This is a genomic window from Mesorhizobium sp. LjRoot246, from assembly GCF_964254115.1.
Lineage (GTDB): Bacteria > Pseudomonadota > Alphaproteobacteria > Rhizobiales > Rhizobiaceae > Mesorhizobium.
Genome location: NZ_CAXUSN020000001.1, coordinates 281,860 through 338,222, shown reverse-complemented (window position 1 = coordinate 338,222; position 56,363 = coordinate 281,860). Strand labels below are relative to the sequence as shown.

The window sequence follows — 56,363 nt, the reverse complement described above, 5'->3', positions numbered from 1 at the left end:
TATGGCTACGTCCGGCAAGCCAGCGCCGAAAAGGCGGCTGGCGAACGTTCCCGGCTGCTTCAGCGCCTCGCAAACGCACCGGCGGGGCAGGCACTTCAGGCCGCGGAGTGAGGGCGATGTTTACCTGAAGCTTGAATTCCCGGTCTGTCCTGCTTTTGCGGTCCTTCGGCAACCCAGCCAAAACACTGTTCTAAGCCTTTCTTAAGGCGGATGTGGGATGACGAGGCCTAGCGTTGGGCCGACGATATGGGCAGAACAAAGACCGAAAACATCCCGGCGGATGTTTATATCCAGTTTGTGCGGTCGTTGTTTGACAACGCCCACATGCTGGTGATTGGCGGCGTGTGCTACTGGATCCTCGGATTCATGATCTACTTGCGCACGAACAATCCGTTGTTCCTGGCTTTCTCTTTTGGCCTGCTGTCCATCTGCCTTTTCCGCTATTTCGGCATCCGCAGCTTCCGGAAGGCGGGCGGTGTGATAGCCGACGTCCAGGAGGCGCAGCGGTGGGAGCGCAACTACATCCTCAAGGGCAGCCTGCAGGGCCTTGGGTTGGGCGCGCTGTGCTTCATATCGATCTATGTCTATCCCGATCCCTTTGCCGAACTGGCGGCGACGTCGCTGGCCATCGCAACCTTGGTGACGGTTGTTGGCCGGAACTACGGATCTCCGCTCATGGTGCGGATTTTTTCCGTGACCTTCATTGGCCCTGCGGCACTTGCACTCTTGCTGCGCATGGACGCCCCTTCGGTTATTCTCGGGCTGATGATCATTCCGTTGACTTTCGTCACGATCAACAGCGCCGACCACGTCCGCGACGTGCTTTTCTCTGCGGTTATCGGCCACAAGGAAGCGAGGAAGCTCGCGCTCAGATTCGATCGCGCGCTCAACACCATGTCGCATGGCCTCGTCATGCTCGGCCCCAACGGCCGCGTGGCGGTAGCCAATGCCGAAGCCGCCCATCTGATGTCGCTCAAGTCCGGGGATGCGCTGCTCGGGCGGTCGATCCACGGCCTGTTGATGCGCGGTGTCGCCGGCGGCATGCTGGCGCCCAAGGATTGCCGTTATATCGAGGCGCAGCTGACGCGCGCCCTGCGCGAGGGGCGCGACCGCAAGGTCCTGGTTTCCCTTGCCAACGGCCAGCACTATGAATTCTCGGCTCGCGAAGGCAGCCAGGAGCTGGGCGTCATCACCTTCGAGGACGTCACCGCCCGTGTCGAGGCGGAAGACAAGATCCGCTTTATGGCACGGTACGATAACCTCACCGGACTGCCCAACCGCGCTTATTTCCACGAACTGGTCGGCGAGGCCATGGCGTCCGGTGATCGCGATCGTCTCTGTGGCCTGGCGGTGCTCGACCTTGACGATTTCAAAAGCGTCAACGACACGCTTGGCCATCCGATCGGCGACGGGTTGATCTACGCCGTTGCCGAGCGGCTTGCCGCCATTGCCGGGCAAGGCATCACGGTCAGCCGTTTCGGCGGCGACGAGTTCATGATCTTCTTCGACCGCGTCGAGGATGAGAGCCATCTGACCAGCCAGCTCGACGAGATCTTCGCCAGGCTGCAAGGGGAGGTGGACGTCGCCGGTCATGGGCTGCGCATCCAGGCCAGCGGCGGCGCGGTGCTGTCGCGGGTCAAGGATACCGACGTCGACGCCATGATCGTCAAGGCGGACCTGGCGCTCTACAAGGCCAAGGAGCTCGGCAAGAACGGCTGGCGGCTGTTCGAGGCCTCGATGGATGCCGCCTTCCGCAACCGTCAGCTGATGAAGGCGGATCTGCGCACTGCCGTGGAAAGCAAGGGGCTAAGGGTGGTCTATCAGCCGATCGTGGCGATGAACACCATGCGTATCGCCAGCTGCGAAGCGCTGTGCCGGTGGGATCATCCGGATCTCGGGCCGATCTCGCCCAGCATCTTCATTCCATTAGCCGAGGAAATGGGCATCATTTCCGAGATCAGCACCTTCGTGCTGCAGGCGGCGTGCACCGAATGCGCCAAATGGCCGGACCAGACCAGCGTCTCGGTCAATCTCTCCGCCAAGGATTTCCGCAGCCGCGACGTCATCCAGAAGGTCCGCGATGCATTGACCGGCGCCGGCCTCGCCGCCGGCCGGCTCGAGATCGAGGTTACCGAAACGGCGCTGCTCGACGACAAGTCGCTGACGCGCCAGTACATCGAGGAACTGAAGCAGATCGGCGTGCGCATCGCGCTCGACGATTTCGGCACCGGCTATTCGAGCCTGAGCTACCTGCACAAGCTGCCGCTGGACAAGATCAAGATCGACCGCTCGTTCCTGATCGACGTCACTCAGAACCCTCGCTCGCTCGAACTGCTCAAGGGCATCGTCAATCTGTCGCGGCCGCTGGGGCTTGCCGTAACTGTCGAAGGCGTCGAGACCTTCGAACAGCTCAAAATCCTGGCCCTGCAGGTCAAACCCGATCTCGTGCAAGGCTTCCTGTTCGGCGCCGCGCTCAGTGCGTCGGGTATCGAAACGATGTCAAATGTCACTTGGCCGTTCGCCGCCGACCTGCGTCTCGCCGGCAAACGGATAGCCATTTAGCGCTGCGATCGTCGAAGTTCGCTTGACTGGCGTGCTTCGATTCAACCAGGGCTCCGAACTCAGGTTAGCAAAAGACCTGACGACAGCCAGTTCGGCAGCTTTTGTGCCGGTAGCTTCTCGCGATAGGAATTTTTTCTTGACTCCGTGACGTCAGCTAAGGTACATATTTACCTATGGTGCTGATTTGCGCCAGTGACCCGCCGCAAAGGCGGGTTTTTCGTGTAATGCTCCGTCAGCCAACGCGCCGGCTCGAATTCATGCGAATTTAATCAGAACATCTGCCCCGCGATTTGCTTTTGCGCAATGCTGCTGAAAACGGCCTCACCAAGACATACTCTAACTGGCGCTCATCTGTTAAGGTTAACAGAAGGTAAATCAACAACTTCTAAATTTCTGCTTGTGTCTCATTTTGACTCGAATAGCCTATCCGCAGGCGGAATTTCGAGGACAGATAATGGATGCTGCAAGGAATGTGTCTGGTGTGGTCAGCGCAGCCGGGGATTCTGTGCTGAACCGATCGATCATGCAACTGCTGGAGCATGTCGATTATCGCCTCATTACCGGAGGCGAGGATCTGGAGGCGATTTACCGGCTTCGCTATAAATCCTATCTGCGCTCAGGCATGTGCGGACCAATCGCCAGCGGGATGTTCGAGGATTGCTGGGACAATCTGCCCAATTCCTACCGGTTCGGTGTCTATTGCTATGGCGAATTGGTCAGCACGCTCCGCTTCCATTACATTTCCAGCGAGCACCCGCATTCGCCCTCCGTCGATGCCTATCCGGAAATACTGGTCTCGCGACTTGCCCGCGGAGAAACCTTCATCGACGGAACCCGCTTCGCATCCGATCCCGACGGCGCACCGTCGCCCGGAGTGCTGCCTTTCCTGACACTCAGGCTTGCCATGGTGGCCTCGTGCTACTTTGGCCAGAACTCGGTGCTGACACCGGTCAAGATCGAGCATTCCAATTTTTATTCCCGGTACTTCAATGCCGTGCAGAGGACCGAGGCAAAAGTATTTCCGGGCGTTCTTGTCCCGATAGCACTGTTCGAAATCCCCGCCGGCGAAAATATGCATCGGACACTCGAACGGTTCCCATTCTTTAGATCGACGCCGACGGAACAACGGCTGATGTTTGGCAATCCGGCCATCAACCGACTGACCCCTTTGTCCATCGTGCCGACAGCGAAATATTATCGCGATGCCGCCTGAAGCTTCGCGATTTTCCTGAAAGCGCTCGGAGCTTTCCTGCCGCATTTGCGTTCTGAATGACGGTGGTGCGTTGTTACCGCCGCCTTTGTCATCATTTCAGGCGGATCTGTCAGAAGGAACCCGACATGACCATTTCCACGCTTGCGCTCACCCCGCTCATCTCACTGATCGCCGGCGTGCTGATCCTCATCATGCCACGGCTGCTGAACTACATCGTCGCGCTCTATCTGATCGTCGTCGGACTGCTCGGGCTTTTCCCGCATCTTGCCGGCTGAAGGGTTCGTCAGCAGGCGAAGAAGCGCAAGGCGGCGGCTACGATCGCTTCCGGGGCATCTTCCTGCATGAGATGGCCGGACCCTGGAATGAGGGTCAAGGCGCAATCCGGCAGCAGGGCCGCGAGCGTGTCACCGCTCTGCGGCGGTATCCAGCGATCCTCTTCTCCCCACAGCAAGGCCACCGGGCAGCGGAATTTGGCATAAAGCGGTTCGACCTCGTCGGTGAAACGCTGATCCATCTGGGCGATCTGGCGATAAAAAGCCGGCCGGCCAATTGGCCCCATCCATGGCGCGACATAAGGCTCCAGTTCGTTCTCTGACAAGGGCCTCGCCGCGGCGCCTGAAACATACGCTCTCAGGATCGCCGCTTGAATGTAGTCCGGCACGCCGGCAAAGGCGGATTCATGTTGCCGGACATGCTGGACAAAGGGCGAGCCCCAGGGCCGCACCGCCACCGGGTCGATCAGCAGCAGCCTTTCATAGTCGCAACCGTCGATCAGATGTGCACGCAAGGCGGTGGCGCCGCCGAAATCATGGGCGATGACTTTCGGGCGCTCGAGCTTCCAGAAGGCCAGCATCGCCGCCAACGCCTTGTTCTGGATGCCCAGCGAAACATCTTGGCCTTCCCGTTTGTCGGATTGCCCATATCCAGGGAAATCGTAGAAATACAGCTGGTGGTCGCGCGCCAGCTCCGGAGCGATCCGGTGCCAGACATGCGACGAAAACGGCGTCCCATGGATGAGCACAAGCGAGGGTCCTGAGCCGATCGTGTCCCATGCGATGCCGGTGCCGTTCCAGTCAAATCTCTGTGTCAGCGAGATCATGGCGTTTCACCCTTCGGCCAATGGTGATCGCGACAATAATCTTCCCTTATGTCGGCAAAAATCGCGAAATTATCACAGCATGTTCAAAGACGCTGACAGGGCCACAGGTTCCGGCTGTGGTCGACCTTCAGAGCCGCGTCGGCGGCCGGCTTCAATTTTCCTTTGAGGCAGTTGTCGCCTGCGATGCGGCAATAGCGCCATTGCTCTCGGCCCGGCTTTTCGCTATGTGCCTGAAAGATGTCTTCGAAGGGGTATTCCTATGGCTGATCACTCGCCGACCGGTCCTGTCGAACTGGGCGCGAAGATGGACTATGCCGAGCATGACCGCACCTATGCGGGTTTCCTCGCGCTGGCCAAATACGGATCGCTTTTCTGCGGCGCCCTGCTTCTGGCGATGGCCTTCGGCTTCTTCGCGGGCGGCTTTTTCTCGGCGACCATCCTGTTCGTGCTGATTATGGCCGTCGGCGCCTTTATCCTCCGATAGATTTTTCCGACACCTTGTCCACGGCGCCGCCGCGAGGCCGGCCGGCGTCTTGCGGGAAATAGCTTCCGGCCGAAAGGATCATGCGGTGGGACAGACGGTTTTCATCCCTCGTGAACTCGATGCCAACGAGCCGCGCGTTGCGGCTTCCCCGGATACGGTGAAACGGCTGGCGGCGCTGGGCTTCGACGTCGTGGTCGAGACCGGCGCCGGCACGCGGTCGCGCATCCCCGACGAGGAATTCGCCAAGGCCGGCGCCGCCATCGGCAAGGTTGCGGATGTCGCCAAGGCCGATGTGGTGCTGAAGGTACGCCGGCCTGGTGATGCCGAGCTGAAGAGCTACAAGCCGGGTGCGGCGGTCATCGCCATCATGGATCCTTATGGCAACGATGCGGCCGTCGCCGCCCTGGCCAAGGCCGGTGTCACCGCCTTCTCGATGGAATTCATGCCGCGTATCACCCGCGCCCAGTCGATGGACGTTTTGTCCTCGCAGGCCAATTTGGCCGGCTATCAGGCGGTGATCGACGGCGCTTCGGAATATGATCGCGCACTGCCGATGATGATGACGGCGGCCGGCACCGTGCCGGCGGCAAAGGTCTTCATCATGGGCGTCGGCGTTGCCGGCCTGCAAGCGATCGCCACCGCGCGCCGGCTTGGTGCGGTCGTCACCGCCACCGACGTTCGTCCCGCCGCCAAGGAACAGGTTGCCTCGCTCGGCGCAAAGTTCCTCGCGGTCGAGGACGAGGAGTTCAAGGCGGCCGAGACCGCCGGCGGCTACGCCAAGGAGATGTCGAAAGAGTACCAAGCCAAGCAGGCTGCACTCACCGCCGAGCACATCGCCAAGCAGGACATCGTCATCACCACGGCGCTTATTCCCGGCCGCCCGGCTCCGAAGCTGGTGTCGGCTTCCATGGTCGCCTCGATGAAGCCGGGCTCGGTGCTCGTCGACCTGGCGGTCGAGCGCGGCGGCAATGTCGAGGGCGCCGAAGCCGGCAAGGTCGTCACCACGGCCAATAACGTCAAGATAGTCGGCCACCTCAATGTGCCCGGCCGCATCGCCGCGTCCGCCTCGCTGCTCTATGCCAGAAACCTATTCGCCTTTCTCGAGACGCTGGTCGACAAGACGACGAAGACGCTGGCCATCAACCGGGACGACGATCTGGTCAAGGCAACGATGCTGACCGACGGTGGCAAGATCGTGCATCCGTCTTTCGCAAAGGCCGACCAGCAGCCGCGTATCGAGCCGGCCGCAATCCCGGCCAAGACCATGGTCGCCGACGCTTCCGACAAACCCGCTGCCGCAAAGAAAGCCGCGTCCAGGAAATCGGCCGTATCCAAGTCGCCCTCGTCGAAGTCGAAAGGCATTGCGTGATGGATCAGACCTTGCAGAAAGCCCTCGACCAGCTCGATCAGGCGAGCGCTGCCGTCCGGCTGGCGGTGCAGAACCTGGCCAATGCTCCAGGTGGCGCTGAGGCGGCAGGTGATGCCGCGCACGCGCTGTCCGGCGGCGCCATCGATCCCTTCGTCTTCCGCTTCGCCATCTTCGTGCTGGCGATCTTCGTCGGCTATTACGTCGTCTGGTCGGTAACCCCGGCCCTGCACACGCCGCTGATGGCCGTCACCAACGCCATCTCCTCGGTCATCGTCGTCGGCGCGCTGCTTGCCGTCGGCATCGCCGCCTCCGGCATTGCCGCGGGCTTCGGCTTCGTCGCGCTGATGCTGGTCTCGGTCAACATCTTCGGCGGCTTCCTCGTCACCCAGCGCATGCTGGCCATGTACAAGAAGAAGGACAAGTAGAGCGCCATGAACGCCAACTTCGCGTCCTTCCTCTACCTCGTCTCCGGCGTCCTGTTCATCATGGCGCTGCGCGGCTTGTCGCACCCGACCACCAGCCGCCAGGGCAACCTCTACGGCATGATCGGCATGGGCATCGCCATCGCCACCACATTGGCGCTGGCAACCCCGTCGGCCGGCCGTTTCGGCCTGATCGTGCTCGGCCTCGCCATCGGTGGCGGCGTCGGCGCCGTCACCGCGCGCCGCATCGCCATGACCTCGATGCCGCAGCTGGTCGCCGCTTTCCACTCGCTGGTCGGCCTTGCCGCCGTCATGGTGGCCGCTGCCGCCATCTATGCCCCTGAAAGCTTTGGCATCGGCACGGATGGCGACATCCACGCCCAGGCCCTGATCGAGATGAGCCTTGGCGTCGCCATCGGCGCCATCACCTTCACGGGCTCGGTCATCGCCTTCCTCAAACTCGACGGCCGCATGTCTGGCAAGCCGATCATGATCGGCGGCCGCCACTTCATCAACGCAGCACTTGGCATCGCGCTGATCGTGCTGATCGTGCTTTTGGTCACCACCGAATCGAAGCTGGTGTTCTGGCTGATCGTCGCGGCTTCGCTGGTGCTCGGCATCCTGCTCATCATCCCGATCGGTGGCGCCGACATGCCGGTCGTCGTGTCGATGCTCAATTCCTATTCAGGTTGGGCGGCGGCCGCACTCGGCTTCACGCTCGGCAACCTGGCGCTGATCATCACCGGCGCACTAGTCGGCTCGTCGGGTGCGATCTTGTCCTACATCATGTGCAAGGGCATGAACCGCTCGTTCATCTCCGTTATCCTCGGCGGCTTCGGCGGCGAGACGGCGGCAGCCGTCAGCGACGGCATCGAGCGCACGGTCAAGCAGGGCTCGGCCGACGACGCGGCCTACCTGATGATGAACGCCCAGAAGGTCATCATCGTGCCCGGCTACGGCATGGCGGTCGCCCAGGCGCAGCACGCGCTGCGCGAAATGGCCGACAAGCTCAAGGCCAATGGCGTCGACGTCAAATACGCCATTCACCCTGTCGCCGGCCGCATGCCCGGCCACATGAACGTGCTGCTTGCCGAAGCCAACGTGCCTTACGACGAGGTGTTCGAACTGGAAGACATCAACTCGGAGTTCGCGCAGGCCGACGTCGCCTATGTCATCGGCGCCAACGACGTCACCAACCCGTCCGCCCGCGACGACAAGTCGTCGCCGATCTACGGCATGCCGATCCTCGACGTCGACAAGGCTCGCACCTGCCTGTTCGTCAAGCGCTCGCTTGGTTCCGGCTATGCCGGCATCGACAACACGCTGTTCTACAAGGACGGCACCATGATGCTGCTCGGGGACGCCAAGAAGATGACCGAGGAGATCGTCAAGGCGATGGATCACTGATCTGGATAATGCATGTCGCCCAAAAGTGACCTCGGTTTTGGGAGAACGACATGCATAAAAACAAAGACCTAAAGCGCGTCACATGAATCTGTTTCAGCGCGACGCGCTTTAGGCCGACAAACATGGCTCACAACGAGCGATGCAGTCGAGGAATTCACGAAATCGATTGGCTCTCCATCGTCACTGGGGACTAGCGTTCGTGGCAGCACTGCCGCGCTCGCTGGTCCAGGCGTTGATCATCGAGACAATAGTCTCTCGGATCCAGCGTTGGCCGCTATGTCCATGACCGCGCTCGTGCCACATCATGCCCACCGCGAACCCTTCCACGGGAAACGGGCAGTCGATCAGCTTCAGCTTGTCGGTCCGGTCGTGGACCAGCCGTTCCGGGACCAGGGCCACGAAATCGGACTGGGCCACGATCTCGGGAACAAATAGGAATGAAGCCGCCGACAGCACCACGTTGCGGCTGTGTCCAAGCGCAGCCAAGGCGGTGTCAACCGGGGTGATGAAGTCACCTCCGATCAGGGACACGATCACATGCTCCATTCGAGCATATTCCTTGACCGTGACCCGGCCATGGAGCTGCGGATGGTCGCGACGGCCGATAAGCACATAGCGCTCGTCGAACAGGTGCCTCGTGCGCAGACTTAGCGGCGCGGCTTGCGGCGTCATGAGCGCCAAGTCGACATCGCCGCGCCCCATCTGTGCTTCCAGTTGCGGCAAATCAAGATTTCGCATCGCCACACGCACACCGGGCGCACTCGTCCTGAGTTTCATGACAAGCGGTCTGACAATCGCTGCCTGCAGATAGTCCGTGCAGGCGATGGTGACCGTCAACCTGGCCTTCGATGGGTCGAAATTTCTATTCGTGGCGACAGTCGAGCGAACCTGATCAAGGGCGTGGCGCAATGGCTCGAGCAGTTCGATTGCCTTGGCGGTCGGCGTCATCCCGCGCTGCACGGGAATGAGCAGCGGGTCGTCGAACACATGCCTGAGGCGATTGAGCTGAGCACTGACCGCCGGTTGACTGAGGTGCAGGCGCGCGGCCGCCTTGGTCACGTTCTGCTCCACCAGCAACGCTTCCAGGGTGATCAGCAGGTTCAGGTCGAGGCGTTTGCTATCCATGGCTTGGATGGTAGCCGAATAGTTTTGCAATTTCCAATATAGCTCAGGTAAGGGAAACTCCAACCGCCAAGAGGAAAAGGCGGCCGGCTGTGCGCTCCGGCTGCATCGGACAGGAGTGCACGAAACGGCTCTTTTCCCCCGGCGGTCTCGAATGGAGAATGAAATCATGAAGAAGACGGTTCTGATCGTTCATGCACAACCCGAACCCACATCGCTAACCCGCCACCTCGTCAACACCGGTGTCGAAACGCTTGAGAGGCAAGGGCACAAGGTCTTGCTGTCGAACCTGTACGGCATGAACTGGAAAGCTACGTTCGATGAACATGATTTTCCGTCCCGCCTCGACCCGAGCCGGCTTGGGTTCATTGCGGAGTCCGAACATGCCTATGGCAACGGGGCGCAGACCGCGGATGTCGAAGCCGAACAGGAAAAAATCCTGGCCGCTGACGCCGTGATACTGCAGTTTCCGCTTTGGTGGTTCGGCATGCCGGCAATCCTCAAGGGCTGGGTCGACCGCGTCTTTGCATACGGCCTGGCGTATGGCTTCAAGAAGGCCGGCAACAAGTATCGCTACGGCGATGGTGCCCTGAAGGGCAAACGGGCAATGTTGTCCGTGATGATCGGCGGTCCGGAGAAGGACTATTCGCCGCGAGGCATCAACGGGCCGCTGGAGCAGTTGCTCTTCCCCATTACCCACGGCACGCTATTCTTCCCCGGCATGAGCGTGCTGCCCACCCATGCGGTCTACGGAACCGGAAGCATCACGGCCGAAGGCGTGGCAGCGGCGGAGGAAGGTTGGCGTCTTCGCCTCGAAGGTCTTTTCAATGACGCACTCATTCCCTTCCGGTCGCAAAATGGTGGGGATTATCCAGACGCTCACGTCCTGGCCAGTCATGTCGCCGTAGGTCAAAGCGGGTTGCTGGCGCATATCGCGAGCAGGCAACTTGCCCCGCGATCCGCCGAGACGGCCCCTCAATCTGTTGATATTGGAGCGTGACGTGAAGACCGTCGTGATATTGACCAGGCGGCCAGATGCCACCACGGATGACCTGGCAAGGCTTCACCGGGCGGAGCTCCTGGCTGCGTGGGCGGGCATCGCGGCCGGTTCCGTGCGTGCGATCCATGGGTTGCAGGAAGGCGGCGCGGTGCTGGAGATGGAGACGAGCACGATGGACGAGGTCAAGAGCTTCGTCGAGTCCTTGCCCTATGTGGAGGAGGCGTTGCTTAACGTGCGGTATTGCCCGCTCAAGCCGTTTGTGGGCTTTGCGGACCTTTTCGCACCCGTCTAGGTTCGAAATCCCCTCACTCGAGGCCAAGGATCACTGAGCGGCGATCAGCGCCGAGACATGCCAAGAAACGCCCGGCTTCGCGCCGGGCTTTTTCTTGGCTTGTCGGTGGTTTCGACGCTACGATGACGGATGCCTGTCCCGCCGAAGGGACTGTCGTCAGCGGAGACGTTGGTGCCTGACCCCATCACATCGCCGCCCGCCGGAAAGGCGCCACGCAAGCCTGGCCAGGCGGTGGTGATCGTGCATGGCATGGGCGAACAGCGGCCGATGGATACGCTGCGCGGCTTTGTCCAGGCTGTCTGGAGCCATGACCTCGGCCGAGCGCCGTTTTACGCCCATGTCGCCGATCCGGCCGACCCCGCCGGCGCGACGATCAACCAGAGTTGGATCACACCCGACAGCCGGACAAATTCATACGAACTTCGCCGCATCACCACGCCTTATGATGTCGATGGCCGTCGCACCGATTTCTACGAGCTTTACTGGGCCGACATCACGCAGGGCACGACACGGGGCCGGCTTGCTGCCTGGGTGACAAATCTGCTGTGGCGCAAGCCGTCCGATATTCCTCCCGACGCCCGCCAACTCTATCTCGTCACGCTTCTTGCCGTCATCGTCGTCCTGTGCGCGGCGCTCGCGCTCGCGACGTCGGTTTGGCAAGGCAACATTTCCTGGCTCGCCGGCACGCTCGTCACCGTCCTGGCATCGCTGATCATCTGGGCGGTGGACCGGTTTGGCCTTCCCTATTTCGGCGATGTCGCGGCCTATGTGCGCGCGGAAGCGGCAACCGTCGAGAAACGCGCGCTGATCCGCGAGCGCGGCCTGAGGCTGCTGAAGCGTCTGATGACGGACGACAGCTATGACCGGATCGTGCTGGTTTCGCACAGCCTTGGATCGATGATCGCCTATGATCTCCTGCAGATATTATGGGCTGATTTCCGGCCCCGAAAATTGGAGGCCATTCGCGACAAAGCGAAACTGAAGGCGATCCGCGCCATCGACAAGGCGACGCTTGTTGTCGACGGCTCGGCATGGCCCGGCAGCCTGGACGATCTTGCCGGTTTCCGGCGCAATCAGTGGGAGCTGTATCGGCAGCTGCGCACAGGGGATGCCGACCATCGGCCCTGGAAGATCAGCGATTTCGTCACGCTTGGCAGCCCGCTCACCCACAGCGAGTTTCTGGTGACGTACAATCTCGCCGAATTCAGGCGTGGCATTGCCGAGCGATTGTTCTCGGCCTGCCCGCCGATTGCCGAGGGGGCGGCGGCCGGTGGCACTGTGCTTTATCAGGAAGGGCGCAGTCCTTCAGGCAAGCCGCAACGTGCCGTGCACCATGGCGCGGTGTTTGCGGCGACGCGCTGGACCAACATCTTCGACAGTGGCAATGGCTGGCTGACCGGCGACCCGATCTCCGGGCCGATGGCGGAGAATTTCGGCCCGGGCGTGGAGAATGTCCAGGTCGAGCTGCGCGGCTCGCTTGGTCGCGTCTTCACTCACACCCTGTACTGGTCGCTTACGGCGACCGGTGTCGAGGTCGCCGCCGGCGCCCGGCCTCGCTCGCACCTTGCCGTGCTGCGCGACGCTGTCGACCTCGGCCGCAAGCTGGAGGCACCGCCGACGATCCCGCAAGCGTAGAAACGGATCGGAGATCAAATGTCCAGGTTGGCGACCGACAGCGCGTTGTCCTGGATGAATTCGCGCCTCGGCTCGACCTCGTCGCCCATCAGCCGCGAGAACAGACTATCCGCGTCGGTCGCGTCATTGACTTTGACCTGCAGCAGCGAGCGCACATTCGGATCGAGCGTGGTTTCCCACAGCTGCTCGGCGTTCATCTCGCCGAGACCCTTGTAGCGCTGCATGGTCAGGCCCTTGCGGCCGGTCGCAAAGACCGCATTGAGCAGCGCCAGCGGCCCCGAGATGGTTTCGGAGACATCCTTGCGGCGCAGCACCGGCGGCGTCCCGTAGACCTCGCTGAGGCGCTGTGCGTAGCGGTCGAGCTGACGCGCATCGGCCGAATTGATCAGCGCCAGATCGAGATGCGCGTATTCCTTGACGCTGCGCACCGTGCGCTCGAACACATAGCCGCCGACGCCTTCGTTCGAGGTCGACATGCGGCCGGTCCAGCCGCGCTCGGTGTCCTCGGCGATGATGTCGAGGCGTTTTGCAATCCGCTCGGCCATGGCGTTGGCGCGGCCGAGATCGGTGAACACGTCCGGGTTGAGCCCGCCGGCGATCGCCGCCTGTTCGACCACGCCCCTGTTGTAGCGCGTGTGCAGGCCGTTGATGAGCTGGCGCACCGCCAGCGCGTCGTCGATTGCGCCGCGCAGGTCCTGCCCGATGCGAACCTCGCCCGAGCCGAGCGTAAGCGAAGCTTCTTCCAGCCCCGAGCCGATCAGGAATTCCTCGAAGGCGCTCTCGTCCTTGATGTATTGCGAGCTCTTGCCGCGTGTCACTTTGTATAGCGGCGGCTGGGCGATGTAGAGATGGCCGCGCTCGATCAGCTCTGGCATTTGCCGGAAGAAGAAGGTGAGCAGCAGGGTTCTGATATGGGCGCCGTCGACGTCGGCGTCGGTCATCAGGATGATCTTGTGGTAGCGCAATTTGTCGGCATTGAACTCGTCCTTGCCGATCGAGGTGCCGAGCGCGGTGATCAGTGTTCCGATCATGTCGGAGCCGAGCATTCGGTCGAAGCGTGCCCTCTCGACATTGAGGATCTTGCCGCGCAACGGCAGGATCGCCTGGTTCTGGCGCGAACGCCCGCCCTTGGCCGAGCCGCCGGCGGAATCGCCCTCGACGATGAAGATTTCGGATTTCGCCGGGTCGCGTTCCTGGCAGTCGGCCAGCTTGCCGGGCAGGGAAGTGACGCCGAGCGAGCTCTTGCGGGTGATGTCGCGCGCCTTACGCGCCGCTTCGCGCGCCGCCGCGGCCTGGATCACCTTGTCGACGACCACCTTGCCTTCGCTCGGGTGCTCTTCAAGCCAGGTGCCGAGCGCTTCGTTGACCAGCCCTTCCACCACAGGACGGACTTCCGACGAGACCAGCTTGTCCTTGGTCTGCGAGGAGAATTTCGGATCGGGAACCTTCACCGACAGCACCGCGGTCAGGCCTTCGCGGCAATCGTCGCCGATCAGCGAGACCTTTTCCTTCTTGGTCAGGCCCGAGGATTCGCCATAGCCGGTGATCTGACGCGTCAACGCGCCGCGAAAACCGGCCAGATGCGTGCCACCATCGCGCTGCGGGATGTTGTTGGTGAAGGCCAGCACGTTCTCGTGGTAGCTGTCGTTCCACCACATCGCCACTTCGACGGTGATGCCGTCGCGCTCCGCCTTGATGGCGATCGGCTTGTCGATCAGCGGCTTCTTGACCCGGTCGAGATATTTGACGAATTCTTCGAGGCCACCATCATAGTGCAACTCATGGCGCACGACGTCGGCGTGACGGGCATCGGTCAAAATGATGCGCACGCCGGAGTTGAGGAAGGCAAGCTCGCGCAGCCGGTGTTCCAGCGTGCCGAAATCGAACTCGACCATAGTGAAGGTCTCGGACGACGGGAAGAAGGTGATCTGGCTGCCGCTGCGGCCCTCATAGGTGCCCGGCTGCTTGTCCTGCTCATAGTTGCCGGTGGCCTTCAGCGGCGCGTCGGCATTGCCATGTGTGAAGCTCATCTCGAAAATCTGGCCGTTGCGGCGGATTTTCAGCTTCAGCCAGGCCGACAGCGCGTTGACCACCGAGACGCCGACGCCATGCAGGCCGCCCGAGACCTTGTAGGAGTTCTGGTCGAACTTGCCGCCGGCATGCAGCTGCGTCATGATCACTTCGGCCGCCGAAATGCCTTCTCCGGTGTGGATATCGGTAGGAATGCCGCGGCCATTGTCGATCACGGTGACCGATCCATCGGGGTTGAGCGTCACTGTGACGAGGTCGGCGTGGCCAGCCAGCGCCTCATCGATGGCGTTGTCGACCACCTCATAGACCATGTGATGCAGGCCCGAACCGTCGTCGGTATCGCCGATATACATTCCAGGCCGTTTGCGGACAGCATCCAACCCCTTCAAAACCTTGATGGAATCGGCGCCGTATTCGGCTTCAGCGCCGTTGTTGTTCTCGATCTGATCGCTCATGAAAACCTGTTGTCTGGATGCCGCTTGTATGGCGCAAAAAACCCGCGCCGAATCGCGCCTCTGATATGCATTAGATATAGGCGAAAAAGACGGTTTTTCCAAGGATTGCAGGCATTTCCCGGGGAATGAGCCGGCTGTCCATGACGGGCTCTCGCCAGGCCCTATTTCACTTTGGCCAACCGGTCCCTGAGAAACTTGATCATGAACTTGTATCGCGGCGCCAGACGCCCGCTGCGGTCGAGCTCCAGCGTCATGTCGAGCGCTTGCGAAAGCACGGCCTTCGGATCCTTTGCAACCTGGGCGTAGTCGATCATGGCAACCACAAGATCGCGTTGCCAGGTGGCATTGTTCGGGTCGGACTGGGCAAGCTGCTGGCGGATGTCGAGACTGTCCTGGAAAGCCTGGCGTGCGCCCTTGATGTCGCGTTGCCTAGCTTTGAGCATGCCGATTTCGGAAAGCGTGATCGACAGGTCGCGCTGCCAGTCGGCATTGGCTGGATCAAGCTTGGCCAGCCGGTCGGCGATAGCGAAACTGTCTGTATAGGCCTGGAGCGCGCCCGCCCGGTCGCCTTGTATCGCCAGAATGCCGGCGACCTTCTCCAGGCTGACCGAGAGGTCTCGTTGCCAGTCGGTGTTGGCGGGATCGTTGGCCGCCAGCACGCGGGCTATTGCGAGCGCTTTCCGATAGGCAGCAAGCGCATCCGGCCATTTTTCCTGGTCGCTCAGCGCATTGCCGATCTTGGCGTTGCCGACCGACAGGTCGCGCTTCAACTCGCTGTTGCCGGGGTCGTGGCCCACCAGCCGCTCGACGATCGCCTGGCCCGCCCGATAGGAAGCGAGTGCGCCCGCCGCATCGCCGCGCTCGCGCTTGAGGTCGCCGATCGTCTCATGGCTGACCGAGACATCGCGCTGCCGCTCGGCATCCCGCGGCTTCTTTTCGGCCAATGCCAATCGGATATTCAGGCTCTCCTCATAGGCTGTCTGGGCGTTGTCCAACTGGCCGGCGGTGCGCGCCAGCGCGCCGATCTCGTCATAGCTGATGGTCAGGTCGCGCTGCAGCTCGGCGCGCTCCGGTTCGTTGTCGGCAAGCTGCTTCTTGATCGACAGGCTTTCCCGGTAGACCTGCGAGGCCCCAGCCAGATCGCCTTGCGTCACCAGCACATCGCCGATCTTGTCGTCGGCCATGGCGAAGTCACCGAACCATGGCAGACGATCGGGCTCGGTCGCGGTCAAATCCCTGAGCATGGTTCTGGCGGTCTGATAATTCTCCAGCGCTTCCGGCAGGTCGCCCTGCGCCAGCTTGATGTTGCCGAGCTTGATGTGGCTGACGGCAAAATCGCGCTTGACGCTCGGGTCGGTTTCCCGGGCCGAACGCAGCTCGAGATTGGACACCAGAGCCGCAAAGGCGCGGCCTGCCGCACCGGTGTTGCCGACAAGGGTGTAGAGCTTGCCGAGTTCGTCCAGCGTGCGGATCTGGCGGTCGGCCTCGTCCAGCGTCAGATCGGTTTGTCCGGCCTCGCCGTAAAGGGCCAGCACCGATTCATAGTCCTTGATAGCCGTAGCGTAATCGAGATCGGCGCGCGCTGCGCCGCCGGACAGAAAACGCGTCGCGGCCTCGGACAGCGTGCGGCTGACGAAATTGGCCTTCAAGGCGTTGCGCGAAACATTGTCGATGTCGGCGGCCTTGGCGAGGATGGCGCGGGCGCCATCGAAGGCGCCGAGCGATAGCTGCTCCTCGGCCAGCCTGCGCAATTCCGTCACCTGCGGATCGTCGGAGGCGAGCGTCCTCATTTCGCTGCGCACCTTGACGAACGCGTCGGCCGCCTCGTGCAGCCTGGCATTCAGGCTGTCCGCCGAAAGGTGGCTGCTGTCGGAACTGATCAGCGCGCCATAGAGCGGCGCCAGCGGCATGTCGGCATCGCTGGCGATCTGCTCGACTTCACCGCGCATTTCCGGTGTCACATCGGCCATGGCAAGCAGCAGGCGCTCGCGCTCCGGCAATTGTTCCCTGGCCGCTGCGGCAAAGAACAGTTTTGGCAGTCCGCTTTCGACGTAAGGCAGCTGCCTGCCGCGCGACAGGTCATAGACCTCCTGCTGCACCAAGGTCAGCACCGAGCGGATCTCGAGCCCGTCGGTGCCGAGATATTTGGTCAGCGCTGTCGTGAACGGCGAGTTCTGCCCGGTTCCGTCGGCGGCCGTCTCGCCCGGCGCCGCTGAAAAGGCGAACAGGATGTTTTCGGCGCGGCCAGTCCGGCCGAGACCCGGCTTCACCTTGTCGGCGACATCCTTTGACAGCGACGTCGCGCTGCGCCCTTCACCGCTGCTTCCCGAAAAGGGATCGCTGCGGCAGGCGTCGAGCACGATCAGGCCGACCTTGGCGGTGGCGGCCACGGTGTCGCGCACCTCTTCCAGCGGCAGGCTGGTCTTCTCCAGCGCATCGAGCGAGGAGGCGTCGGCGTCGACCGGGAGCAGCCGGTTGTCGCCCGAGATTTCGACGCCATGGCCGGAGAAATAGACCAGCGCCACGTCGGCCCCCTTGGCATCCTCGCGAAAATCGTCGAGCGCTCGGCGCATGCGTCTGAGGTCGCGATTGGTCTCGAAGACGACCTCGAAGCCGAGCTTCTTCAGCGCCGCTCCCATCGCCTCGCCATCATGGACCGGATTGGCAAGTGGCCGGATCAGGCGATAGTCGCCATCGGCGATGACCAAGGCCACGCGCCGCTCAGCCACCGCCGTGGCGGTGGTCATGAGCATCAGCAGAAAGGCAAACAGCAAGCGCAAATTGAACCGCCCCCGGCTCGTTCATTTGCGCGAGCATTCCACCTCTTTACGGCATGAGCAAGCCGGGCTTTTGGCCGGAAACCGGCGCTTTCAGGCAGCCCGCATCGGCTTCAAAGCCTCGCTCCAGCGCAACAACTCGTCGAGCATGGTTTTGGCTCCGCCCCGCACCTGTTCGCTGGCGTCGAAAGCGCCGTTTTCGTCGAGCAGTTTCTGATACATTGGCAGCGCAACGCCCTCCGAGATCGGCATGACGCCGACCGAAGTCAGCAGCGGCTTGAGGGATTGCGCCGCGCGCAGGCCGCCGGAGACGCCGCCATAGCTGAGAATGGCGGCGGCTTTGTACTTCCATTCGCGCGAGAGATAATCGATTGCGTTGACGATCGCCGGCGCCACGAAATAATTGTATTCCGGTGCCACGAACACAAAGGCATCGGCGCCATCGATCGCCTTGGACCAGGCTTTGGTATGGTCGTTCTGGTAGTTGCCAAGCCTTGGATGGTGCGGTTCGTCCAGCACTGGAAGCCTGAAAGTATCGATGTCGGTCAGCACCGGCTCGAATTTTCCATGCTCGCGCGCGAACGTCTCCAGCCACTCGGCGAAAACCGGTCCGGCACGGCCTGGCCGCGTGCTGCCTATGATGATGTTCAACTGGTGTTTCAAGGCGGGCTCCTTCGTTTGGCGGTATCTGTTGGTGACCTATGGCAGAGCGCGGCTGCGGGGGGCAAGTCGACACCGGCGGGGAGGCGGTCACAATCGGCTGAACGGACTGCCTGCCGCACGTCCCTGGTCGCGCAAATTGTGCCTGCCGGTCACATGGACGCCCGCATCGTCAGTCACTACATTGGGGTATCAGCGGAGCAGCCCATGGACATCCAGCCTGCCCCCTTCGTTCCCCCGGCACCGAAGCCGCGCACGACGCCACCCTCGACGTTGGAGATGATCCGCATCGTCTACCGCAACCCGCTCGAATTGTGGGGTGAGCATACCTATAACGAGCCCTGGATTTCGGTGAATGGCGTTGGTGGACATCTGGTCATCGCCAACGATCCCGGCTTGATCCGCCACGTGCTCGTCGACAATGCCAGGAACTACAAGATGGCGACGGTGCGCCAGAAGATCCTGCGGCCGATCCTGCGCGACGGTCTGCTGACCGCCGAGGGTGAGGTCTGGAAACGGTCGCGCAAGGCGATGGCGCCGGTGTTCACGCCGCGCCATATCTTCGGCTTTGCCCAGCCGATGCTCAGGCGCACGCAGGAATTCGTCACGCGTTACGAAAATGGCGGCACGTCTGATATCGCCCATGACATGACGCTGCTCACCTACGACATCCTGGCCGAAACGCTGTTCTCCGGCGAGATCGCTGGCCAGCCTGGCAGTTTCGCCAACGAGATCGACCGCCTGTTCGAGACGATGGGACGCGTCGATCCGCTCGACCTGTTGCGCGCGCCCGACTGGCTGCCGCGGCTGACCCGCATCCGCGGCCGCAAGACCATGGCCTATTTCCGCAAGATCGTGACCGACACCGTCAAGATCCGCGAAGCGAAATTCAAGCGCGACCCGAATGCCGTGCCGCAGGATTTCCTGACTCTGCTGCTCAAGGCGGAGGGGCCGGAGGGGCTGACGCGGGCCGAGGTCGAGGACAACATCATCACCTTCATCGGCGCAGGCCATGAGACGACGGCGCGCGCGCTCGGCTGGACGCTTTACTGCCTTGCGGAATCACCGTGGGAGCGCGACCGGGTCGAGCAGGAGATCGACCAGGTGCTGGCGCGCGAGCCCGATCCGACGAAGTGGCTCGACGCCATGCCGTTCACGCGTGCGGCTTTCGACGAAGCGCTCAGGCTCTATCCGCCGGCGCCGTCCATCAACCGCGAGCCGATCGAGCCGGAAATGTGGAAGGATCTTTATATCCCCAAGCACGCCGCCGTGCTGGTGATGCCATGGGTCGTCCATCGCCACCGGAAACTGTGGGACCGGCCGAACGCCTTCCTGCCGGAGCGCTTCCACCCGGGAAACCGTGAAAAGATCGACCGCTTCCAGTATCTGCCGTTTGGCGCCGGCCCGCGCGTCTGCATCGGCGCCAGCTTCGCCATGCAGGAAGCGATCATCGCGCTCGCCATCATGCTGTCACGCTTCCGCTTCGACACCACCGCTGAAACGAAACCCTGGCCGGTGCAGAAACTGACCACGCAGCCGCAAGGCGGTCTGCCGATGCAGGTCACACCGCGATAGGCGTGACACCTTCAAGCTGCGGTAATGAACTAAGCAGCAGGCTTGCGCTGCTGGAACTGGCCGGCGGCACGGAAGCGCCAGAGGTAACTGGGCAGGATCGTCGCGATCGATTGCGGCTGGATGCCGAGTCCGGCCAATGTCCGGTTGGCCTTGTTCGCCGCATCGGAAACGATGTTGTGCTCGCGCAGCTGCATCACCTGGTCCTTGGTCAGCAGCGGATTGGGCAACAGACCGAGGATCGATGCCTGGATGTTGGCCACCCACCACGGCACGGGCACCAGCAGGCGCTTGCGCTCGATCACCTCAAGCAGTTCTTCCATGCATTGCTTGAAGGTGAGCACTTTGGGACCACCCAGTTCATAGATCTGTCCGCCATCGACCTTGCCGTCGACCGAGCGCGCCACCGCTTCGGCGACGTCGCCGACATAGACCGGCTGGAACTTGGTCTGGCCGCCACCGATCAGCGGCAGCACCGGCGAATAGCGCGCCATGTTGGCGAAGCGGTTGAAGAAGTTGTCCTCGGGTCCAAAATTGATCGACGGCCGGAAGATCACTGCGTCCTTGATCGTCTCCAGGATGGCCTTTTCGCCAAGCGCCTTGGTGCGTGCGTAGTGCGATTGCGACTCCAGATCGGCACCAAGCGCCGAAATATGAGTCAGCCCGGCGCCAACCGAGCGTGCGGCCTCGGCCACCGCGCGGGCGCCGAACTCGTGCACGGCGGAGAACTTCTGCCGGCCGCTCTCATGCAGGACGGCGACCAGATTGACGACGTGGTCGGCACCCTGCACGGCACGGTCGACCGACCAGCGCACGCGCACATTGGCCTGCACCGGCTGAATCTGGCCGACATTGCCGAGCGGCTGCAGGTGGCCGGCGAGGTCGGGCCGCCGGCAGGCGACGCGGATGCGATAGCCGCGCTTGGCCAGCGCGCGCACGACATGGCGGCCGACAAAGCCTGACCCGCCAAAGACGACGACGAGCTTTGGGGTCTGCAGGATTTCGGTCATGGCTGGCTCCGGCGCTCGCAGGCTTGGCTGAAGCCGTTTCATAATCCGTTTCGCGCCAAAGGCAAAGGGCGACGCGTGGTCGCTGCCCCTTGTTTTGGCCTTGTCAGAACGTCCTGTCAGAATGCCTTGCCGATGCGGGCGTCGACCGAATGGCGGTTGCCGCCGCGGACGGCGAAGAAGAGCAGGATCGCCGCCCACAGGAGCGACTTTTCCGCGCCCGAAAAGCCTTGGCTCATGGTCACCCAGTGGAACCACACCGTGACCAGCAGCACGAACAGGCCGGCAAAGGCGGCCGGCCGCGTCAAAAGCCCGATGGCGATGAAGATGCCGCCAAAGAATTCGGTGCAGGCCAGAAGCAACGACCACAACGCGCCCGGATAGAAGCCGAGACCCTCGACCATCTCGGCGGCGCCGAAAGGGTTGGTGATCTTCTGCGAACCATGGATGGTGAGAAACCCGCCGGCGACGACGCGAAGAACGGTTTCCGCACCATCATGCAGGGTTGCGTAGAACCTGCCAAGGGCTGGGATGACAAGGCTGTTGCGGGAATTGTCCGTGCTTGCCGACATTGTAACTCCTCTGTTTGCTTGATCAGCGCAAACGGCCGGTCTGGTCGGGCGAAGTCAAATAAACAAAAGTTGACCAAAATACGAATGTTTTAGCATTGCACAGACGAAACGCAGAAAACCCCGCCGCAGCGGGGTTTTCCGGGTGACATCCATGCGAAGTCAGGGGCCGACGGAGCGGCCTGACCTGAGACGGTATCAGGAGGGCGTGAAGCAAGTACGCCCACCCCAGCCCTGAACATCCGACATGGTGCCACCGACCTTTTTGCAGGCCGCGACGAAATCGGCGCTGCAGTTGGCGAATTTTGCATGGCCGTTCTTGCAGTAATGATCCTCGGTGGCGCCGCCGCTCGGGGCGGTGATGACGCCCGGGCTGGACGGCTTGACCGGCGCGGCTTTCAGGCTGGCTGCCTGTGCGGCACCCATGAACGAGCCGAGAAGAAGGACGGCGTCAGCATGGTGATCTTGGTGTTGGTCATGGCAATTTCCTTTTGATTTGGGTTGAGTTTCCCGAGGCGCAAAGGAACATCCTTTGCGTGAAACAGGCTTTCGCTTTCGGTTGCTGCTCCCCTCCGTGTGGATCGGGCAAGCTCGCCTTGCCCTGGACAAAGCTGGGTCGCGGCAAGGCTCGGAAAGGTTCAGCGGCGCGCAAAGAAAATCGCACCGCGCCACGCCGCAGGCGGGCAGATATGAGATAACTATCTGATATGTAACGGGTTATTCAGGAAGAGTAGCGGGCTGCGAATTCGGAAATGCGCTGCACCACCGCCTTGGACGCGGTGATGCCCCGTGCTTGCGCCTTCTCGGCGGCCTCGGCCCGGGCACGGCCGGGCACGTGCACGCCGAAGCGCCGCCGCAGCCGGTCTAGCTGGTCCTTCATCCGCTGCTCGAAATCCGGATCGAGCAGCTTGGGCTCGACCGCAAGCACGAACAGCCCGGTGCCGGGACTGTCCGGTCCGCCGCTGAACCATGGCGCGTCGAGTGACCAGTTGGCGCCCGACAGGCCCGCCGCCAGCACTTCGACCATCAGCGCGATGTTGGCGCCGCGCTGGCCGCCGAAGGCAAGCATGGCGCCCTTCATGGCGGCAGCCGGATCGGTGGTCGGGTTGCCGCTGGCGTCCAGCGCCCAGCCTTCGGGTATTGTCTTGCCGTCCTCGGCCGCCTTACGGATGTTGACGAAGGCGGTGGCGCTCGACGACTGGTCGATGACCAGCGGCGCGCCGTCGGCTGCGGGTGCCGCAAACGACATCGGATTGGTGCAATAGACCGGCTTGATCGAGCCCGAGCCGGCAAGCACGGCCGGGCCGTTGGTCGCGGCGAAAGACACCAGCCCCAGTGCCGCCAGCCTGCCGGTGAAATAGCCGAGCGCGCCGCATGTATAGGCGTTCTTCTGCGAGAAGATGGCGACGCCGAACAGTTTTGCCGCCTTGGCGAGGTCGTCGATGGTGCGGTCGAAGCCAGTATGCGCCAGCCCGCCGCGCGCATCGGAAAGATAGACCGCGAGCGCCGGCCGGCTGATCACCGGGTCGGCATTCCCGTCGATGCGTCCGGCTTCCAGCGCCTCGAGATAATCGATGAAATGCGACAGCCCAACGGAGGAAAGCCCTTCGGCCTCAGCTGATATGATCGAAGCAGTGAGCGATTGTGCCGCTTCCTCATTGGCGCCGGCGCCAAGTGCCGCCATCCGGCACAGTCCTTTTGCCTGGTCGAGACTGAGTTGCATGATGGCAATCCTAGGGGAATAGGGGAGTAAGGGAATAGGGGAATGGTGAGCAGTGAATAGCGAATGGGGATGGAATTGTGAACGTGAATAGTGGCTGGCTACTCCCCTACTCCCCTACTCCCCTACTCCCCTACTCCCCTACTCCCCTACTCTCCTAGCCGATCTTGTTCGGGATCCTGGCCTCGATCCTGCCGAAGGCGAAGACGAGAATGCCGGTGATCGTCATGTAGATCAGCGCCAGCAGCAGCAAGGGCTCGTAGGTGAGGTAGGTGTCCTGCCGCACTTTGGACGAAACGGCGAAGATGTCGATGACGCTGATCGTCGCCACCAGCGGTGTCGACTTCAACTGCAGCACGGTCTCTCCGGTCAGCGTCGGCAACGCCCGGTAGATGGCTTGCGGCAGCCAGATGCGCCGAAACGCCTTCCAGCGGCTCATGCCGAAGGCGCGGGCCGCCTCGAGCTGCCCCTTCGGCACGCCGGCAAAGGCGCCGCGCATCACCTCGCCCTCATAGCCGGCGAAAGACAGGGTCAACGCCAGCACGCCATAGGGCCAGGCTTGCCGCAGATACGGCCACATCCAGGATCCGCGGATCCACGGATATTGCGGAAACAGCGAGCCCAGGCCGTAATAGAGCAACCACAATTGGATCAGCAGTGGCGTGCCCCGGATCACCGTGCAGAACACCTTGGCGGGCGCGGCGAACCAGAACGAGCCGGCGGCCTGCGCCAGCCCCAACGGCACGGCGAGCAGGAAGCCCAGCACACAGGTGACGGCCAGGATCCACAGCGAGCGCCAGATGCCGATCAATCCCATTTCATAATATTGCGGCAGCCAGTCCCAGCGCATGAAAAAGGCGGCCGACAGAACCAGGCCCAGTGCGATCAGGATCAGCACGATGCGGTGCGGCTGCAGCCACAGCGACGTTCGCGCGACGACGTTGATGATGGCCGCTTCGTTGGCCATCAGCGCGCCTCCTTGAGCGAAGGCATTCCGCGCCGCGACCAGGCCTCGACCCGGCCGATGATGAGATTGGAAAACAGCGATAAGAGCAGATAGAGCACGCCCGCGGCGAAAAAGAAGGTGAAATAGGCTTTGGTGACGCCGGCGGCCTGCCGCGTTGCCAGCGCCAACTCGTAGAAACCGACAACCGCCAGCAGCGCGGTGTCCTTGGTGGCGATCAGCCAGAGATTGGCGAGGCCCGGTATGGCGAAGGGCAGCATGGCCGGCAAGGTGATGCGCCGCAGCATCAGGCCGGGAGACATTCCATAGGCGCGGGCGGCTTCGATTTGCCCCTGCGGAATGGCCAGGATCGCGCCGCGGATCACCTCGGTGGAATAGGCGCCCTGGACGAAGCCGAGCACGGCGATGCCGGCGGCAAGGCCGCTGACGTCGATACGCTGATAACCCATCGCCGTCAGCGCCTGGTTGATCAGATCGGTCCCGGCATAATAGAGCAGCAGGATCAATACCAGTTCTGGCACGGCGCGTACGATGGTGGTGTAGACCGCCAGCAGATCGCGCACCACCGGCCCGCCATAAAGCTTGCCATAGGCACCACCGGTGCCGATCAAAAGACCGAGGCACGTGGCGCCCAGCGCGATCTCGATCGAATGCAGCAGCCCAACCAGAAGAGTCCCGCCCCAGCCCGGCGGGTAGGGCGAGAGAAGTTCGATGATGCCGGCCGCCGAGGCCGAAAGAAATGCGTCGATCAGCGTCGCCCCCGGATTGCTGGCGTCAGCCGCTGGCCATTCTCGTCAGCGGTTTCGGCGAAACCGCACGGCGGGATGCCGTGCGGCTTTGCTCATGCGTGGGCGATGTCAGTTCGACTGCGCGCCGCCACCGCCGTAAATGTCAAAATCGAAGTATTTCTTCGAGATCTCGTCGTATTTGCCGTTGGCACGGATCGCCTTGATGCCGGCGTTGATCTTGTCCTTCAACTCGGTGTCTTCCTTGCGCACACCGGCGCCGACGCCCGGTCCGAGCACTTCGTCGTCCGGAGCGACCATCCCCTTCAGGTCGCAGCAGGCCTTGCCCTGGTCCGACTTGAGGAATTCGCCAAGCGCGATGGAATCGGCCTGCACCGCATCGAGGCGGCCGGCGGCAAGATCGTTGTTGGCTTCGTCCTGGGTCTGGTATTCCTTGATCTCGGAAGCCGTGGCGCCGAAGTGCTTTTTGGCGTAGACGGCGTGCACGGTCGACACCTGAACGCCGATGACCTTGCCCTTGAGATCGTCCGGAGCGGGGCCGAATTTCTGGTCCTTCGGTCCGATGATGGCGGTCGGGGTGTTGTAGTACTTGTCCGAGAAGTCGATCGTCTTCATGCGTTCGCCGGTGATCGACATCGAACTGACGATGAGGTCGATCTTCTTGGTCGTCAGCGCCGGGATGATGCCGTCCCAGGCAACCGGGGTGATGACGCAATCGAGCTTCTCCTCGGCGCAGACGGCGTCGATGAACTCGATCTCCCAGCCGACCCACTTGCCCGAAGCATCCGGCGAGGTGAAGGGGGGATAGGGCTCGGCGGCGACGCCGATCTTGACCGGATCGGCCTTGGCCACGCCCATGGCGGCGACGCCGAGCAGCAGCGCTGCGGCGAATGTCTTCAGAACGGTTTTCATTTCACGACTCCCAGTTTGTTGTTGGTTCCCGGTTTTCTTCCGTCCCGGCCTGTCCTAGCCGATGTTGCGGATGAACTGCTTCAGTCTTTCGGATTTGGGCGCGCCGAAGATCTGCTCGGGCGGGCCTTCTTCCTCGACCAATCCATTGTAGAGATAGACGACATGCGTCGCGACCTCACGGGCGAACTTCATCTCGTGCGTGACCAGCACCATGGTGCGGCCTTCGCGCGCCAGGTCGCCGATCACCTTCAGCACCTCGCCGACCAGCTCGGGGTCGAGCGCCGAGGTCGGCTCGTCGAACAGCATGACGCGCGGATTGATGGCCAGCGCCCGGGCGATCGCGGCGCGCTGCTGCTGGCCGCCCGACAGATAGGCCGGATAGACGTCGCGCTTTTCCGCCAGACCGACGCGGGCGAGCAGCTTTTCGGCCTCGCTGATCGCCACATCGCGCTTGACGCCAAGCACATGCACCGGAACCTCGATGACGTTTTCGATCAGCGTCATGTGGCTCCACAGATTGAAGTTCTGGAACACCATGCCGAGCTTGGAGCGGATCCGCTCGATCTGCTTGCGGTCGGCCGGAACCGTGTGGCCATGGCTGTCGGCCTTGAGCTTGATCTCCTCGCCATTGACGCGGATGATGCCGCTGGTCGGGTTTTCCAGGCAGTTGATGCAGCGCAGCAGGGTCGATTTGCCGGAGCCCGAACCGCCGATGATGGCGATGACCTCGCCGTCGCGCGCCGACAGCGAGACGCCCTTCAGCACATGCAACTCACCGAACCTCTTGTGCAGGTTCTCGACATGGATGGCTTCGGCGGCGCCGTCCTGCGCCGTGTGTTTCAATGCGGGTGCGGCGCTTTGCACCATCATCCCGGATGCGGCGCTTGTAGCCGTCATTCCTTCGACGCTCCGCGGAGCGGTCGAGCCCGTCGCTGCTGGTATGTTTTACCCATTACCCGTCACTGGACAGAGTTCCCATTCTCAGGATGGACCGTTCCGCTTGCCTCCGTCAACCATGGTTTTTGGACTATTGATCACAGCTTGCTGTAGTGGTTAGTGGCGCCAACGGACGCTTAGGGAGAATTTAGTGGGCAAATCATACGGGTCGCAGTCCATGGCCGGACCCCTGAAACGCGTGCTGATGCGGTCCGCCGCCAGTGCCATGCGTCATGCCGGAGTTCAGGAATGGCACTATGGTCCGGGTTTCGATCCGCAAAAGGCCGCGGCCCAGCATGAGCAGTTGACCAGCATGGTCGCCGCTTCCGGCGCCGAGATCGAATGGTTGACGGATGCCGATGACGGGCTGGCCGATTCCGTCTTCACCCACGATCCCTCGTTGATGACCGATCATGGCGCGATTATCCTCTCCATGGGAAAGGCGCTGCGTCGGGCCGAGCCTGGCCTGCACGAAGCAGCCTACAAACGCATGGGCATCCCCATTCTCGGCCGGATCGACGATCCGGGCCAGGTGGAAGGCGGCGATTGCGTCTGGGTCGATGCAACCACGCTGGCTGTCGGCCGTGGCGTGCGCACCAACCAGGACGGCATCCAGCAACTCGCCAATCTGCTCTCGCCCAAGGGGATTTCGGTTTTCGGTTTCGACCTGCCGCTCTGGCATGGCGAGGAGGCCTGCCTGCATCTGATGTCGGTGATCAGTCCGCTCGCCGACGATCTGGCGCTGGTCTACGCGCCGTTGCTGCCGGCCGCCTTCTACCAGATGCTGCGGGCGCGCGGCATCAAGCTGGTCGAGGGCGATGCCGATGAGTTCTTCGCCTCCAACGGGCTCAGCCTCAACGTGCTGCCGACCGCGCCTCGCCAGGTCATCGCTGTCGCCGGTTTTCCCAGGACGGCGGTTGCCATGGAAGCGGCCGGCTGTGCGGTTTCCATCTTCGAGGCGGATGCGCTTTGCATCGCTTGCGAGGGCGGCCCGACCTGCCTGACGCGGCCGGTGCTGCGCCAATGAGCGCTGGTGGGCCGACCGTCGGCGAGGCGCTCATTTCGCTGCTCGAAGCCCATGGCGTCGACACGGTCTTCGGCATTCCCGGCGTGCACACGGTCGAACTCTATCGCGGGCTGGCGCGCTCGAAGATACGCCACATTACGCCGCGCCACGAACAGGGCGCTGGCTTCATGGCCGACGGCTATGCGCGCGCCAGCGGCAGGCCAGGCGTCGCCTTCGTCATCACCGGACCGGGGCTGACCAACACCATCACCGCCATGGGACAGGCGCGCGCCGATTCGGTGCCGATGCTGGTCATCTCCGGCGTCAATGCCATGCCGACGCTGGGCAAGGGGCTCGGCTTTCTGCATGAACTGCCCGACCAGCGCGGCATGATGGAGAAGGTGGCGCTGTCTTCGCAGCGGATTACCGAAGCCGGCGACTTGCCCGGTGCGCTAGCTCAGGCCTTCGCCGTGTTTTCATCGGCCCGGCCCGGTCCGGTGCATATCGAGATCCCGACCGACGTCATGGTCAAGTCGGCGGATGGCATCGCTGCCATGCTGAGCAATGCAGCGCCACCCGCGCCGGAAGGTGCTGCAATTGCCAGCGCCGCCAAACTCATCGCTGCCGCGCGCCGCCCGCTGATCCTGGTTGGCGGCGGCGCCAAACGGGCCGAAGCGCCGTTGCGGCGTCTGGCCGAACGGCTGGGAGCGCCGGTCGTGCAGACCGCCAATGCGCGCGGCCTCCTGCATGCCCATCCGCTTTGCGTGCCGGCCAGTCCCAGCCTGAAGGCAGTGCGCGCCCTGATGGCCGAGGCGGATCTGGTGATTGCCGCCGGCACTGAATTCGGCCCGACCGACTATGACGGCTACAGCGATGGCGGCTTCGTCCTGCCGGCCAATCTGATCCGCATCGATATCGGCGCGGACCAGCTTGCCCGCCGCCCGGCATCGGTTTCGATCCAGGCTGATTGCGCCGAGGCGTTGGAGGCGCTGCTGCCGCAAATCAGCCAAGTCCCGGTAAGCGAGGGTGGCCCGTCGCGCGCCGCCGCTACACGGGAAGCGGCCTTTGCCGAACTCAATCCGACCCTGCAGGCGCAGGTGCGCGCCGTCGAGATGATCCGCGACACTTTGCCGGGCGCGCTCATTGTCGGCGATTCGACGCAGCCGATCTATGCCGCCAACCTCTACTACGACCATGACCGGCCGGGCGGCTGGTTCAATGCCGCGACAGGCTTCGGCGCGCTCGGCTATGGCCCGCCGGCGGCGATTGGCGCCGCCCTTGCGGTGCCGGATGCGCCGGTTGTCTGCCTGACCGGCGACGGCGGCTTCCAGTTCACGTTGCCGGAACTGGGTGCTGCGCTCGATGCACGGGCACCGGTCATCTTCGTCGTCTGGAATAACAGAGGTTATCGCGAGATCGAAACCTCGATGCTCGATGTCGGCGTCGAGCCGGTCGGCGTTTCGCCGGCGCCGCCGGATTTCTGCAAGCTGGCTGAGGCCTATGGCATCGGCGCCGAACGGCTTGCCGATATCGACGCTCTCGCGGACGCGTTGAAGCGCGCCCGGGCCACCGGACTGCCGCGCGTCATCGAAATCACGGTTGACTGAAGACCGGTGCCACGTGTTTCCGTCTCGACGGGCCTCAAATCGCGGCTGGTGGTGGCGGACGCATGCAAAGACGCGACAACTGCCATGTCGAGATGTCAATTGAGTGATGGCGCGAAAGGCGCGACGCTTCGCGTCGGCGGCACGGAAACGACCCAACCATAAAAAAATGACAGGAGCGGTCCAGGATGACGGAAACACTAGAAGGCAAGCATATCGTTGTAACCGGCGGGACCGGCGCGCTCGGTGGTGCGGTAGTCGGCAAACTTCTGAGTGACGGCGCGATCTGCCATGTGCCCAATGCGCATGCCGCGGCGCCAACGCATTTTCCTTTCACCACGCATGACCGTGTCGAGCTGGTGCACAATGTCGATCTCTCGGACCCCGCCAAGGTCGAAGCGTTCTACAGTCAGGTTCCAGGCCTTTGGGGCTCGATCCATCTGGCCGGCGGCTTCACCTCGGCACCTGTGGAAAAGATCGAGTCGGCGTCCTTTGCCGAGATGATGGACACCAATGCGCGCACCGCCTTCCTGTGCTGCCGCGCGGCGATCCGCTCGATGCTGTCGTCGGACACCGCAGGCCGGATCGTCAACGTCACGGCGCGCGCCGGGCTCGATCCGCGGCGCGGCGCCGGAATGGTCGCCTACGCCGCAAGCAAGGCGGCGGTGGCAGCGATGACGGTGGCGATGGCCGAGGAGCTGAAGCACAAGGGCATCCTGGTCAATGCCGTGGCGCCGTCGAAGCTTGATACGCCGGCAAACCGCGCCGACATGCCGGATGCCGATGTCACCAGATGGGTCAGCCTCGAAGCCGCCGCCGAGGCCATCGCTTATCTCGCCTCGCCGGCCAACCAGGCGATGAGCGGCACGCTGGTGCCGCTTTACGGGCGAGCTTAAACCGAATTCGATATCACCGGATATCGCGCCAAAGAAAAAACCCCGCCGGATCGCTCCGGCGGGGTTTTTGTTGAGGGCCGCGCGCGAGGCGCGGCTGGCAGCCGAAGCTTAGCTGCCCTGCTTCTTCAGCGCGGCGCCCAGGATGTCGCCCAGCGAAGCGCCGGAGTCGGTCGAGCCGTACTGAGCGACCGCTTCCTTCTCTTCGGCGATTTCCAGCGCCTTGATCGAGACCTGCAGCTTGCGGGTCTTCTTGTCGAAGGCGATGACGCGGGCATCGACCTTCTGGCCGACGGTGAAGCGCTCGGGGCGCTGCTCGTCGCGGTCACGGCTGAGGTCGGAGCGCTTGATGAAGGTCTCGATGCCGCTGTCGACCAGCCGCACTTCCAGACCGCCATCCTTGACGCCGATGACTTCGCAGGTGACGACCGCGTTCTTGCGCAGTTCGCCTGAAGTCGCTGCTTCGCCGACCGTATCCTTGGCCAGCTGCTTGATGCCGAGCGAGATGCGCTCCTTGTCGATGTCGACGTCGAGCACCTGCGCCTTGACCATGTCGCCGCGATTGTACTCTTCGATGACCTGCTCGCCCGGACGGGTCCAGTCGAGGTCGGAAAGGTGCACCATGCCGTCCACGTCGCCTTCGAGGCCGATGAACAGGCCGAACTCGGTCTTGTTCTTGACCTCGCCCTCGACCTGGCTGCCGACCGGATGGCTCGAGGCGAAAGCCTGCCACGGATTCTCGAGCGTCTGCTTGAGGCCGAGCGAGATGCGGCGCTTGGCCGGATCGACCTCGAGCACCACCACGTCGACTTCCTGGGTCGTCGACAGGATCTTGCCGGGATGCACGTTCTTCTTCGTCCACGACATTTCCGAAACGTGGATGAGACCCTCGATGCCCGGCTCCAGCTCGACGAACGCGCCGTAGTCGGTGATGTTGGTGACGGTACCCTTGATCTTCTTGCCGATCGGGAATTTGGTGCCGATCTCGGACCACGGATCGCTCTCGAGCTGCTTCATGCCGAGCGAGATGCGGTGGGTTTCCTGGTTGATGCGGATGATCTGCACCTTGACCGTCTGACCGATGTTGAGGATTTCGGTCGGATGGTTGACGCGGCGCCATGCCATGTCGGTGACATGCAGCAGGCCGTCGATGCCGCCGAGGTCGACGAACGCACCGTAATCGGTGATGTTCTTGACGACGCCTTCGACAACCTGACCTTCTTCGAGGTTCTGCACGATTTCCGAACGCTGTTCGGCGCGGCTCTCTTCGAGCACGGTACGGCGCGACACCACGATGTTGCCGCGGCGGCGATCCATCTTGAGGATCTCGAAGGGCTGCGGGTTGTGCATCAGCGGGGAGACGTCGCGGATCGGGCGGATATCGACCTGGCTGCGCGGCAGGAAGGCCACGGCGCCGTCGAGGTCGACGGTAAAGCCGCCCTTGACCTGGTTGAAGATGACGCCTTCGACGCGCTCACCCTTGGTGAACTTCTCTTCGAGACGGACCCAGCTCTCTTCGCGGCGGGCCTTCTCACGCGAAAGCATCGCTTCGCCAAGCGCGTTTTCGATGCGCTCGACATAGACTTCGACGGTGTCACCGACCTTGAGGGTGGTGTCCTTGCCCTTGACGCCGAATTCCTTCAGCGGCACGCGGCCTTCGACCTTGAGGCCGACGTCGATGATGGCCATGTCCTTTTCGATCGCCGTGATCGTGCCCTTGACGACCTGGCCTTCGCCGGAGTGACCGGTGGTGAATGATTCTTCGAGCAGGCTCGCGAAATCATCGCGAGTGGGATTTGCAGCTGACATTGTTTCTCCTGGAGTGTCCCGCATCTCAAGCGGGACGGGCGCCGTGGGTTAGCGTTGCGTTGGCCTGCCGGCGTTCCGGGCTACAAAAGCCCTGGGCCGCTCTTTAAGCGGCAATTCCGGCGCATGAAGAATGCTGGCAGGCTGGTTCGTACCCGATATGGGTATTTTCTTCGCCTCCGGCAATCGGAAACACGAGGGAAAAACCCGGATCAGGCTTTGTCTCTCTTGGCCAGCACGTCGTCTATGATCGCCATGGCTGCAAGAAACGCGGCTTCTATAGCCATTTCGCTGGTATCAAGCAAGTGCGCGTCGGCGGCCGGCTTCAACGGCGAGTCCTCACGGCCCATGTCACGCTCGTCGCGGCGCACGATGTCGGCGAGGATCTCGGCGAAATCAGCGGTGCCGCCGATGCTCTCGATCTCGGCCAGCCGGCGCTTCGCGCGCACCTCGGCGCTGGCCGTCACATAGAGTTTGATGTCGGCGTCGGGGCAGACGACTGTGCCGATGTCGCGCCCATCGAGCACGGCGCCCGGCGGCGTTTTGGCGAAGTCGCGCTGCTTTTCGACGAGGATGCGCCGCACGGTTGGGAAAACCGCAACCTTCGAGGCTGCCTCGCCGACCGCGTGCGCCGACAGCACCGCACGATCGAGCTTTGCCAGATCGACCTGGCGCGCCGCGGTTTCGGCCGCCGAGACATTGTCGAGCGGCAGCGCGTGCTGGATGAGCGCATAAGCGACGGCGCGGTAGGTGAGGCCGGTGTCGAGCAGGTTCAGCCGGTAGTGGTCGGCCAGCCGGCGGGCGAGGGTGCCCTTGCCGGCGCCGGCCGGGCCGTCGATGGCGATGGTGAAGACGCGTGTCATTGGCGGGCCGCCGCGATCGAAAAGTGCGACGAAGATGAATAAGACAAGCGCCGCGTTCCGTCACACCCCCCTCTGTCCTGCCAGCGTTCCAGTTCGGCTCAAACCCATCAACGGTCACCCAATCTCCGCGCCCAGCCCCGTCATCAGCCCCATGAACTCCGGAAAGCTCGTCGCGATCATGGCGGCGTCATCAATGGTCACCGGCTTTTCCGTCGCCAGCCCCATGACCAGAAAGCTCATGGCGATGCGGTGGTCGAGATGGGTCTGCACGGTCGTGTCCTGACCGTTGGGATGGCCGCCAAGCCCCTTGCCACCCGGTCTGCCGCGCACGGCAAGGGAAGCTTCGCCCTCGGTGCAGTCGACACCGTTGAGCTTGAGCCCGTTGGCTACGGCCGACAGCCGGTCAGATTCCTTCACGCGCAGTTCTTCGAGCCCCTGCATCAGCGTTTTGCCCTCGGCGAAGCTGGCGGCAACGGCAAGCACCGGATATTCGTCGATCATCGACGGTGCCCGTTCGGGCGGCACGATGACGCCCTTCAGTTCGGAGTAACGCACGCGCAGATCGGCGACATCCTCGCCGCCGGCATTGCGCGGGTTCAAAATGTCGATCTTGCCGCCCATTTCCTGCAGCGTCAAAAGCAGGCCGGTGCGGGTCGGGTTCATCAACACGTTTTCGATCGTGATGTCCGAACCCGGCACGATCAGTGCCGCCACCAGTGGGAAGCCGGCCGAGGACGGGTCGCCCGGCACGGCGATCGTCTGGCCGGTCAGCTTGCCCTGGCCCTCGATGAAGATGTGGCGCACGCCGCGCTCGTCGGTCTCGACCGACAAATTGGCGCCGAATCCTTTCAGCATCTTTTCGGTGTGGTCGCGCGTCATCACAGGTTCGATGACGGTGGTGATGCCTGGCGTATTCAGACCGGCCAGCAGCACCGCCGATTTCACCTGTGCCGAGGCCATCGGCACGCGGTAGGTGATCGGTGCGGCATGCTTTGGTCCATGCAGCGTGATCGGCATGCGGTCGCCGGGCGTCGCCTTCAGCACCTGCACGCCCATCTGGCGCAAGGGTTCCAGCACGCGGCCCATCGGCCGGCCGGACAGCGAGGCATCGCCGATGAAGGTCGTTTCCATATCATAGGTGCCGACAAGGCCCATGGTCAGCCGTGAGCCGGTGCCGGCATTGCCGAAATCGAGCGGGCCTTCCGGCTGCAGAAGCGCGCCATTGCCGGTGCCGCGGATTACCCACTCGGCGCCGCGCTTCTCTATATGTGCGCCCATTGCCTTCATGGCCGCACCGGTACGCATCACGTCCTCGCCTTCGAGCAGGCCGGTGATGCGGGTCTCGCCGGAGGCGAGGCCGCCGAACATGAAGGAGCGGTGCGAGATCGACTTGTCGCCCGGCACGCGCGCGGTGCCGGAAAGGGCGGATGATTGGCGGGCAGTGGCCGGCTTGGGAGCGGCGGCGTGAGACATGGAATTTCCCTGGACGGAATGCCGGCGGGCCGGCGCTTTTCATTTGTTGCGGCGGTCTCGTATCACGGCGGGCCGAAATGGTCATCCCCATGGTCGTCACTTCACGCGAGGCCTTTCAATGCATGGTTTTGTGACGCCGGCTTTTCGCTTTGACAGCGCTGCAAACTGTGGTTAAGGGGACCACTCTTTTATTGACGAGGCTTGCCGTGGCAAAAACCGAACTTGGCACAAAACGTATCGACCCGGAGACGGGCCGAAAATTCTACGACCTGAACAAGGACCCGATCGTCTCGCCCTACACCGGCAAGACCTATCCGCGTTCCTATTTCGAGGAAGGCAAGATTGCCGCCCTTGAGGAGGAAGAGGAAGTGGCCGAGAAGGAAGTGGACGCCGAGGAAGAAGAGGGCGTTGAGGTCGTGTCGCTCGAAGAGGCCGACGAGGACGTCAAGGGCGACGACCTGCCGGATCTCGGCGACGACGAGGACGACGTCGATCTCGGCGACGACGAGGACGACACTTTCCTTGCCGACGAAGAGGAAGAAGACGACGACGTTGCCGACATGATCGGCGTCGGCGACGACGACGACGAGGTCTGATCGACCTCGAAAGCGGGCGTTTGCGGGCTTTCGTGGCCTGTGACGAAAAAGCGGCTCTCAAAGGCTTGATATCTGGGAAAGGCGGGGTTAGAAGCCGCCTGCACTAACGGCGCGGTCTCCAACCCGCGCCGGATCTCTTCGCCGGAAACGGCGCCGGTTGACTGCCGGAAGTGGGGCCATAGCTCAGTTGGGAGAGCGCTTGAATGGCATTCAAGAGGTCGTCGGTTCGATCCCGATTGGCTCCACCAAACAGTCCCTCTGCAAGTCCCTGCCCATGAATGTGTCGTGCAGCGGCCATTTGCGCCCAGCAGCCAATTCCGGCGACGTCACTGACCGCGTCGAGCTGCAGGCATGCGGCAAGCGCGATCGGTCCGAGCGGGCAGTCCGGCGCCACCGCAATATCATAGGCTTCCGTCATCGCGGCCTGACGATGGCAGATCGCGGCCGCTCTCGCTCGGTTGCCGGGCTAGACCCGCTGATAAGTCGTCCGCCCACCTGACAGATCGAATGTCGACGTGGCAGCCATTGAGTTCGAGTTTGAGCGGATGGAGAGAATTTCCAAATGCGGCGGCAGATTTAGAATAAACTAACTCTACAGAATTTGTAGAATAAGCAATCTGCACTGGCGATCTGGTTTCCACCTGCACAGGACCACGCCATGCCCACCCTTTTGCATCAGCCCTCAACCGAGCCAGCCTGCCACGCCCGTCAGTATACGGGAGGCAGGCCATGACCGGCGATATTCCAGAACGCATCAAGGTGCTCTGGTTTCTGCCGACGCATGGCGACAGCCGTTATCTCGGCACGACCGAAGGCGGCAGGGCTGTCGATCTGCCTTATCTGACGCAGGTGGCGAAGGCTGCCGACACGCTGGGTTACTACGGTGTGCTGCTGCCGACCGGCCGGGCATGCGAGGATTCCTGGGTGATCGCCTCGGCACTGGCGCCATTGACCGAGCGCTTGCGCTTCCTCGTCGCTGTGCGCCCCGGCCTGCAGTCGCCGACGCTGGCCGCGCGCATGACGGCGACGCTGGATCGCATTTCCAACGGGCGCCTGCTGATCAATGTCGTCACCGGCGGCGATCCGCTGGAGAACAAGGGCGACGGCATCTTCCTGTCGCATGCCGAGCGCTATGAGGTGACGCAGGAGTTCCTGCGGATCTACAAGCGGCTGCTGAGCGGCGAGACGGTCGAGCATGAAGGCAAGCATTTCCGTATCGAGGATGGAAGGCTGCTGTTCCCGCCGGTGCAGACGCCCTATCCGCCGCTTTATTTCGGTGGCTCGTCCGACGCCGGATCGACAGTGGCAGCCGAGGAGATCGACAAATATCTGACGTGGGGCGAGCCGCCCGCCGATGTCGAGCGCAAGCTGGACGCCGTGCGCGCACTGGCCGAGAAGGCCGGCCGCGAGCTCTCCTTCGGCATTCGCCTGCATGTCATCGCTCGCGAAACCACCGAGGAGGCCTGGGCCGCCGCCGATAGCCTGATCAGCCGACTCGACGATGCGACGATCGCTTCGGCGCAGAAGGTGTTTGCCCGCATGGATTCGGTTGGCCAGGCTCGGATGAGCGCGCTGCATGGCGGCAACCGCGCCAAGCTTGAGATCGCGCCCAATTTGTGGGCCGGCGTCGGCCTGGTGCGCGGCGGTGCAGGAACGGCACTTGTCGGCGACCCCGACACGATCGCGGAGCGCATCGACGAATACCGGCGCCTCGGCATCGATACCTTCATCCTGTCCGGCTATCCGCATCTCGAAGAAGCCTATCGCTTCGGTGAGCTGGTGCTGCCGAAACTGCCGACCGATCATCCGGTCAAATCAGCCGCTTCGTCCGTCAACACCGGCCCGTTCGGCGAGACCATCGCCGGCGACCACCGGCCGAAGTCGCTAGCCAGCGCCTCGTGAACGCGCTCCCTCCGGCCCATCGGCTGCGTGTCGCCATAATCGGCGGCGGTTTTTCCGGCACGGCGGTGGCCTGGCACCTGGCGCGGACCCATCGGCCGGAACGCATTTCCATTTCTGTGATCGAGCCGCGACCCTTGCTTGGCGGCGGCCTTGCCTACTCCAGCGAGGAGCCGGCGCACCGGGTCAATGTACCGGCTGTCAGAATGAGCATGGCTCCCGACGATCCGCAGCATTTTGCTCGCTGGTTGGCCGGCAGTGGCGAACTCGAGCGCGACATCGACGCCATCTGGAAAAATGGCGACGCCTATCCGCGCCGGCGTGTGTTCGGTCGCTATGTCGCCGAACATCTGGCGCCGTATCTCGGTTCCGGCGTTGTCCGTCATGTCGAAGGTCCCGCCATACGCGTGACGCGCGAGACCGCTGGCGCGGGCTGGACCGTGCACACCAGCACAGGGCCAGTCGCCGCCGACATCGTCGTCCTGGCAGCGACGCACCCGCAGCCCGCGATTCCAGCCGCGTTGATCCACCTGTCGGAAGCGTCGGGTTTCATCGCCGATCCGTACGCGCCAGCCGCGCTTGCCGGGATTGGTCCGGACGCTTCGGTGTTGATCGTCGGCTCCGGACTGACCTCGGCAGACATGGTCGCCGAGCTCGATCGCCGCGGCCATCGCGGCCGCATCCTGTCGCTGTCGCGCCGCGGACTGCGCTCGCGCGGCCACCCTGATATCAGGGGCGAGCCCTTTGGCGACTTTGCATCCACGCCGGCCACAACGGCGCTTAGGCTGCTCGAAGACATCCGCGCGACGCTGGCAGCGGCACATGCGGCCAATGTCAACTGGCAGTCGGTCTTCGACCAGTTGCGCCTGCAGGGTCCTGTGCTGTGGTCAGCACTTTCTCCGCCGGAGCGGGCAAGGCTGGTCCGCCAGTTGCGGGTATTCTGGGACGTGCATCGCTTCAGGATCGCGCCGCAGGTCGCTTCCGTGCTCGATCGGCGTCATGCAGCCGGCACATTCGACACCATTGCCGCCAGGCTTGTCGCGTCGAACGATGAAGACGGCAGCCTGGCAGTCAGCTTTCGGCGGCGCGGGCAGACACGGATCGAGACGACGCGCTTCGATGCCGTCATCAACACCACCGGTCCAGCCCATGGGCAGGCGCTACAGCTGAACCCAGCGCTAAGCTCGCTGGCGAAAGCCGGGCTGATCAGGGTCGATCAATATGGGCTGGGCATCGAGACAAGCCTCGACAGCCGCGCCGTTGGCTCTGATGGCAAGGCAGTCGCGGCACTCTTCGTCGCAGGTCCGCTGGCACGAGCGACTTTCGGCGAACTCATGGGCCTACCAGAGGTCGCTCGCCATGCCCAGACGGTCGCGGCCGAAATAGCAAAGCTGCTGGAAACGCTGCCGCCAGCCGAGGCCATTGGCGCCAATACCACGCATGGGCCGGTCGCGGCATGACCCAGGCAAGCCGGCTTGGTCGGGCAAAATTGGTATTTCCGTCCCAAGAGGGCCTCAAAAACGGAAAATCCTTCTTTGTATATATATTCTATAAACATAATAAATATTGGCGAAAACCGGCTACGGCTTGATCGATCAACGAGACGGCCTGAATGGGAGACAGTTTCATGGCACACGCAGAGACCGACGCGATCAAATTCGCCTACTGGGTGCCGAATGTTTCGGGCGGCCTGGTGATTTCCAACATCGAGCAGCGCACCAACCACTCGGCCGAGTATAACCGCAAGCTGGCGCAGATCGCCGAGAAGTCCGGCTTCGACTACGCGCTCAGCCAGATCCGTTTCACCGCCGGCTACGGCGCCGACGAGCAGCATGAATCGGTGGCGTTCAGCCATGATCTGCTGGCGGCGACCACCACGCTCAAGGTCATCGCGGCGATCCTGCCCGGACCGTGGAACCCGGCGCTGGCGGCCAAGCAGATCGCCACCATCAGCTATTTGACCAATGGCCGTGTCGCCATCAATCTCGTCTCCGGCTGGTTCCGCGGCGAGTTCCACGCCATCGGCGAACATTGGCTCGACCATGACGAGCGCTACCGCCGGTCGGAGGAGTTCATCCGTGCGCTGCGCGGAATATGGACTGAAGATAGCTTCACCTTCCGCGGCGATTTCTACCGCTTCAACGAATATTCGCTGAAGCCGAAGCCGCCGCATCCGCTGCCGGAAATCTTCCAGGGCGGATCGTCGCGCGCCGCGCGCGACATGGCATCGCGGGTGTCGGACTGGTACTTCACCAACGGCAACACGCCTGCCGAGATCGCCAGTCAGGTCGACGATATCCAGTCCAAGGCCAAGGCCAACAATCACTCCGTCAAGGTAGGCGTCAACGCCTTCGCCATCGTCCGCGAGACCGAGGACGAGGCCAAAGCGGTGCTCGCTGAAATCATCGCCAAGGCCAACCCCGAAGCGGTCAATGCTTTCGGCCACGAGGTCAAGAATGCCGGTAAGGCCTCGCCGGAAGGCGAGGGCAATTGGGCGAAATCGTCCTTCGACGATCTGGTCCAGTACAATGACGGCTTCCGCTCGAACCTGATCGGCACCCCGAGGCAAGTCGCTCAGCGCATTGTCGACCTGAAGCGCGCCGGTGCCGATCTCATCCTGCTTGGCTTCCTGCACTTCCAGGAAGAGGTCGAGTATTTCGGCAAGCATGTCATTCCGCTCGTCCGCGAACTGGAAAACGCCGAGGCGGCAGCGTCGCTGGCGGCGGAGTAGTCACCCCACAGGCTGGCCGGACAGGCTCCGGCCAGCACAAAAATGAAAGCTACCCGGCGCGCTCGATCCATCGAGCAGCAATGAGAATTTGCGCGCCGGCTGAAGCAATCGAGGACGATTGGAATGCCTCTGCCCAGTTATACGCTTGGAGTGATAGAGGCTTCCGCCTATGCGCCGGAGGTCTTTGCGCGCGGCCTGCCGTCAAGCCCGCCGGAGCAGCAGCCCGAAGCCAATGGCGAGCCGATCGGCTCCGTTGCCGGCGTCGCCCCCGCGCTGCTTTCGCTTCAGGGCATCGGTCTGTCGTTTGGCGGCGTCGTAGCACTGGCCGATATCGATCTGTCGGTTCTATCAGGCGAGATACGCGCCATCATCGGCCCGAACGGCGCCGGCAAGAGCTCGCTGATCAATGTCATCAGCGGCATCTACCGACCGGATCGTGGCCATGTCCGGCTCGACGGTATCAGCTATGCCCAGGTCCCGACGCAGCGGCTGGCCCATCTCGGCGTCGCCAGGACCTTCCAGAACCTTGCTCTGTTCAAGGGCCTCAGCGTCCTCGACAATGTCGCTTCGGGTCTCGCCTACAAGGTCCGTTCCAACTTTGCCGGCCAGGTGCTGGGCATCGGCCGCTCGCGTGGCGAGCAGCGCGACTCGCGCAGCCGTGCCGAACAGATACTCGAATTCCTCCATCTCACCCACGTCCGCGATCGTCTTGCCGGCACACTGCCTTACGGGCTGCAGAAGCGGGTCGAACTGGCCCGCGCGCTGGTCGCTGAGCCACGCCTGCTTTTGCTCGACGAGCCGATGGCCGGCATGACAGCGAGCGAAAAGAGCGAGATGGCGGCTTTCGTCCGAGCCGCGCGCGATCGTTTCGCCACCACCGTGGTGTTGATCGAGCACGATGTCGGCGTCGTCATGGGTCTGTCCGATCGCATCGCCGTTCTCGACTACGGCCGCAAGATCGCCGACGCCACGCCCGACGAGGTCAGGAGCGACCAACGCGTCATCGACGCCTATCTCGGCGTCGCCTCGGACAATGAGGACGGGGCAGGCATATGATCGCCGATTTCGACTACCAGTTCTTCATCGAAGTGCTCGTCGGCGGCCTGCTTTCAGGCGTCATGTATTCCCTTGTCGCGATCGGCTTCGTGCTGATCTACAAGACCTCGGGCGTGCTCAATTTCGCGCAAGGCGCGATGCTGCTGTTCGCCGCGCTCACCTTCGTCAGCCTTGTCGAACGCGGTGTTCCCTTCGCGCTGGCGCTGGTGGCCACCTTCGCCATCATGGTGGCGATCGGCGTCGCCATCGAGCGCACGGTGCTGCGGCCGCTCACCAACAAGCCGCCGATCACCTTGTTCATGGCGACGCTCGGCCTGTCCTATATCATCGAGGGCGCCGCCCAGTTGATCTGGGGCACGCAGGTCCACGGCCTCGACCTCGGCATCGAGGACGTGCCGCTGGAAATCGGCGGCGTGCTGATCAGCCAGTTCGATATCTTCGCGGCCGTGGTTGCCGCCGGCATGGTTCTCCTGCTGTCGCTGTTCTTCCGTTACACCCGCATCGGCCTCAGCTTTCGCGCCGTCGCCGACGACCAGTTCGCCGCCCTCGCTGTCGGCCTCAGACTGCCCTTGATCTGGGCGACCGTCTGGGCTGCTGCCGGCCTCGTCGCGCTGGTCGCCGGGCTGCTTTGGGGCGCACGCCTCGGCGTGCAATTCTCGCTGTCCCTGGTGGTGCTCAAGGCGCTGCCGGTGCTGGTGCTCGGCGGCTTTGATTCCATCCTTGGCGCCATCGTCGGCGGCCTCCTGATCGGTGCCAGCGAGAAACTCGCCGAGGTCTATATCGGCGACTATTTCGGCGGCGGCATCGAGAGCTGGTTCGCCTATGTCGTCGCGCTCGTCTTCCTCCTGATCCGCCCTTCCGGCCTGTTCGGCCAGAAGCTCGTCGAGAGGATCTGAGCGATGACCGCGATATCAGTCGATTTCGTATCCGCGCCGATGCTGCCGAAATGGCTCGTGCCCGTGCTCCTGCTCGCCTTCGCCTACGGCGTCGTGCCACTGATCGGTTCGAGCTATCTGTTCGAAGCCATCCTGCTGCCGTTCCTGGCGCTCAGCCTCGCCGGCGTCGGCTTGAACATCCTGACCGGCTATGCCGGCCAGGTGTCGCTTGGCAGCGCTGCCTTCATGGCGGCGGGTGCCTTCGCCGCCTATAATTTCAACCTGAGGATCGAGGGCCTGCCGCTGATCGGCAGCATCTTCCTGGCCGGCATTGTCGCGGCTGCAATCGGCATCGTCTTCGGCCTGCCGAGCCTGCGGCTGAAGGGCTTCTATCTCGCGGTTTCGACCCTTGCCGCGCAGTTCTTCGTGCAATGGGCGCTGACCAAGTTCAGCTGGTTCTCCAACAACTCGGCGTCCGGCGTCATCGACGCGCCGAGACTGTCGATTTCAGGCTTTGCGCTTGATGGCGCCATCGGCCGCTATCTCTTCGCGCTGACCGTCGTCGCTGTGCTGACCTTCCTTGCCCATCGGCTGGTCACGTCGCAGACCGGGCGCAATTTCATCGCCATCCGCGACAATGAAACCGCCGCCCGCATCATTGGCATCCCGGTCCTGAAGACCAAGCTCCTGGCCTTTGCCATCTCGTCCTTCATCATCGGCGTTGCCGGCGTCATCTGGGCCTTCGCTTATCTGCGGACCGTCGAGCCGGACGGCTTCGATCTCGACCGGTCTTTCCAGATCCTGTTCATCATCATCATCGGCGGCCTGGCCTCGATCCGTGGCGCCTTCTTCGGCGCCGCCCTCATCGTGGTCTTCCCGCTCGCTTTGTCCCGCCTCGGCGGCTTCCTGCTCGGCGACCTCTTCGATTCGGGCGTGCTCGACATGAGCCAGCGCATCGTGCTGGGCGCGCTCATCATCCTGTTTCTGATCCTCGAACCCGACGGGCTGGTGGCGCTGTGGGACAGGATCCGAAGACGGCTCCTGTTCGCCTGGCAGTCGACCTGAGCCCCGCATTGGCATTTGAAAATGAACCAGAGGCCGAACCCAAGACGGCCCATACCGGGAGTACCCTAACCATGACTTTCCTCAGCACAATCAAGGCTGCGGCGCTGTCCGCGGCGATGATCGTGTCGGTGGCCTTGCCCGCCGCGCACGCCGACGAACAATATTTCCCGTTGCAGAGCTATCGCGTCGGGCCTTATGCGGCCGGCGGCACCGGCTTCTTCGGCGGCTTCATCGACTATCTCAACCTCATCAACATCCGTGACGGCGGCGTTAATGGAGTCAAGCTGACCTGGGACGAATGCGAGACCCAGTACGAGGTCGAGCGCGGTGTCGAATGCTACGAGCGGCAGAAGAGCCATGCCGGCGCCGCCGCCTGGAACCCGCTCTCGGTCGGCATCGCCTACGCCATGATCGACCGCATCACCGCCGACAAGGTGCCGCTGATCACGGTCAATCATGGCCGCACCGACTCCACCGACGGGCGCGTCTTCCCTTATGTCTTTCCGCTGCTGCTCAATCCCTACAGCGAGACATCAGGCATCGTGAACTACATCGCCTCCAAGGAGGGCGGCATCGACAAGCTCAAGGGCAAGAAGATCGTCGTGCTCTATCACGGCTCGCCCTACGGCAAGGAAACCATCCCGATCTATGAATTGCTGGCGCAGAAATACGGCTTCACCGTGCAGCAGATCGAGGTACCGCATCCCGGCAACGAGCAGCAATCGCAGTGGCTGACCATCCGCCGCGCCAAGCCGGACTTCGTCGTCCTGCGCGGCTGGGGCGTGATGAACCCGGTGGCGCTGAAGACAGCGGTCAAGGTCGGCTATCCCGTCGACCACATCGTCGGCAATGTCTGGTCGAATTCCGAAGAGGACGTCATCCCGGCCGGCGACGCGGCCAAGGGCTACACCGCCATCACCACGCAGGCTTCCGGCAATTCCTACCCGGTGGTGCAGGAAATCGTGAAGACGGTCTACGACGCCGGCAAGGGCAATCTGGAAGACAAGTCGCGCATCGGCTCGGTCTACCACAACCTCGGCATCGTCAACGGCATCCTCAATGTCGAGGCGATCCGTGTCGCGCAGGAGAAATTCGGCCACCGCACGCTGACCGGCGACGAGGTCCGCTGGGGCTTCGAGCATCTCAAGCTCGATCCGGCCAAGGTCGAGGCGCTCGGCGCCAAGGACCTGTTCCACTCGATCAATGTCAGCTGGGACAACCACGAAGGCGAAGGCTACGTGACCTTCCAGCAGTGGGACGGCAAGAAGTGGAACGTCGTCTCCGACTGGATCGCGCCGGACTGGGCGCTGCTGCGGCCGATCATCGAGAAGTCCGCCGAGGCCTATGCCGCCGAGAAGGGCATCAAGCTGCGCACCGCAGACGATGCCGACGCCGTGACCACCAACTGATCAGCCAAGGCCGGGCGCTGCGGATCGGGTTCCGCGCCGCCAGGCCTGTCTCGGTTCATCGAACCACGGAAATGAGAGCCCATGCCGGACGATGACGTCATTCTTGCCGTGGACACGGTCCATGCCACCTACAACCACGCCATCACGGCGCTGCATGGCGTCAGCTTCGAGTTGCGGCGCGGTCAGATCCTGGCGTTGCTCGGCGCCAATGGCGCCGGCAAGACCACGACGCTGAAGGCTGTCTCCAACCTGCTGCCGGCCGAACGCGGCCAGGTCAATTCAGGCACCATCCGCTATGAAGGCTCGGATGTGTCGCGCCGCAAGCCGGGCGATCTCGTGCGCGCCGGCCTGGTCCAGGTGCTGGAAGGCCGCCACTGCTTCAAGAGCCTCACCGTCGAGGAAAATCTGGTTGCCGGCGGCATCGGCCGCAGCGGCAGCCGTGCCGAGATCAATCAAGACCTCGAGCGGATCTACGGCTATTTCCCGAGACTCAGGGAAAAGCGCCGGACATTGTCTGGCCTGACTTCGGGCGGTGAACAGCAGATGACCGCGATCGGCCGGGCGCTGATGTCGCGGCCGCGTCTGCTGGTTCTCGATGAACCGTCGATGGGGCTCGCCCCGCTCATCGTCCAGGACATCTTCCAGGCGCTCAGAAAATTGAACCGCGAGACCGGCCTGTCGATCCTGGTCGCCGAGCAGAACTCAGCGGTGGCGCTTCGATACGCCGACCAGGCCACGGTGCTCGAAAACGGCGTCTCCGTCCTCTCTGGCACGGCTGCAGAGCTTCGCCAGCGCGAGGACGTCAGGGCCTTCTATCTCGGTCAATCGACTCCAGGGCAACAGGCGTCATCCACCGCCAAGCCCGCCCATCTTCATGCCGTTGCCTGAACCGAAATTTCAAGGAGTAGTGAAATGACCGTTTCGACCGTCAAGACCGACCATGCTTCCGCCGCCGTGCCGCCAGTCGCGCGGCCAACCGCACCGGCGCACATCATCAAGGACGACGCCGAGGCGATTGCGATTGCTCATGCGCTCGCCGCGGAATTCGTCAAGGACTCCTCCAAACGCGACCGCGAGCGGATCTGGCCGGTTGCCGAACTCGATGCCTTTTCGCAAAGCGGCCTGTGGTCGATCAATGTGCCCAAGGCATTCGGTGGCCCCGAACTATCCTACGCCACGCTGGCGAAGGTTATCGAGATCATCTCGGCGGCGGATTCCTCGATCGGCCAGGTTGCCCAGAACCATCTCGGCGTCGTCGCCGCCATCCGCACCGTGTCCAACGCGGATCAGCAGAAGCTGCTGTTCGCCGAAGTGCTGAAAGGCACGCGGTTCGGCAACGCATTTTCCGAATTCGGCTCCAAGCGCGCCGCCGATTTCGAGACACGCTTCACCGATGCCGGGGATCATGTGGTCGTCAACGGCCGGAAATTCTATTCGTCCGGCGCGCTGCTTGCCCATCTGGTGCCGATCGTGGCGCTCGATGACGAGGGCCGCGCCTGGTATGCAATCGCCGACCGTGGCGCACCCGGCCTGACGGTCATCGACGACTGGTCGAGCTTCGGTCAGCGCACGACGCTGTCCGGCACAGTCATCATCGACAACGTCAAGGTGCCGAAGACGCATCTGGTGCCCGGTTACAAGGGCTACGACCAACCGACCGCCGACGGCGCCATCTTCCAGATCATCCAGGTGGCGGTCGACACCGGCATAGCCCAGGCGGCGATCGACGAGACCGTCAGTTTCGTCAGGACCAGGAGCCGCGCCTGGATCGACAGCGGCGTCGACAATGCCTGGGACGACCCCTACACCATTCAGGCCATCGGCGACCTGACGCTGCGTCTGCACGCGGCGCAGGCGCTGCTCGAAAAGGCCGGCCTGGCGATCGACCGGGCGGTGGCCGAGCCGACCGCAGAGACGGTGGCGCATGCGCAGATCGTCACCGCCGAGGCAAAAATCCTGTCGACAGAGATCGCCATCGCCGCCACCAACAAGCTGTTCGAACTGGCAGGGACCCGCTCAACCCTGGCCGAGCACAATCTCGACCGGCATTGGCGCAACGCCCGCACGCACACGCTGCACGATCCGGTGCGCTGGAAGTACTCGATCCTGGGCAAATATTTCCTCAACGGCGAAAACCCGCCGCTGCACGCCTGGAGCTGATTTCCCACCGGCGGGCTGGCGGCCCGCCACATCAAACTTCGACCATTCAAGAGGCCCACTGCCATGTCAAACCCAACAGTCGTCGGCTTTTCCGGCAACATCACCCGACCGTCGAAGACGCGCGCCTTCGTCGACCTGGTCACCAGGGACATCGCCGCCAGCCATGGCCTGTCGGCGAGCACCTATGACATCGAGGATCTCGGTCCGTCATTGGGAACGGCGAAATGGGCACGCGATCTTGATGGCCAGGCGCGCGCGATCCTGGAACAAATCCTCGCCGCTGACGTCCTCGTCATCGGGTCGCCGACCTACAAGGGCAGCTACACCGGCCTGTTCAAGCACTTCTTCGACTTGATCGATCCGGCTGCATTGCGGGGAAAGCCCATTGTGTTGACGGCGACCGGCGGTGGCGAGCGCCACGCCTTGATCGTCGAACATCAGCTGCGGCCGCTGTTCGGCTTCTTCGAGGCCTTTGCGCTGCCCACCGCCGTCTACGCCACCGACAAGGATTTCACCGACGGCGTGCTGCGCTCCGAGGCGATCCTGAAGCGTGCGGCGCAGGCGGTCGACGAGGTCGGCTTCGTGCTGGCCAACCGTTCGGCAGGCCGGATCGCCGCCGAATAGGCTTTGTCACCTGCGTGTTGGGAATAGGCGAGGGCAGCGCCCTCGCTTACGCGCAATTTACGACCGCCCGCTAAAACCGTTCCTGTCTGATTCGTCTGGGACAGGAACGTCATGAGCAAAGCCCTCACATCCTTCGCACTCGTCGCGGTTCTGACCGCTCTGCTCATGGCGCTGAGCCTGGCTGTCGCCAGGCACGGCTATCCCTATGGCGCGATCGGCGTCAGGCGCCTTGACGGCATCGCCGATGCCGGCACGTTCATCCCGATCGCCGCTGTCTATTTCTTCAGCGCGCTGTTGATGATGATCCTCCCGATCAGGGCGGCCAGCGTTGTTCTGACGAATGCCGCCGATGCGATCTTCTGGACGGTGATCGTGCTGCTTGCGACCATCGTCGGCGGCCTTCTCGCTCGATGGGCCTTCGGTCAGGGCAGCGCCGTGTGGGCACTGCTGAACTGGCGGTTCCTGTTTGCGGTAGCGGTGATCGGCTGCCATTTCGTCATGAACGAGCTGCGCCGCAACGTGCTGCTACGCAGCCTGTTCTTCGTCGTCTTCGCCGCAGCGACGTTGGCCTGCCTGTTTTGGTCGTTCTCGCTCTGAGCGATAGCAGCCAACTAGGCGATCTGGTGGCGATTGATCCGCCGATCATGCGTGCGGCTGACGGCGTCAACGCTTGCGCGAAATCGTCTCCTCGACGTAGCGCGAGAAATCCTCGACGTCCCGGGATGACGGCTCCTGGCCGGTGAAGCTGCGCAGATACGAGGCCACCTGTGCCAGGCGGCTGCTCATCGGCTCGTCGAGCTCGAGCGAGTAGTAGCCGATCTGCATGAAATAGAGCACGCGGGCTCGCACGAAGGCGTCCACCTCGTCATAGCCATGACGCATGAACATGTCGCGGATGGCGTTGACGCGCTCCTCGTCGGCCTCGTCGAGCGCGCGCCTTATGGCAGGCGAACGACGCGCCCAGGCCCTGATCGCGAAATCCAGCCGCGGGTCGAACAGCCTTTCATCCACCCAGCATTCGAAAATGCTCATCACCCCGCGTATGACGGTCGCGGAAGGCCGCCTGGCGCGTTCGACGATGAACCTGGTGTTGGTCTGCCGCCAGTAATCCAGCAACTGGTCGAGCAGGTCCTGCCGGCTCTTGAAATACCAGTAGAAGCTGGAGCGCGACACATCGAGCTTCTGGCCAAGCGTCAGCACACGGACGCGTTCGACACCGTCAGAGATCAACGTTTCAAGCGCAAGCTTCAGCCAGTCTTCGCGAGTGGCCTTGACGTTGCCGGTGGCGCCGGCGCGCTGAATCGTCGTTTCGAGAGCTGCCATCGACACGACGCATGACACGCTGTCTCAGGCAAATCAAGGCTATGGACATGTATGTACATGGCAATTCGAGATGTTAGCCGGATGGGCAAGCGAGGGGTTTTGTCGCGGCGGTTGGCTCAGTGCGTGCTTTCCCGCAAGGCAATTGTCTGGCAAATACCAGTTCAGACAGATGCCCGCGCGGCCAACCAGCAGGAACACACGATATGACGCTGTTTCGAAAGAACCTCATCGATGGCGAATGGGTCGGCGATGCCGGTTCCCGCAACATCAACCCCTCGGATACCGGCGATGTCGTCGGCGACTATGCCTCGGCGGGAGCTGCTGAGGCGGGGCAGGCGATCGCAGCGGCCAAGGCAGCGTTCCCGGCATGGTCCCGTTCCGGCCCGCTGGCGCGTCACGCGGTGCTGAAAAAAGCCTCGGACGAGATTCTGGCGCGCAAGGACGAGATCGGCCGCAATTTGGCCCGTGAGGAAGGCAAGACGCTGGCCGAAGGCATCGGCGAGACCATTCGCGCTGCCCAGATTTTCGATTTCTTCGCCGGCGAAACATTGCGTTTGACCGGAGAGGTCGTACCAAGCGTGCGGCCGGGCGTCGGCGTCGAGATGACGCGCGAGGCGGTCGGCGTGGTCGGCATCATCACGCCGTGGAATTTTCCGATCGCCATTCCGGCCTGGAAAATCGCCCCGGCCCTGACTCACGGCAACACCGTCGTCTTCAAGCCTGCGGAACTGGTTCCCGAGAGCGCCTGGACCATCGTCGACATCCTGCATCGCGCCGGCCTGCCGAAAGGCGTGCTCAATCTCGTCATGGGCAAGGGCTCGGTGGTCGGTCAGGCAATGCTCGACAGTCCCGATGTCAACGCTATCAGCTTCACCGGCTCGGTCGGCACCGGCAAGCGCGTCGCCGCGGCAAGCGTCGAGCACATGCGCAAGTTCCAGCTGGAAATGGGCGGCAAGAACCCGCTGGTCGTGCTCGACGATGCCGACCTCGCCGTCGCCGTCGATTGCGCGCTCAATGGCGCCTTCTTCTCGACCGGCCAGCGCTGCACGGCCTCGTCCAGGCTTATCGTGACCGATGCCATTCACGACCGTTTCGTCGACGCCCTCAAGGACCGCATGAGCAAGCTGGTGATCGGCGATGCGCTCGACGCGCAGACCCAGATCGGTCCGGTCGTCGACGCCACGCAGCTGAAGCAGGATGAGGACTATATCGCCATCGGCGTCCGGGAAGGTGCCACGCTTGCCTTCGGCGGCGAGCGGCTCGATCGCAAGACGCCGGGCTTCTACCTGCGGCCGGCGTTGCTGACTGAGGCCACCAACGCCATGCGCAGTTCGCGCGAGGAGATTTTCGGCCCTGTCGCCAGCGTCATTCGCGTCAAGGACTATGACGAAGCGCTTTCCGTCGCCAACGATACGCCCTTCGGATTGACCTCCGGCATCTGCACCTCGAGCCTCAAGCACGCCACCCACTTCAAGCGCAATTCGGAGGCCGGCATGGTGATGGTCAACCTGCCGACGGCGGGTGTCGACTTCCACGTTCCGTTCGGCGGCCGCAAGGGCTCGAGCTACGGCCCGCGCGAGCAGGGTCGCTATGCGGCGGAATTCTACACCACGGTAAAGACGGCCTATACATTCGCGGGCTGATCAGCCACTGGCAGATCATGCCGGGCTGATCGGTCGTCGGCCGATCAGCCCGGCAACCCCGCCACGCACATCTGGATTGGAGCGGCGCGAAGGGATGACAGTGCAAGACCTGACCTGGCTCAATCCGCCGCCGCATCATTCTATCGACGGCGACAGCGTTCGTGTGCGCACCGGCAAGGAGACCGATTTCTGGCGCGAGACCTTCTACGGATTCTGGCGCGACAACGGCCACTTCCTGCACCGGCCGGTCGAGGGCGATTTCAGCGCCGAGGTCAACGTCAAAGGCGACTACAAGGTCCTCTATGACCAAGCCGGGCTGATGGTCCGCCTCAGCGAAACGCATTGGATCAAAGCTGGCATCGAATACACCGATGGCCTTGCCTATTTCTCCGTCGTCGTCACCAACGACACGTCAGACTGGTCGCTGGTGGCCATTCATGCCGATCCGAACGGCGTCAGCATCCGCCTGACCCGCCACGGTGAGGCGATCCGGATCCAGTATCTCGATGCTTCCGACGGTCACTGGAAGCCGGTGCGGCTCGCCTATTTTCCCATGTCGAAGACCGTCGATGTCGGCATGATGTGCTGCTCGCCGCAGCGTGAAGGCTTCGAGGTCACGTTCTCCGGTTTTTCGGTCGGTCCGCCGATATCGCGCGAATTGCACGACTGACGCTTGCGCGTCTCCGCATCGCTGCTGTTGCGGGACGCTGAGCTCTAATCAGCTCCGGCTTGTCTAGCCGGAGGGGGCTCGTCAAGCGCCGTATCCTCTTTGAATGCCTTGGTGCGCCAGCTTGGCGACAGCGGTGGAATGCATGCCAGGCGCGGTCACCGCCTGGACCGCGCCAGCCAGCGGCCCGCCAGATACCTCCAGGATGAGGTGAACCTCGTCCGCCGATAAGCGTCGCCAGCCATCTTGATGCCTTGCGCCTGCGTCGGAAAAGGATGAATGACGTCGGCCAGCGCGTGCAATCCCATGCCCGATTTGATCGCCAGCGACACCGCATTGATCATCTCGCCGGCATGGCTGGCGACGACCGTGGCACCCAGGATGCGGTCGGACCCCTCCCTGACGTGGATTTTGACAAACCCTTCTTCCTCGCCATCCATGACCGCACGGGCAACATCGTGCATCAGCACCGTATAGGTCTTGACCGGGATGCCGTTCTGGCGCGCCTCCGCCGGATAGAGGCCGACATGGGCGATCTCGGGATCGGTATAGGTGCACCACGGAATGACCAGTTCACTTAGCTTCTTGCGCCCGAGAAACAGGGCATTGCGCACGACCATGCGGGCTGTCGCCTCGGCGGTGTGGGTGAATTTGTAGGCAAGGCAGACATCGCCCGCCGCATAGATGCGCGGATTTGTGGTTCTCAGATAATCGTCCACCTTGATGCCGTCGGCATCGTATGCCACCCCGGCGTTTTCCAGGTCGAGACCGTCGACATTGGGCGATCGGCCGATGCCAGTGATGATCTCGTCGACGGAAATCGTCGTCGTGATGTCGTCATGTACCAGGTCTGCGAGCTTCTTCCCGCCTGCCGTCCGCACCGCCACCACCTCGGTGTTGAGGCAAACCTCGATCCCCTCGCGCGCCAGCGCGTCCGAAAGGATTTGGGCGGCATCGCGTTCTTCGCCGGGCAGGAACATCGGCTCCCGCTGCGCCAGAATGACTTTCGCACCCAGAAGGCAGAAGGCCTGCGCCGTCTCGCAACCGAGCGGCCCGCCGCCGATGACCAGGAGCCGTTTCGGGCAGGCTGTGAGATCGAACATGGTCTCGTTGCTGAGATAACCGGCTTCGGCGAGGCCCGATATCGTCGGCAGCCTCGGGCGCGCGCCTGTCGCGATCAGCGCCTTGCGGAATCGCAGTGTCTTGTCCGCCACCATGACCGCATCCGGCCCCCCAAAACGCGCTTCGCCGAAATAAAGGTCGATGCCTTCGGAAACCAGGCTATCGGCGGCATCGGCGCGGCTGATCCGCTGCCGGATCTGCCTCATCCGCGTCATGGCGCGCTGAAAGTCGACGTGAAGATGGTCTGGCGTATCACCGCCGAGATTCTCGGCATCGCGCATATCTGCGTAGAGCCTGGCCGTGCGGATGATCGATTTCGACGGGATGCAACCGACGTTGATGCAGGTCCCGCCGATAAGGTTGCGCTCGATGAGCGCGACCTTTGCGCCGAGGCCGGCCGCTTCGTAGGCGGCGGTCAGCCCAGCCGGCCCGGCACCGATGACGACGAGGTTGTAGGGACCGTCCGGCTGCGGGTTCTTCCAGTGCGGCGGGTGGGCGCTCTTGATCAGCTCGATGTCGTTGCGGTCGACAGGGAAGGCGGGAGCCCTGGTCCGATTACGAGACATCGCCGCCACCTGACGCCGGGCTTGCCGGCTGAGACAGCCAGCCGCCATCGAACCCGGCCTTGCCAAGGCCGTGACGGATATACTGATTGGATCGCATCAGCTTCCAGATCAGCCCTGACCGATGGTTCTCGATCATCATCACCACGATGCCCTGATCCAGTCCGTAGTGGCCTTCCGAAACCCAGCCATGACGGCCGAATTGTCGCCGGTTCGCCAAGGTCGGATTGAAGCCGCTCGGCAGCCGGAAATTGTCGATCACCCCGGGGTAGCGCTCCCCGAGATGGCGCAACGCCGCCAGGCAGATTTCCGGCGCGAAAGGCAGCGAGGCCGGATAGGACCATGGGGCGATCGTGCCGTCATCCGGTCCGAACGGAGCGCCGCGTGCGGCATAGCCGGAAAACCTCCGACGCTGTCGCTCGACGCTGGCGCGAAAGCCGCCTGGTCCGTCGCCCGCCGAAAGTCCCCACAAATTCTCGTCGTAGCCGCCGTAGCTGTACGGGTTGTGGCGTGCGTAGTCGCGGTGAAGGTAGGTCGAGCGGCGGCTGTTTTCGAAATAGTCCGAGTTCTTCTCGCGCATGAAAGCGTCGCGGATGCCGGCGAAGTCGATCCAGGCATGCGAGAACTGGTGCATGAACAGAGGACCGCCATAGAGCACGTCGTAGCCGTAGATGTTTTCCCATTGATAGGTTGCTGTCCAGCCCTCGTAGCTGTCGTCCGAGCTCGGGCTGTCGGGCGAGGCCATCGACAACACGTAGAGGATCGTCGCTTCGTTGTAGCCCTCCCAGCCATAGTGCAGAAAGCCGCTCTTCGGCTTCCAGCCTTGCCGCAGGGTCGGGCTTGAACCTTGCGCCCATCGCCAGTCGACACGCCGGTAGAGCGCCTCGGCCAGCTGTCGGATTTCGGCTTCTTCGTCATTGTCGGCGGCGAAATAGGCGCCCGCCACCAGCATGCCTGCTATCAGCAATGCCGTATCGACCATCGAAAGTTCGCAGCGCCAGACCCGCAAGCCGGTTCGCATGTCGAGGAAATGGTAGTAGAAACCCTTGTGGCCGGTAACCTCGTCGCCCTTGCCTTGCGGGCTGGTCGAGAAAAAACGCAGCGCGGCAAGCGTCAGCTTCACCGCTGCCCCGCGCGTCATCCAGCCGCGCTCGACGCCGATCGGATAGCAGGACAGGGCGAAACCGACCACGGCGATGCTGGCCGGCCAATTCGGCCGCGACGTATCGGCGACCAGTCCGTTTTCTGGGTTCACGTTCTCGACGAAATAGTCGAAGGCGGCGCGCTGATAGCGGTCCAGAAGCTCGTCGTTGGAGAGTGCGGCAGGGTTGGCTCTAAGCAAGAGAAGCACGCTCCCGCCTGACGGCTGCATCCCGTGTCATGGTTTCCCGCATAGCTTTGTCGCGACATCGCCGATTCGAAAGTTTGGAGTATACGCCCGGACGCCCCGTTCGTTGCACCGTCACGCGGAATTGAGATGCGTCTGCCTCAGTAGGTGGCGCGGCCGCCGGAAACGTCGAATACGGCGGCGGTCGTGAACGAACACTCTTCCGACGCGATCCAGCAGATCAGCGCCGCCACCTCGTCGACCTCGCCAAAGCGCGCCATCGGTATCTTGGACAGCATGAAGTCGATGTGCTCCTGGCTCATCTGCTTGAAGATCGCGGTGCGAACCGCGGCCGGCGTGACGCAATTGACCGTCACCTTGGTTTTGGCCAGTTCCTTGCCGAGCGACTTGGTCAGGCCGATCACCGCGGCCTTCGAGGTGCTGTAGGCGGAGGCGTTGGGATTGCCTTCCTTGCCGGCGATCGAGGCGATGTTGACGATGCGGCCATAGTCGCGCTCGATCATGTGCGGCACGAGCGCTTTGTTGCAGTAGAAGACGCCGTTGATGTTGATGTCGATGACCTTCCGCCAATCCTCGGCCGAATAATTCCAGGTCGTCATGTTGGGGCCGGTGATCGCCGCACTGGTGACCAGAATATCGACACCGCCAAGCGCTTCGATGGTCGACTGCTTGGCGTGTTCCACGCCGGCGGCATCGGCGACATCGATGGCGACGCCGTGGAGACCAGGAAGGGTGACCTTGGCCTGTTCGATCAGGGCAGGATCACGATCCCAGACCGAGACTCGTCCGCCCTCTTCGACAATTCTCTGAGCCACCGCCAACCCGATGCCCGATGCGCCGCCGGTGATGACCGCCACTCGATCGTTGAACCGTCCTGCAAAATTCATAGGCATCCGATTTTCCTCCGTCACCTGAACGATGGACGATGACGACGCGCGCTCGCCATACCATCGGCGTCGACTGTGCGGTCACCACCAGGCAAGTTCAAGCCGGCATGCAAGGCCGATCGTCTGGACCAATCCCGTGCCGGATTACACGTGATTTCCCTCGAGTTCCCTGCCCAGTGCTTGCACCATCGCCACCAGCGCCGGTCCGATCTCGGCATGCGCGCGCTCCTCGGTGATGATCTCGCCGATGCCGCCGCAGGTGATGGCGACCAGCGGTGAGCCGTCACGCGGGCGGAACGGCACGCCGACCGCATGGATATAGCTGTGCCAGGCGCCGAACGAGGTCACATAGCCCTGCCGTGAATACTGGACGATCGCATCGTCGATCGCCGCCGCGATCATCGCTGCCTTGTCCGGCTCTGCCTCCTGCAAAGTCCGCACAAGGCTGGCACGCTCCTCGGGTGAAAGTGCCGCCGCATAGGCCAGCCCCATCGATGTCTTCCAGATCGGCAGATAGGAGCCCGGGTTGAGCCGCAGCGTGACAAGGCTCTCCGACCGGCAATTGGCGAGATACACCATGTTGAGGCCGTCGCGCGTGCCGAGCGCTACCGCCGCACCTGTCAGGTCGGCCAGCGGCTGCATCAGCGGCCGGGCGACGTGGACGACGGCACTGGAGCTCAGCGCCGAATAGCCGAGCGCCACTGTGGCCGGCCCCAGGCTGTAGCGGCCGAGATCCTTGTCGTAGAGGAGGTAGCCGAGCGCGCTTAGCGTATAGGTGATGCGCGAAACCGTGGCCTTGGGCAGGCCGGTGCGGGCAATGATGTCCTGGTTGCCGAGCGAGGCATCGGCCGGGCGGAAGGCGCGCAGGATGCCGAGCCCGCGCACCAGCGACGACGAAAGCTGTGCGCCTTCGCCTTCAAGCTCCGTCTCGTCCCTGGTCGCTCGCTTGCGCACGCTGCGGGTCTTTCTGGCGGTGGCGTCCGCCTGTCGGGCCGGTGTCGCCGGCGCGGTAGATCAAAAATGAAATTAAATTCCATTTATATTGACAGGCCCTTTCCCTGGCTGTCAATATGCTTCCCTCGATGGCATCTCCCAGTGCCTTGTGTCATCTTACGAAGCCCGTCCTTGTGAAGGTAGCCACGTGTCTCGCTATATTTTGCGCCGGCTTATCACCATGCCATTTCTGGTGCTAGGCATCGTCACCATCGCCTTCCTGATCACCACGGTGACCAAGGGCGATCCCTTGACCGCTATCGTCGCCGAACAGCAGATGAGCAATCCCGAAGTGGTCGCCGCCGCCAAGGCCCGCTGGGGCCTCGATCGTCCCTTACCGGAACGCTATATGATATATCTCGGCAATCTGTTGAGCGGCGACCTTGGCACCTCATTCATCACCAAGCGCAATGTCGGCACCGATATTCTCTACCGCTTGCCGGCAACGCTCGAACTGGTTTTCGCCGCGATGATCTTCGGCACCACCCTCGGCATCGTGCTTGGCGTTCTGGCCGCCTACTTCCGCAACAGCTTGATCGATCATGGCGCAAGGCTGTTCGCTTTGTTCGGCTCGTCGCTGCCGGTGTTCTGGTCGGGGCTCGGCCTGTTGTTCATTTTCTCGGTTATGCTGAACTGGCTGCCGGGGCCGGGTAGGATCGATGCCCGCCTGGCATTGCCGCCCGGCAACACCGGCTTCCTGACCATCGATTCGCTGCTGGCCGGCGACTGGACGGTCTTCAAGGACGCAGTCTGGCACCTGCTGCTGCCGGCCTTCGTTCTCGGCTGGACGGTGTCGGGCACCA

General features: G+C 62.9%; 51 protein-coding genes and 1 tRNA gene (2 of these 52 only partly in view). 31 read left to right on the top strand and 21 right to left on the bottom strand.

Annotation, left to right across the window (positions count from 1 at the left end):
- The 4 genes from ACSQ3L_RS01545 to ACSQ3L_RS01530 all read left to right on the top strand — a co-directional run.
- Positions 1 to 111, top strand: partial view of an indolepyruvate ferredoxin oxidoreductase family protein gene (locus ACSQ3L_RS01545; RefSeq protein ID WP_436158332.1) — the 3' portion only. The gene continues 3,384 nt to the left of window position 1, outside the view; 111 of the gene's 3,495 nt are visible here — the last part of the coding sequence; the start codon falls outside the window, past its left edge; it ends in the stop codon at positions 109 to 111.
- Between the two features lie 135 nt (positions 112 to 246).
- A complete protein-coding gene (locus tag ACSQ3L_RS01540) occupies positions 247 to 2,562 on the top strand; it encodes a putative bifunctional diguanylate cyclase/phosphodiesterase (protein WP_436158331.1) in 2,316 nt (771 codons plus the stop codon).
- 454 nt (positions 2,563 to 3,016) lie between these two features.
- Positions 3,017 to 3,775, top strand: a complete 759-nt coding sequence (locus tag ACSQ3L_RS01535) for an N-acyl amino acid synthase FeeM domain-containing protein (RefSeq protein ID WP_436158330.1) — start codon at positions 3,017 to 3,019, stop codon at positions 3,773 to 3,775.
- Positions 3,776 to 3,900: 125 nt separating this feature from the next.
- Positions 3,901 to 4,050 (top strand): DUF3096 domain-containing protein, encoded by a 150-nt coding sequence (locus ACSQ3L_RS01530; RefSeq protein WP_097574483.1) that lies wholly within the window; start codon positions 3,901 to 3,903, stop codon positions 4,048 to 4,050.
- An 8-nt stretch (positions 4,051 to 4,058) separates the two neighbouring features.
- Here the strand turns inward: ACSQ3L_RS01530 and ACSQ3L_RS01525 are convergent, their stop codons facing one another.
- The gene (locus tag ACSQ3L_RS01525) at positions 4,059 to 4,874 is read right to left on the bottom strand and encodes an alpha/beta fold hydrolase (protein WP_436158329.1); all 816 of its coding nucleotides are present in this window, start codon (positions 4,872 to 4,874) and stop codon (positions 4,059 to 4,061) included.
- A gap of 259 nt (positions 4,875 to 5,133) precedes the next feature.
- On the opposite strand from ACSQ3L_RS01525, the gene ACSQ3L_RS01520 reads away from it, so the two are divergent.
- From ACSQ3L_RS01520 to ACSQ3L_RS01505, 4 genes are all read left to right on the top strand, one after another.
- Complete coding sequence (locus ACSQ3L_RS01520) at positions 5,134 to 5,358, top strand: aa3-type cytochrome c oxidase subunit IV (RefSeq protein ID WP_127267396.1); 225 nt, start codon at positions 5,134 to 5,136, stop codon at positions 5,356 to 5,358.
- An 85-nt stretch (positions 5,359 to 5,443) separates the two neighbouring features.
- Positions 5,444 to 6,727, top strand: coding sequence for a Re/Si-specific NAD(P)(+) transhydrogenase subunit alpha (locus ACSQ3L_RS01515; protein ID WP_436158328.1), 1,284 nt, complete (start codon positions 5,444 to 5,446; stop codon positions 6,725 to 6,727).
- Positions 6,727 to 7,152, top strand: a complete 426-nt coding sequence (locus ACSQ3L_RS01510) for a proton-translocating transhydrogenase family protein (RefSeq protein ID WP_032921464.1) — start codon at positions 6,727 to 6,729, stop codon at positions 7,150 to 7,152. Before ACSQ3L_RS01515 ends, ACSQ3L_RS01510 begins: the two co-directional genes overlap by 1 nt.
- A gap of 6 nt (positions 7,153 to 7,158) precedes the next feature.
- The gene (locus ACSQ3L_RS01505; protein WP_436158327.1) at positions 7,159 to 8,556 is read left to right on the top strand and encodes an NAD(P)(+) transhydrogenase (Re/Si-specific) subunit beta; all 1,398 of its coding nucleotides are present in this window, start codon (positions 7,159 to 7,161) and stop codon (positions 8,554 to 8,556) included.
- A gap of 180 nt (positions 8,557 to 8,736) precedes the next feature.
- Here ACSQ3L_RS01505 and ACSQ3L_RS01500 read toward each other — a convergent pair whose 3' ends face one another.
- Positions 8,737 to 9,681 (bottom strand): LysR family transcriptional regulator, encoded by a 945-nt coding sequence (locus ACSQ3L_RS01500; RefSeq protein WP_436158326.1) that lies wholly within the window; start codon positions 9,679 to 9,681, stop codon positions 8,737 to 8,739.
- Between the two features lie 166 nt (positions 9,682 to 9,847).
- Between ACSQ3L_RS01500 and ACSQ3L_RS01495 the strand changes: the two genes are divergently transcribed.
- The 3 genes from ACSQ3L_RS01495 (at position 9,848) to ACSQ3L_RS01485 (ending at position 12,605) form a co-directional block, all read left to right on the top strand.
- Complete coding sequence (locus ACSQ3L_RS01495; protein ID WP_436158325.1) at positions 9,848 to 10,678, top strand: NAD(P)H-dependent oxidoreductase; 831 nt, start codon at positions 9,848 to 9,850, stop codon at positions 10,676 to 10,678.
- A 1-nt stretch (position 10,679) separates the two neighbouring features.
- Positions 10,680 to 10,970: a hypothetical protein gene (locus ACSQ3L_RS01490; RefSeq protein WP_436158324.1), complete on the top strand. Its 291-nt coding sequence runs from the start codon at positions 10,680 to 10,682 to the stop codon at positions 10,968 to 10,970.
- 171 nt (positions 10,971 to 11,141) lie between these two features.
- Positions 11,142 to 12,605 (top strand): hypothetical protein, encoded by a 1,464-nt coding sequence (locus tag ACSQ3L_RS01485; protein WP_436158323.1) that lies wholly within the window; start codon positions 11,142 to 11,144, stop codon positions 12,603 to 12,605.
- Positions 12,606 to 12,619: 14 nt separating this feature from the next.
- On the opposite strand, the gene gyrB is transcribed toward ACSQ3L_RS01485, so the two are convergent.
- The 3 genes from gyrB to ACSQ3L_RS01470 all read right to left on the bottom strand — a co-directional run bounded on the left by gyrB (position 12,620) and on the right by ACSQ3L_RS01470 (position 18,531).
- Positions 12,620 to 15,091 (bottom strand): DNA topoisomerase (ATP-hydrolyzing) subunit B, encoded by a 2,472-nt coding sequence (gene gyrB / locus ACSQ3L_RS01480; RefSeq protein ID WP_436158322.1) that lies wholly within the window; start codon positions 15,089 to 15,091, stop codon positions 12,620 to 12,622.
- A gap of 161 nt (positions 15,092 to 15,252) precedes the next feature.
- A complete protein-coding gene (locus tag ACSQ3L_RS01475; RefSeq protein ID WP_436158321.1) occupies positions 15,253 to 17,838 on the bottom strand; it encodes a caspase family protein in 2,586 nt (861 codons plus the stop codon).
- A gap of 123 nt (positions 17,839 to 17,961) precedes the next feature.
- Entirely contained in the window at positions 17,962 to 18,531 is a 570-nt protein-coding gene (locus ACSQ3L_RS01470) for an NADPH-dependent FMN reductase (protein ID WP_436158320.1), read from the bottom strand.
- A 204-nt stretch (positions 18,532 to 18,735) separates the two neighbouring features.
- On the opposite strand from ACSQ3L_RS01470, the gene ACSQ3L_RS01465 reads away from it, so the two are divergent.
- Complete coding sequence (locus tag ACSQ3L_RS01465) at positions 18,736 to 20,103, top strand: cytochrome P450 (protein ID WP_436158319.1); 1,368 nt, start codon at positions 18,736 to 18,738, stop codon at positions 20,101 to 20,103.
- Positions 20,104 to 20,132: 29 nt separating this feature from the next.
- Here the strand turns inward: ACSQ3L_RS01465 and ACSQ3L_RS01460 are convergent, their stop codons facing one another.
- The 8 genes from ACSQ3L_RS01460 to ACSQ3L_RS01425 form a co-directional block, all read right to left on the bottom strand.
- Positions 20,133 to 21,110, bottom strand: a complete 978-nt coding sequence (locus tag ACSQ3L_RS01460; RefSeq protein WP_436158318.1) for a complex I NDUFA9 subunit family protein — start codon at positions 21,108 to 21,110, stop codon at positions 20,133 to 20,135.
- Between the two features lie 116 nt (positions 21,111 to 21,226).
- The gene (locus ACSQ3L_RS01455; protein ID WP_436158317.1) at positions 21,227 to 21,679 is read right to left on the bottom strand and encodes a DoxX family protein; all 453 of its coding nucleotides are present in this window, start codon (positions 21,677 to 21,679) and stop codon (positions 21,227 to 21,229) included.
- A 195-nt stretch (positions 21,680 to 21,874) separates the two neighbouring features.
- Entirely contained in the window at positions 21,875 to 22,102 is a 228-nt protein-coding gene (locus ACSQ3L_RS01450) for a hypothetical protein (protein ID WP_436158316.1), read from the bottom strand.
- 295 nt (positions 22,103 to 22,397) lie between these two features.
- Complete coding sequence (locus ACSQ3L_RS01445) at positions 22,398 to 23,399, bottom strand: Ldh family oxidoreductase (RefSeq protein WP_436158315.1); 1,002 nt, start codon at positions 23,397 to 23,399, stop codon at positions 22,398 to 22,400.
- A gap of 154 nt (positions 23,400 to 23,553) precedes the next feature.
- Positions 23,554 to 24,363, bottom strand: coding sequence for an ABC transporter permease (locus ACSQ3L_RS01440; RefSeq protein WP_436158314.1), 810 nt, complete (start codon positions 24,361 to 24,363; stop codon positions 23,554 to 23,556).
- Positions 24,363 to 25,076 (bottom strand): ABC transporter permease, encoded by a 714-nt coding sequence (locus ACSQ3L_RS01435; protein ID WP_436163361.1) that lies wholly within the window; start codon positions 25,074 to 25,076, stop codon positions 24,363 to 24,365. The genes ACSQ3L_RS01440 and ACSQ3L_RS01435 overlap by 1 nt, the downstream gene beginning before the upstream one ends.
- Positions 25,077 to 25,217: 141 nt before the next feature.
- Positions 25,218 to 26,018, bottom strand: a complete 801-nt coding sequence (locus ACSQ3L_RS01430; protein WP_436158313.1) for a transporter substrate-binding domain-containing protein — start codon at positions 26,016 to 26,018, stop codon at positions 25,218 to 25,220.
- Positions 26,019 to 26,072: 54 nt separating this feature from the next.
- Positions 26,073 to 26,885 carry an ABC transporter ATP-binding protein gene (locus ACSQ3L_RS01425; protein WP_436163360.1) on the bottom strand — a complete coding sequence of 271 codons (813 nt, stop codon included), beginning with the start codon at positions 26,883 to 26,885 and terminating at the stop codon, positions 26,073 to 26,075.
- A 247-nt stretch (positions 26,886 to 27,132) separates the two neighbouring features.
- Between ACSQ3L_RS01425 and ACSQ3L_RS01420 the strand changes: the two genes are divergently transcribed.
- From ACSQ3L_RS01420 to ACSQ3L_RS01410, 3 genes are all read left to right on the top strand, one after another.
- Positions 27,133 to 27,981: a dimethylarginine dimethylaminohydrolase family protein gene (locus ACSQ3L_RS01420; protein WP_436158312.1), complete on the top strand. Its 849-nt coding sequence runs from the start codon at positions 27,133 to 27,135 to the stop codon at positions 27,979 to 27,981.
- Positions 27,978 to 29,567 (top strand): 5-guanidino-2-oxopentanoate decarboxylase, encoded by a 1,590-nt coding sequence (locus ACSQ3L_RS01415; RefSeq protein ID WP_436158311.1) that lies wholly within the window; start codon positions 27,978 to 27,980, stop codon positions 29,565 to 29,567. The genes ACSQ3L_RS01420 and ACSQ3L_RS01415 overlap by 4 nt, the downstream gene beginning before the upstream one ends.
- Positions 29,568 to 29,752: 185 nt before the next feature.
- Positions 29,753 to 30,460: an SDR family NAD(P)-dependent oxidoreductase gene (locus ACSQ3L_RS01410; protein WP_436158310.1), complete on the top strand. Its 708-nt coding sequence runs from the start codon at positions 29,753 to 29,755 to the stop codon at positions 30,458 to 30,460.
- Between the two features lie 108 nt (positions 30,461 to 30,568).
- Here ACSQ3L_RS01410 and rpsA read toward each other — a convergent pair whose 3' ends face one another.
- From rpsA to aroA, 3 genes are all read right to left on the bottom strand, one after another.
- On the bottom strand, positions 30,569 to 32,266 hold the full coding sequence (gene rpsA / locus ACSQ3L_RS01405) for a 30S ribosomal protein S1 (RefSeq protein ID WP_013528183.1): 1,698 nt from the start codon (positions 32,264 to 32,266) through the stop codon (positions 30,569 to 30,571).
- A gap of 209 nt (positions 32,267 to 32,475) precedes the next feature.
- Complete coding sequence (gene cmk / locus ACSQ3L_RS01400; RefSeq protein WP_436158309.1) at positions 32,476 to 33,126, bottom strand: (d)CMP kinase; 651 nt, start codon at positions 33,124 to 33,126, stop codon at positions 32,476 to 32,478.
- Between the two features lie 114 nt (positions 33,127 to 33,240).
- The gene (gene aroA / locus ACSQ3L_RS01395; RefSeq protein WP_436158308.1) at positions 33,241 to 34,599 is read right to left on the bottom strand and encodes a 3-phosphoshikimate 1-carboxyvinyltransferase; all 1,359 of its coding nucleotides are present in this window, start codon (positions 34,597 to 34,599) and stop codon (positions 33,241 to 33,243) included.
- Positions 34,600 to 34,805: 206 nt separating this feature from the next.
- Between aroA and ACSQ3L_RS01390 the strand changes: the two genes are divergently transcribed.
- The 13 genes from ACSQ3L_RS01390 to ACSQ3L_RS01330 all read left to right on the top strand — a co-directional run bounded on the left by ACSQ3L_RS01390 (position 34,806) and on the right by ACSQ3L_RS01330 (position 47,611).
- Positions 34,806 to 35,195 carry a TIGR02300 family protein gene (locus ACSQ3L_RS01390; protein ID WP_013528180.1) on the top strand — a complete coding sequence of 130 codons (390 nt, stop codon included), beginning with the start codon at positions 34,806 to 34,808 and terminating at the stop codon, positions 35,193 to 35,195.
- Between the two features lie 172 nt (positions 35,196 to 35,367).
- Positions 35,368 to 35,443, top strand: a tRNA-Ala gene (locus ACSQ3L_RS01385).
- A gap of 481 nt (positions 35,444 to 35,924) precedes the next feature.
- Complete coding sequence (ssuD, locus tag ACSQ3L_RS01380; RefSeq protein WP_436158307.1) at positions 35,925 to 37,097, top strand: FMNH2-dependent alkanesulfonate monooxygenase; 1,173 nt, start codon at positions 35,925 to 35,927, stop codon at positions 37,095 to 37,097.
- Positions 37,094 to 38,554, top strand: a complete 1,461-nt coding sequence (locus tag ACSQ3L_RS01375) for an FAD/NAD(P)-binding protein (RefSeq protein WP_436158306.1) — start codon at positions 37,094 to 37,096, stop codon at positions 38,552 to 38,554. Before ssuD ends, ACSQ3L_RS01375 begins: the two co-directional genes overlap by 4 nt.
- 167 nt (positions 38,555 to 38,721) lie before the next feature.
- Complete coding sequence (gene sfnG / locus ACSQ3L_RS01370; RefSeq protein WP_436158305.1) at positions 38,722 to 39,825, top strand: dimethylsulfone monooxygenase SfnG; 1,104 nt, start codon at positions 38,722 to 38,724, stop codon at positions 39,823 to 39,825.
- 123 nt (positions 39,826 to 39,948) lie between these two features.
- The gene (locus tag ACSQ3L_RS01365) at positions 39,949 to 40,881 is read left to right on the top strand and encodes an ABC transporter ATP-binding protein (RefSeq protein ID WP_436158304.1); all 933 of its coding nucleotides are present in this window, start codon (positions 39,949 to 39,951) and stop codon (positions 40,879 to 40,881) included.
- On the top strand, positions 40,878 to 41,777 hold the full coding sequence (locus ACSQ3L_RS01360) for a branched-chain amino acid ABC transporter permease (protein ID WP_436158303.1): 900 nt from the start codon (positions 40,878 to 40,880) through the stop codon (positions 41,775 to 41,777). The genes ACSQ3L_RS01365 and ACSQ3L_RS01360 overlap by 4 nt, the downstream gene beginning before the upstream one ends.
- A gap of 3 nt (positions 41,778 to 41,780) precedes the next feature.
- Positions 41,781 to 42,821, top strand: a complete 1,041-nt coding sequence (locus tag ACSQ3L_RS01355; RefSeq protein ID WP_436158302.1) for a branched-chain amino acid ABC transporter permease — start codon at positions 41,781 to 41,783, stop codon at positions 42,819 to 42,821.
- 71 nt (positions 42,822 to 42,892) lie between these two features.
- Positions 42,893 to 44,230, top strand: coding sequence for an ABC transporter substrate-binding protein (locus ACSQ3L_RS01350; protein WP_136618300.1), 1,338 nt, complete (start codon positions 42,893 to 42,895; stop codon positions 44,228 to 44,230).
- Positions 44,231 to 44,311: 81 nt separating this feature from the next.
- Positions 44,312 to 45,118 (top strand): ABC transporter ATP-binding protein, encoded by an 807-nt coding sequence (locus tag ACSQ3L_RS01345; protein ID WP_436158301.1) that lies wholly within the window; start codon positions 44,312 to 44,314, stop codon positions 45,116 to 45,118.
- A gap of 24 nt (positions 45,119 to 45,142) precedes the next feature.
- Entirely contained in the window at positions 45,143 to 46,390 is a 1,248-nt protein-coding gene (locus ACSQ3L_RS01340; protein ID WP_436158300.1) for an SfnB family sulfur acquisition oxidoreductase, read from the top strand.
- Between the two features lie 63 nt (positions 46,391 to 46,453).
- Complete coding sequence (msuE, locus tag ACSQ3L_RS01335) at positions 46,454 to 47,014, top strand: FMN reductase (protein WP_436158299.1); 561 nt, start codon at positions 46,454 to 46,456, stop codon at positions 47,012 to 47,014.
- A gap of 111 nt (positions 47,015 to 47,125) precedes the next feature.
- Complete coding sequence (locus tag ACSQ3L_RS01330; RefSeq protein ID WP_436158298.1) at positions 47,126 to 47,611, top strand: hypothetical protein; 486 nt, start codon at positions 47,126 to 47,128, stop codon at positions 47,609 to 47,611.
- Positions 47,612 to 47,677: 66 nt separating this feature from the next.
- On the opposite strand, the gene ACSQ3L_RS01325 is transcribed toward ACSQ3L_RS01330, so the two are convergent.
- The gene (locus tag ACSQ3L_RS01325; protein ID WP_436158297.1) at positions 47,678 to 48,337 is read right to left on the bottom strand and encodes a TetR/AcrR family transcriptional regulator; all 660 of its coding nucleotides are present in this window, start codon (positions 48,335 to 48,337) and stop codon (positions 47,678 to 47,680) included.
- A gap of 203 nt (positions 48,338 to 48,540) precedes the next feature.
- On the opposite strand from ACSQ3L_RS01325, the gene ACSQ3L_RS01320 reads away from it, so the two are divergent.
- Together ACSQ3L_RS01320 and ACSQ3L_RS01315 are read left to right on the top strand one after the other, a co-directional pair.
- Positions 48,541 to 49,980 (top strand): aldehyde dehydrogenase family protein, encoded by a 1,440-nt coding sequence (locus ACSQ3L_RS01320; protein ID WP_436158296.1) that lies wholly within the window; start codon positions 48,541 to 48,543, stop codon positions 49,978 to 49,980.
- Positions 49,981 to 50,074: 94 nt separating this feature from the next.
- A complete protein-coding gene (locus tag ACSQ3L_RS01315) occupies positions 50,075 to 50,650 on the top strand; it encodes a DUF1349 domain-containing protein (protein ID WP_436158295.1) in 576 nt (191 codons plus the stop codon).
- 155 nt (positions 50,651 to 50,805) lie between these two features.
- On the opposite strand, the gene ACSQ3L_RS01310 is transcribed toward ACSQ3L_RS01315, so the two are convergent.
- The 4 genes from ACSQ3L_RS01310 to ACSQ3L_RS01295 all read right to left on the bottom strand — a co-directional run bounded on the left by ACSQ3L_RS01310 (position 50,806) and on the right by ACSQ3L_RS01295 (position 55,521).
- Positions 50,806 to 52,335 carry a mercuric reductase gene (locus ACSQ3L_RS01310; protein WP_436158294.1) on the bottom strand — a complete coding sequence of 510 codons (1,530 nt, stop codon included), beginning with the start codon at positions 52,333 to 52,335 and terminating at the stop codon, positions 50,806 to 50,808.
- Positions 52,325 to 53,674, bottom strand: coding sequence for a glucoamylase family protein (locus tag ACSQ3L_RS01305; RefSeq protein ID WP_436163359.1), 1,350 nt, complete (start codon positions 53,672 to 53,674; stop codon positions 52,325 to 52,327). The genes ACSQ3L_RS01310 and ACSQ3L_RS01305 overlap by 11 nt, the downstream gene beginning before the upstream one ends.
- Positions 53,675 to 53,820: 146 nt before the next feature.
- Positions 53,821 to 54,573 carry an SDR family NAD(P)-dependent oxidoreductase gene (locus ACSQ3L_RS01300; RefSeq protein ID WP_436158293.1) on the bottom strand — a complete coding sequence of 251 codons (753 nt, stop codon included), beginning with the start codon at positions 54,571 to 54,573 and terminating at the stop codon, positions 53,821 to 53,823.
- 138 nt (positions 54,574 to 54,711) lie between these two features.
- On the bottom strand, positions 54,712 to 55,521 hold the full coding sequence (locus ACSQ3L_RS01295) for an IclR family transcriptional regulator (RefSeq protein ID WP_436158292.1): 810 nt from the start codon (positions 55,519 to 55,521) through the stop codon (positions 54,712 to 54,714).
- Between the two features lie 187 nt (positions 55,522 to 55,708).
- On the opposite strand from ACSQ3L_RS01295, the gene ACSQ3L_RS01290 reads away from it, so the two are divergent.
- Positions 55,709 to 56,363: the 5' portion of an ABC transporter permease gene (locus ACSQ3L_RS01290; protein WP_436158291.1), read on the top strand. It continues 359 nt past the right edge of the window; only the first 655 of its 1,014 coding nucleotides appear in the window; the start codon lies at positions 55,709 to 55,711; the stop codon falls past the right edge of the window.

What these genes read in the sequence shown, in the direction of transcription:
- ACSQ3L_RS01540 (WP_436158331.1), top strand. Translation starts at nt 247, where the DNA reads ATGGGCAGAACAAAGACCGAAAACATCCCGGCGGATGTTTATATCCAG.
- ACSQ3L_RS01535 (WP_436158330.1), top strand. Translation starts at nt 3,017, where the DNA reads ATGGATGCTGCAAGGAATGTGTCTGGTGTGGTCAGCGCAGCCGGGGAT.
- ACSQ3L_RS01530 (WP_097574483.1), top strand. Translation starts at nt 3,901, where the DNA reads ATGACCATTTCCACGCTTGCGCTCACCCCGCTCATCTCACTGATCGCC.
- ACSQ3L_RS01525 (WP_436158329.1), bottom strand. Translation starts at nt 4,874, where the DNA reads ATGATCTCGCTGACACAGAGATTTGACTGGAACGGCACCGGCATCGCA.
- ACSQ3L_RS01520 (WP_127267396.1), top strand. Translation starts at nt 5,134, where the DNA reads ATGGCTGATCACTCGCCGACCGGTCCTGTCGAACTGGGCGCGAAGATG.
- ACSQ3L_RS01510 (WP_032921464.1), top strand. Translation starts at nt 6,727, where the DNA reads ATGGATCAGACCTTGCAGAAAGCCCTCGACCAGCTCGATCAGGCGAGC.
- ACSQ3L_RS01505 (WP_436158327.1), top strand. Translation starts at nt 7,159, where the DNA reads ATGAACGCCAACTTCGCGTCCTTCCTCTACCTCGTCTCCGGCGTCCTG.
- ACSQ3L_RS01500 (WP_436158326.1), bottom strand. Translation starts at nt 9,681, where the DNA reads ATGGATAGCAAACGCCTCGACCTGAACCTGCTGATCACCCTGGAAGCG.
- ACSQ3L_RS01495 (WP_436158325.1), top strand. Translation starts at nt 9,848, where the DNA reads ATGAAGAAGACGGTTCTGATCGTTCATGCACAACCCGAACCCACATCG.
- gyrB (WP_436158322.1), bottom strand. Translation starts at nt 15,091, where the DNA reads ATGAGCGATCAGATCGAGAACAACAACGGCGCTGAAGCCGAATACGGC.
- ACSQ3L_RS01475 (WP_436158321.1), bottom strand. Translation starts at nt 17,838, where the DNA reads ATGACCACCGCCACGGCGGTGGCTGAGCGGCGCGTGGCCTTGGTCATC.
- ACSQ3L_RS01465 (WP_436158319.1), top strand. Translation starts at nt 18,736, where the DNA reads ATGGACATCCAGCCTGCCCCCTTCGTTCCCCCGGCACCGAAGCCGCGC.
- ACSQ3L_RS01460 (WP_436158318.1), bottom strand. Translation starts at nt 21,110, where the DNA reads ATGACCGAAATCCTGCAGACCCCAAAGCTCGTCGTCGTCTTTGGCGGG.
- ACSQ3L_RS01455 (WP_436158317.1), bottom strand. Translation starts at nt 21,679, where the DNA reads ATGTCGGCAAGCACGGACAATTCCCGCAACAGCCTTGTCATCCCAGCC.
- ACSQ3L_RS01450 (WP_436158316.1), bottom strand. Translation starts at nt 22,102, where the DNA reads ATGGGTGCCGCACAGGCAGCCAGCCTGAAAGCCGCGCCGGTCAAGCCG.
- ACSQ3L_RS01445 (WP_436158315.1), bottom strand. Translation starts at nt 23,399, where the DNA reads ATGCAACTCAGTCTCGACCAGGCAAAAGGACTGTGCCGGATGGCGGCA.
- ACSQ3L_RS01440 (WP_436158314.1), bottom strand. Translation starts at nt 24,363, where the DNA reads ATGGCCAACGAAGCGGCCATCATCAACGTCGTCGCGCGAACGTCGCTG.
- ACSQ3L_RS01430 (WP_436158313.1), bottom strand. Translation starts at nt 26,018, where the DNA reads ATGAAAACCGTTCTGAAGACATTCGCCGCAGCGCTGCTGCTCGGCGTC.
- ACSQ3L_RS01425 (WP_436163360.1), bottom strand. Translation starts at nt 26,885, where the DNA reads ATGGTGCAAAGCGCCGCACCCGCATTGAAACACACGGCGCAGGACGGC.
- ACSQ3L_RS01420 (WP_436158312.1), top strand. Translation starts at nt 27,133, where the DNA reads ATGGCCGGACCCCTGAAACGCGTGCTGATGCGGTCCGCCGCCAGTGCC.
- ACSQ3L_RS01415 (WP_436158311.1), top strand. Translation starts at nt 27,978, where the DNA reads ATGAGCGCTGGTGGGCCGACCGTCGGCGAGGCGCTCATTTCGCTGCTC.
- ACSQ3L_RS01410 (WP_436158310.1), top strand. Translation starts at nt 29,753, where the DNA reads ATGACGGAAACACTAGAAGGCAAGCATATCGTTGTAACCGGCGGGACC.
- rpsA (WP_013528183.1), bottom strand. Translation starts at nt 32,266, where the DNA reads ATGTCAGCTGCAAATCCCACTCGCGATGATTTCGCGAGCCTGCTCGAA.
- cmk (WP_436158309.1), bottom strand. Translation starts at nt 33,126, where the DNA reads ATGACACGCGTCTTCACCATCGCCATCGACGGCCCGGCCGGCGCCGGC.
- aroA (WP_436158308.1), bottom strand. Translation starts at nt 34,599, where the DNA reads ATGTCTCACGCCGCCGCTCCCAAGCCGGCCACTGCCCGCCAATCATCC.
- ssuD (WP_436158307.1), top strand. Translation starts at nt 35,925, where the DNA reads ATGACCGGCGATATTCCAGAACGCATCAAGGTGCTCTGGTTTCTGCCG.
- sfnG (WP_436158305.1), top strand. Translation starts at nt 38,722, where the DNA reads ATGGCACACGCAGAGACCGACGCGATCAAATTCGCCTACTGGGTGCCG.
- ACSQ3L_RS01365 (WP_436158304.1), top strand. Translation starts at nt 39,949, where the DNA reads ATGCCTCTGCCCAGTTATACGCTTGGAGTGATAGAGGCTTCCGCCTAT.
- ACSQ3L_RS01360 (WP_436158303.1), top strand. Translation starts at nt 40,878, where the DNA reads ATGATCGCCGATTTCGACTACCAGTTCTTCATCGAAGTGCTCGTCGGC.
- ACSQ3L_RS01355 (WP_436158302.1), top strand. Translation starts at nt 41,781, where the DNA reads ATGACCGCGATATCAGTCGATTTCGTATCCGCGCCGATGCTGCCGAAA.
- ACSQ3L_RS01350 (WP_136618300.1), top strand. Translation starts at nt 42,893, where the DNA reads ATGACTTTCCTCAGCACAATCAAGGCTGCGGCGCTGTCCGCGGCGATG.
- ACSQ3L_RS01345 (WP_436158301.1), top strand. Translation starts at nt 44,312, where the DNA reads ATGCCGGACGATGACGTCATTCTTGCCGTGGACACGGTCCATGCCACC.
- ACSQ3L_RS01340 (WP_436158300.1), top strand. Translation starts at nt 45,143, where the DNA reads ATGACCGTTTCGACCGTCAAGACCGACCATGCTTCCGCCGCCGTGCCG.
- msuE (WP_436158299.1), top strand. Translation starts at nt 46,454, where the DNA reads ATGTCAAACCCAACAGTCGTCGGCTTTTCCGGCAACATCACCCGACCG.
- ACSQ3L_RS01330 (WP_436158298.1), top strand. Translation starts at nt 47,126, where the DNA reads ATGAGCAAAGCCCTCACATCCTTCGCACTCGTCGCGGTTCTGACCGCT.
- ACSQ3L_RS01325 (WP_436158297.1), bottom strand. Translation starts at nt 48,337, where the DNA reads ATGGCAGCTCTCGAAACGACGATTCAGCGCGCCGGCGCCACCGGCAAC.
- ACSQ3L_RS01320 (WP_436158296.1), top strand. Translation starts at nt 48,541, where the DNA reads ATGACGCTGTTTCGAAAGAACCTCATCGATGGCGAATGGGTCGGCGAT.
- ACSQ3L_RS01315 (WP_436158295.1), top strand. Translation starts at nt 50,075, where the DNA reads ATGACAGTGCAAGACCTGACCTGGCTCAATCCGCCGCCGCATCATTCT.
- ACSQ3L_RS01310 (WP_436158294.1), bottom strand. Translation starts at nt 52,335, where the DNA reads ATGTCTCGTAATCGGACCAGGGCTCCCGCCTTCCCTGTCGACCGCAAC.
- ACSQ3L_RS01300 (WP_436158293.1), bottom strand. Translation starts at nt 54,573, where the DNA reads ATGCCTATGAATTTTGCAGGACGGTTCAACGATCGAGTGGCGGTCATC.